The organism is Nostoc sp. CmiVER01, from assembly GCF_034531135.2.
Lineage (GTDB): Bacteria > Cyanobacteriota > Cyanobacteriia > Cyanobacteriales > Nostocaceae > Nostoc.
In genome coordinates, this window is record NZ_JAVRBU020000013.1 from 1 (window position 1) to 57,671 (window position 57,671).

47 protein-coding genes and 4 pseudogenes are annotated in these 57,671 nt (G+C 39.8%); 22 read left to right on the forward strand and 29 right to left on the reverse strand.

Annotated elements, in window-relative coordinates; all coding sequences use genetic code 11:
• From RMZ43_RS22380 to RMZ43_RS22390, 3 genes and pseudogenes are all read left to right on the forward strand, one after another.
• Positions 1 to 450 (forward strand): annotated as a pseudogene (locus tag RMZ43_RS22380) (photosystem II D2 protein (photosystem q(a) protein)); the annotation flags it as partial.
• Positions 451 to 1,154: 704 nt separating this feature from the next.
• A complete protein-coding gene (locus tag RMZ43_RS22385) occupies positions 1,155 to 1,436 on the forward strand; it encodes a 4a-hydroxytetrahydrobiopterin dehydratase (RefSeq protein ID WP_322649297.1) in 282 nt (93 codons plus the stop codon).
• Positions 1,437 to 2,076: 640 nt separating this feature from the next.
• A complete protein-coding gene (locus tag RMZ43_RS22390; RefSeq protein ID WP_322653520.1) occupies positions 2,077 to 3,807 on the forward strand; it encodes an iron uptake porin in 1,731 nt (576 codons plus the stop codon).
• A 191-nt stretch (positions 3,808 to 3,998) separates the two neighbouring features.
• Here RMZ43_RS22390 and RMZ43_RS22395 read toward each other — a convergent pair whose 3' ends face one another.
• A complete protein-coding gene (locus tag RMZ43_RS22395; RefSeq protein WP_322653521.1) occupies positions 3,999 to 4,229 on the reverse strand; it encodes a hypothetical protein in 231 nt (76 codons plus the stop codon).
• A gap of 112 nt (positions 4,230 to 4,341) precedes the next feature.
• Here RMZ43_RS22395 and cysK point away from each other — a divergent pair, with 112 nt between their 5' ends.
• The 3 genes from cysK to RMZ43_RS22410 all read left to right on the forward strand — a co-directional run bounded on the left by cysK (position 4,342) and on the right by RMZ43_RS22410 (position 7,036).
• Positions 4,342 to 5,304 (forward strand): cysteine synthase A, encoded by a 963-nt coding sequence (cysK, locus tag RMZ43_RS22400; RefSeq protein WP_322653522.1) that lies wholly within the window; start codon positions 4,342 to 4,344, stop codon positions 5,302 to 5,304.
• Between the two features lie 15 nt (positions 5,305 to 5,319).
• Positions 5,320 to 6,021 carry a J domain-containing protein gene (locus RMZ43_RS22405; RefSeq protein ID WP_322653523.1) on the forward strand — a complete coding sequence of 234 codons (702 nt, stop codon included), beginning with the start codon at positions 5,320 to 5,322 and terminating at the stop codon, positions 6,019 to 6,021.
• A gap of 142 nt (positions 6,022 to 6,163) precedes the next feature.
• Entirely contained in the window at positions 6,164 to 7,036 is an 873-nt protein-coding gene (locus tag RMZ43_RS22410; RefSeq protein ID WP_322653524.1) for a 6-carboxytetrahydropterin synthase, read from the forward strand.
• Positions 7,037 to 7,147: 111 nt separating this feature from the next.
• Here RMZ43_RS22410 and RMZ43_RS22415 read toward each other — a convergent pair whose 3' ends face one another.
• The 3 genes from RMZ43_RS22415 to RMZ43_RS22425 are packed head-to-tail and all read right to left on the reverse strand — an operon-like array spanning position 7,148 to position 9,643.
• A complete protein-coding gene (locus RMZ43_RS22415) occupies positions 7,148 to 7,705 on the reverse strand; it encodes a Uma2 family endonuclease (protein ID WP_322653525.1) in 558 nt (185 codons plus the stop codon).
• A gap of 32 nt (positions 7,706 to 7,737) precedes the next feature.
• Complete coding sequence (locus RMZ43_RS22420; RefSeq protein ID WP_322653526.1) at positions 7,738 to 8,730, reverse strand: PrsW family intramembrane metalloprotease; 993 nt, start codon at positions 8,728 to 8,730, stop codon at positions 7,738 to 7,740.
• On the reverse strand, positions 8,723 to 9,643 hold the full coding sequence (locus RMZ43_RS22425; RefSeq protein ID WP_322653527.1) for a class I SAM-dependent methyltransferase: 921 nt from the start codon (positions 9,641 to 9,643) through the stop codon (positions 8,723 to 8,725). The genes RMZ43_RS22420 and RMZ43_RS22425 overlap by 8 nt, the downstream gene beginning before the upstream one ends.
• A 324-nt stretch (positions 9,644 to 9,967) precedes the next feature.
• Here RMZ43_RS22425 and mscL point away from each other — a divergent pair, with 324 nt between their 5' ends.
• On the forward strand, positions 9,968 to 10,399 hold the full coding sequence (gene mscL, locus RMZ43_RS22430) for a large conductance mechanosensitive channel protein MscL (RefSeq protein WP_322653528.1): 432 nt from the start codon (positions 9,968 to 9,970) through the stop codon (positions 10,397 to 10,399).
• Between the two features lie 191 nt (positions 10,400 to 10,590).
• On the opposite strand, the gene RMZ43_RS22435 is transcribed toward mscL, so the two are convergent.
• Positions 10,591 to 12,270 carry a DUF3352 domain-containing protein gene (locus RMZ43_RS22435; RefSeq protein WP_322653529.1) on the reverse strand — a complete coding sequence of 560 codons (1,680 nt, stop codon included), beginning with the start codon at positions 12,268 to 12,270 and terminating at the stop codon, positions 10,591 to 10,593.
• Between the two features lie 651 nt (positions 12,271 to 12,921).
• On the opposite strand from RMZ43_RS22435, the gene RMZ43_RS22440 reads away from it, so the two are divergent.
• From RMZ43_RS22440 to RMZ43_RS22455, 4 genes are all read left to right on the forward strand, one after another.
• Positions 12,922 to 15,564: a M1 family metallopeptidase gene (locus tag RMZ43_RS22440; protein WP_322653530.1), complete on the forward strand. Its 2,643-nt coding sequence runs from the start codon at positions 12,922 to 12,924 to the stop codon at positions 15,562 to 15,564.
• 1,003 nt (positions 15,565 to 16,567) lie between these two features.
• On the forward strand, positions 16,568 to 18,292 hold the full coding sequence (locus RMZ43_RS22445; protein WP_322653531.1) for an ABC1 kinase family protein: 1,725 nt from the start codon (positions 16,568 to 16,570) through the stop codon (positions 18,290 to 18,292).
• Positions 18,293 to 18,320: 28 nt separating this feature from the next.
• Positions 18,321 to 18,695: a hypothetical protein gene (locus tag RMZ43_RS22450; protein WP_322649284.1), complete on the forward strand. Its 375-nt coding sequence runs from the start codon at positions 18,321 to 18,323 to the stop codon at positions 18,693 to 18,695.
• Positions 18,696 to 18,976: 281 nt separating this feature from the next.
• Positions 18,977 to 19,858, forward strand: a complete 882-nt coding sequence (locus tag RMZ43_RS22455) for a hypothetical protein (protein WP_322653532.1) — start codon at positions 18,977 to 18,979, stop codon at positions 19,856 to 19,858.
• A 39-nt stretch (positions 19,859 to 19,897) separates the two neighbouring features.
• Here the strand turns inward: RMZ43_RS22455 and RMZ43_RS22460 are convergent, their stop codons facing one another.
• The 9 genes from RMZ43_RS22460 to RMZ43_RS22500 form a co-directional block, all read right to left on the reverse strand.
• On the reverse strand, positions 19,898 to 20,938 hold the full coding sequence (locus tag RMZ43_RS22460; protein WP_322653533.1) for an Npun_R2821/Npun_R2822 family protein: 1,041 nt from the start codon (positions 20,936 to 20,938) through the stop codon (positions 19,898 to 19,900).
• Positions 20,939 to 20,954: 16 nt separating this feature from the next.
• A complete protein-coding gene (locus tag RMZ43_RS22465; protein WP_322653534.1) occupies positions 20,955 to 21,845 on the reverse strand; it encodes an Npun_R2821/Npun_R2822 family protein in 891 nt (296 codons plus the stop codon).
• A 3-nt stretch (positions 21,846 to 21,848) separates the two neighbouring features.
• The gene (locus RMZ43_RS22470) at positions 21,849 to 22,832 is read right to left on the reverse strand and encodes an Npun_R2821/Npun_R2822 family protein (RefSeq protein ID WP_322653535.1); all 984 of its coding nucleotides are present in this window, start codon (positions 22,830 to 22,832) and stop codon (positions 21,849 to 21,851) included.
• A gap of 3 nt (positions 22,833 to 22,835) precedes the next feature.
• Entirely contained in the window at positions 22,836 to 23,795 is a 960-nt protein-coding gene (locus tag RMZ43_RS22475; protein WP_322653536.1) for a glycosyltransferase family 10 domain-containing protein, read from the reverse strand.
• A gap of 35 nt (positions 23,796 to 23,830) precedes the next feature.
• A complete protein-coding gene (locus RMZ43_RS22480) occupies positions 23,831 to 25,066 on the reverse strand; it encodes a glycosyltransferase family 4 protein (protein WP_322653537.1) in 1,236 nt (411 codons plus the stop codon).
• 4 nt (positions 25,067 to 25,070) lie between these two features.
• Positions 25,071 to 27,392, reverse strand: a complete 2,322-nt coding sequence (locus RMZ43_RS22485) for an ATP-binding cassette domain-containing protein (RefSeq protein ID WP_322653538.1) — start codon at positions 27,390 to 27,392, stop codon at positions 25,071 to 25,073.
• 94 nt (positions 27,393 to 27,486) lie between these two features.
• Entirely contained in the window at positions 27,487 to 28,638 is a 1,152-nt protein-coding gene (locus tag RMZ43_RS22490; protein WP_322653539.1) for a glycosyltransferase family 4 protein, read from the reverse strand.
• 104 nt (positions 28,639 to 28,742) lie between these two features.
• Positions 28,743 to 29,585, reverse strand: a complete 843-nt coding sequence (locus tag RMZ43_RS22495) for a hypothetical protein (protein ID WP_322649275.1) — start codon at positions 29,583 to 29,585, stop codon at positions 28,743 to 28,745.
• 48 nt (positions 29,586 to 29,633) lie between these two features.
• Positions 29,634 to 30,557, reverse strand: coding sequence for an alpha-1,2-fucosyltransferase (locus tag RMZ43_RS22500; RefSeq protein WP_322653540.1), 924 nt, complete (start codon positions 30,555 to 30,557; stop codon positions 29,634 to 29,636).
• 539 nt (positions 30,558 to 31,096) lie between these two features.
• Here RMZ43_RS22500 and gloB point away from each other — a divergent pair.
• The 3 genes from gloB to dnaB all read left to right on the forward strand — a co-directional run bounded on the left by gloB (position 31,097) and on the right by dnaB (position 35,365).
• A complete protein-coding gene (gloB, locus tag RMZ43_RS22505) occupies positions 31,097 to 31,870 on the forward strand; it encodes a hydroxyacylglutathione hydrolase (protein ID WP_322653541.1) in 774 nt (257 codons plus the stop codon).
• 303 nt (positions 31,871 to 32,173) lie between these two features.
• The gene (rplI, locus tag RMZ43_RS22510) at positions 32,174 to 32,632 is read left to right on the forward strand and encodes a 50S ribosomal protein L9 (protein ID WP_229488332.1); all 459 of its coding nucleotides are present in this window, start codon (positions 32,174 to 32,176) and stop codon (positions 32,630 to 32,632) included.
• Between the two features lie 135 nt (positions 32,633 to 32,767).
• Positions 32,768 to 35,365: a replicative DNA helicase gene (dnaB, locus tag RMZ43_RS22515; protein WP_322653542.1), complete on the forward strand. Its 2,598-nt coding sequence runs from the start codon at positions 32,768 to 32,770 to the stop codon at positions 35,363 to 35,365.
• Positions 35,366 to 35,489: 124 nt separating this feature from the next.
• Here dnaB and RMZ43_RS22520 read toward each other — a convergent pair whose 3' ends face one another.
• Complete coding sequence (locus tag RMZ43_RS22520) at positions 35,490 to 36,011, reverse strand: FKBP-type peptidyl-prolyl cis-trans isomerase (protein ID WP_322653543.1); 522 nt, start codon at positions 36,009 to 36,011, stop codon at positions 35,490 to 35,492.
• A gap of 78 nt (positions 36,012 to 36,089) precedes the next feature.
• Complete coding sequence (locus RMZ43_RS22525; protein WP_322653544.1) at positions 36,090 to 36,413, reverse strand: phasin family protein; 324 nt, start codon at positions 36,411 to 36,413, stop codon at positions 36,090 to 36,092.
• Between the two features lie 163 nt (positions 36,414 to 36,576).
• Between RMZ43_RS22525 and RMZ43_RS22530 the strand changes: the two are divergent.
• Positions 36,577 to 36,780, forward strand: a pseudogene (locus RMZ43_RS22530) (TIGR03792 family protein); the annotation flags it as partial.
• 446 nt (positions 36,781 to 37,226) lie between these two features.
• Here RMZ43_RS22530 and RMZ43_RS22535 read toward each other — a convergent pair.
• The 4 genes from RMZ43_RS22535 to modA all read right to left on the reverse strand — a co-directional run bounded on the left by RMZ43_RS22535 (position 37,227) and on the right by modA (position 40,457).
• Positions 37,227 to 37,637 (reverse strand): 2TM domain-containing protein, encoded by a 411-nt coding sequence (locus tag RMZ43_RS22535; protein WP_322653545.1) that lies wholly within the window; start codon positions 37,635 to 37,637, stop codon positions 37,227 to 37,229.
• A gap of 267 nt (positions 37,638 to 37,904) precedes the next feature.
• Positions 37,905 to 38,564, reverse strand: coding sequence for a PEP-CTERM sorting domain-containing protein (locus RMZ43_RS22540; protein ID WP_322653546.1), 660 nt, complete (start codon positions 38,562 to 38,564; stop codon positions 37,905 to 37,907).
• 246 nt (positions 38,565 to 38,810) lie between these two features.
• Positions 38,811 to 39,497, reverse strand: a complete 687-nt coding sequence (locus tag RMZ43_RS22545; RefSeq protein WP_322653547.1) for a DUF642 domain-containing protein — start codon at positions 39,495 to 39,497, stop codon at positions 38,811 to 38,813.
• A 132-nt stretch (positions 39,498 to 39,629) separates the two neighbouring features.
• Positions 39,630 to 40,457: a molybdate ABC transporter substrate-binding protein gene (modA, locus tag RMZ43_RS22550; RefSeq protein ID WP_322653548.1), complete on the reverse strand. Its 828-nt coding sequence runs from the start codon at positions 40,455 to 40,457 to the stop codon at positions 39,630 to 39,632.
• A gap of 783 nt (positions 40,458 to 41,240) precedes the next feature.
• On the opposite strand from modA, the gene RMZ43_RS22555 reads away from it, so the two are divergent.
• On the forward strand, positions 41,241 to 41,642 hold the full coding sequence (locus RMZ43_RS22555; protein ID WP_322649264.1) for a fasciclin domain-containing protein: 402 nt from the start codon (positions 41,241 to 41,243) through the stop codon (positions 41,640 to 41,642).
• A 170-nt stretch (positions 41,643 to 41,812) separates the two neighbouring features.
• Here RMZ43_RS22555 and sfsA read toward each other — a convergent pair whose 3' ends face one another.
• The gene (gene sfsA, locus RMZ43_RS22560) at positions 41,813 to 42,538 is read right to left on the reverse strand and encodes a DNA/RNA nuclease SfsA (protein ID WP_322653549.1); all 726 of its coding nucleotides are present in this window, start codon (positions 42,536 to 42,538) and stop codon (positions 41,813 to 41,815) included.
• Positions 42,539 to 42,781: 243 nt separating this feature from the next.
• Between sfsA and RMZ43_RS22565 the strand changes: the two genes are divergently transcribed.
• The gene (locus tag RMZ43_RS22565; RefSeq protein ID WP_322653550.1) at positions 42,782 to 43,450 is read left to right on the forward strand and encodes a 2OG-Fe dioxygenase family protein; all 669 of its coding nucleotides are present in this window, start codon (positions 42,782 to 42,784) and stop codon (positions 43,448 to 43,450) included.
• A gap of 2 nt (positions 43,451 to 43,452) precedes the next feature.
• Here RMZ43_RS22565 and RMZ43_RS22570 read toward each other — a convergent pair.
• Positions 43,453 to 43,737 (reverse strand): annotated as a pseudogene (locus RMZ43_RS22570) (DUF711 family protein); the annotation flags it as partial.
• A gap of 110 nt (positions 43,738 to 43,847) precedes the next feature.
• On the opposite strand from RMZ43_RS22570, the gene RMZ43_RS22575 reads away from it, so the two are divergent.
• Complete coding sequence (locus tag RMZ43_RS22575) at positions 43,848 to 45,116, forward strand: tetratricopeptide repeat protein (protein ID WP_322653551.1); 1,269 nt, start codon at positions 43,848 to 43,850, stop codon at positions 45,114 to 45,116.
• A 374-nt stretch (positions 45,117 to 45,490) separates the two neighbouring features.
• On the opposite strand, the gene RMZ43_RS22580 is transcribed toward RMZ43_RS22575, so the two are convergent.
• From RMZ43_RS22580 to hemE, 3 genes are all read right to left on the reverse strand, one after another.
• The gene (locus RMZ43_RS22580; protein WP_322653060.1) at positions 45,491 to 47,089 is read right to left on the reverse strand and encodes a B12-binding domain-containing radical SAM protein; all 1,599 of its coding nucleotides are present in this window, start codon (positions 47,087 to 47,089) and stop codon (positions 45,491 to 45,493) included.
• Positions 47,090 to 47,324: 235 nt separating this feature from the next.
• The gene (locus RMZ43_RS22585; RefSeq protein WP_322653059.1) at positions 47,325 to 48,281 is read right to left on the reverse strand and encodes an NAD-dependent epimerase/dehydratase family protein; all 957 of its coding nucleotides are present in this window, start codon (positions 48,279 to 48,281) and stop codon (positions 47,325 to 47,327) included.
• A 165-nt stretch (positions 48,282 to 48,446) separates the two neighbouring features.
• Complete coding sequence (gene hemE, locus RMZ43_RS22590; protein ID WP_322653058.1) at positions 48,447 to 49,508, reverse strand: uroporphyrinogen decarboxylase; 1,062 nt, start codon at positions 49,506 to 49,508, stop codon at positions 48,447 to 48,449.
• 249 nt (positions 49,509 to 49,757) lie between these two features.
• Between hemE and RMZ43_RS22595 the strand changes: the two genes are divergently transcribed.
• Positions 49,758 to 50,504, forward strand: coding sequence for a hypothetical protein (locus tag RMZ43_RS22595; RefSeq protein ID WP_322653057.1), 747 nt, complete (start codon positions 49,758 to 49,760; stop codon positions 50,502 to 50,504).
• Positions 50,505 to 50,544: 40 nt separating this feature from the next.
• Here the strand turns inward: RMZ43_RS22595 and RMZ43_RS22600 are convergent, their stop codons facing one another.
• A complete protein-coding gene (locus RMZ43_RS22600; protein ID WP_322653056.1) occupies positions 50,545 to 51,864 on the reverse strand; it encodes an ABC transporter substrate-binding protein in 1,320 nt (439 codons plus the stop codon).
• Between the two features lie 252 nt (positions 51,865 to 52,116).
• Between RMZ43_RS22600 and RMZ43_RS22605 the strand changes: the two genes are divergently transcribed.
• Both RMZ43_RS22605 and RMZ43_RS22610 read left to right on the forward strand, forming a co-directional pair.
• Positions 52,117 to 52,860 (forward strand): class I SAM-dependent methyltransferase, encoded by a 744-nt coding sequence (locus tag RMZ43_RS22605; RefSeq protein WP_322649255.1) that lies wholly within the window; start codon positions 52,117 to 52,119, stop codon positions 52,858 to 52,860.
• 100 nt (positions 52,861 to 52,960) lie between these two features.
• Positions 52,961 to 54,028 (forward strand): glycosyltransferase family 4 protein, encoded by a 1,068-nt coding sequence (locus RMZ43_RS22610; RefSeq protein WP_322649254.1) that lies wholly within the window; start codon positions 52,961 to 52,963, stop codon positions 54,026 to 54,028.
• A 28-nt stretch (positions 54,029 to 54,056) separates the two neighbouring features.
• On the opposite strand, the gene RMZ43_RS22615 is transcribed toward RMZ43_RS22610, so the two are convergent.
• Positions 54,057 to 54,971, reverse strand: a complete 915-nt coding sequence (locus tag RMZ43_RS22615; RefSeq protein ID WP_322653055.1) for a S66 peptidase family protein — start codon at positions 54,969 to 54,971, stop codon at positions 54,057 to 54,059.
• 153 nt (positions 54,972 to 55,124) lie between these two features.
• Positions 55,125 to 55,667, reverse strand: a complete 543-nt coding sequence (gene pgsA, locus RMZ43_RS22620) for a CDP-diacylglycerol--glycerol-3-phosphate 3-phosphatidyltransferase (RefSeq protein ID WP_322653054.1) — start codon at positions 55,665 to 55,667, stop codon at positions 55,125 to 55,127.
• A 144-nt stretch (positions 55,668 to 55,811) separates the two neighbouring features.
• Here pgsA and RMZ43_RS22625 point away from each other — a divergent pair, with 144 nt between their 5' ends.
• A complete protein-coding gene (locus RMZ43_RS22625; protein ID WP_322653053.1) occupies positions 55,812 to 57,248 on the forward strand; it encodes an aspartate ammonia-lyase in 1,437 nt (478 codons plus the stop codon).
• 184 nt (positions 57,249 to 57,432) lie between these two features.
• Here the strand turns inward: RMZ43_RS22625 and RMZ43_RS22630 are convergent.
• Positions 57,433 to 57,569, reverse strand: a pseudogene (locus tag RMZ43_RS22630) (cation transporting ATPase C-terminal domain-containing protein); the annotation flags it as partial.
• Positions 57,570 to 57,671: the final 102 nt, after the last annotated feature.

Consider the following 57,671-nt stretch of genomic DNA (forward strand, 5'->3'; position numbering starts at 1 on the left):
GTATTGGGTGGTGCGCTACTGTGCGCCATTCACGGTGCCACAGTCGAAAACACCTTGTTTGAAGACGGAGATGGTGCTAACACCTTCCGTGCCTTCAATCCAACCCAGTCAGAAGAAACCTACTCAATGGTGACGGCAAACCGTTTCTGGTCACAGATTTTCGGTATTGCCTTCTCAAACAAACGCTGGTTGCACTTCTTCATGTTGTTCGTGCCAGTCACAGGCTTGTGGATGAGCGCCGTCGGCATCGTCGGTTTGGCACTCAACCTGCGGGCTTATGATTTCGTCTCCCAAGAATTACGGGCGGCGGAAGACCCAGAGTTTGAAACCTTCTATACCAAAAACATTTTGCTCAACGAGGGTATCCGCGCTTGGATGGCTCCTCAAGATCAACCCCACGAACAATTTGTATTCCCTGAGGAAGTTCTACCTCGCGGTAACGCTCTCTAATATTGAAAGCTGATCATGACTCAAGTCATGGTTGTGGTTGCCGAAAATTGACACTAACTAGATTAAATAATCTCTTTTGCATAAGCCAATAAAGTGTCAATATTCCCCATTCTCCAGTCATCTCCTGCCTTTTGGTGGGGGATTTTTTTATTTTTTATATATCGTTAATATCTATAAATTTATGTGTTATCTTATATGAAGGTTATAAACCCGGAGCAAATGCTCTGCCCTTTTGAGACTAAGACCGCTTAGGCAACAAGGAGGTGATGCCCATGATAGAAAGTAGTAAATGCATGGGTCATCAGGTTGCAGTTAGCCGGCTGTGTGCCGGGGCTGTTCTCTAAAAGTTAGCCTTAGTTATCTTTGAGATACTAAGTTAGCTCAATTAGCTAGGCAAGCTCGGAGTTCCTTCCGGCAGTCTGGTTGCAACCTGAAGACCCGCTAGACCGCTCTGAGATAGATTATCTGATCTAACTCAGAGCGGATAGTCTTTTGTGGGTAACTTTTTTAACTTTAGATTAAAAATAAAAATATTTTGCATTAAACCTTGGGTTCTAACTAGATGTAAGCAATAGAGTCTATTCATTAAGTCTAATTTAAATATAGATACATGTCTTATGCTCTAGTTGCTCCTCGCATCGTTTTTCTATGGAGAACAAAAGGAATTTTATCTAACGTTAAAGATGTAATGTGGCTTTTTTGATATGGCACAACTACTAACTGAGGCAGAAATTCAAGAAAGTGCAAAGGTTCTGTCCGGTTGGACTGTTAAAGGCTCCAACTTAGAGATTACCCGCACATTCAAGGATTTTATCCAAGCAATTGAGTTTGTTAATAAGCTGGTGGAGCCTGCGGAGTCGGTAGGACATCATCCAGATTTAGAAATTTCCTACAACAAAGTGAAGATTGCACTCACAACACATGATGCAGGTGGGCTGACGCAGGCTGACTTTGATTTAGCACAGGCGATTTCCCAAATTAACTAAGTAATTTATTCTGATTATTCTGACATCTTTAAATACTTAACTGGAAGTCACAGCGACGGCAGACGCAGAATGTAGGAAGCTTTAAGATTAGAAGTACAGGTTTTGGTTTGGAGTGCGCTGGTTTCAAAACTTTTGATTCATAAGCTGCTGGTGTTTGCGATCGCAATAGCAGATAAACTACCTCGCATAAAGACTTTGCCTAAATTTGTATAGCTGAGTCAGTATGTTTTTATTTCTATGCAAATTTCAGTAGGTCTAAGTGCAAGAAGGAATGTTTACTCACAATCTGCTAAGTGTCTAAGCTTTGGCCAATTTAGCCTGCGTAGCCAGTGAATGCCCTAAAGCCTACTCTCTGTTGAGATATTTAGATAATTATATGTGACAGTTCTTAAGGCGATCACTCTAATCTTGTCATCTAGATCCGATGTTTTATAATGTTATGATATAAAGATATGTTTTTGCATAAGTTAATCAGATAAGTTTTTAACCCTAAGTTAATCGTTTATTTAGCTTTGCAAAAACTAAAATTGTAGTAGTGGCAACTATGCCTCATCCACAGGTTTCAATCAGATGTCGCATTTTTGAGAATTAGGTGTAACGAAACCAATTATCTAAACAAGGTGTGAGGAGTTAAGAGAAGATGTCTAGTATATTGTGGAAATCCTTAGTGGTTAGCCCAGCAGTTTTGGGAGCAACATTGTTAGTTTCGGCAACCGCAATGGCGGCTCCAAACAAGACCACTGAAGTATTACCAGCTGCACAACCAGGTGTAACTGAAGTTACCCAACAGCCAGAAACATTGGCTCAAACAACCATTGATGAAGTTAATCGCTACAGCAACGAAGGTAACCAAAATAATTCTCAGTCTCAAGTAACATCGGTTTCTCAATTTTCTGATGTACAACCCACTGACTGGGCATTCCAAGCATTGCAGTCCTTGGTTGAGCGGTATGGTTGTATTGCAGGTTACCCAAATGCTACTTATCGCGGTAATCGTGCTTTGACCCGTTATGAATTTGCCGCAGGTTTGAACGCCTGTTTGGATCGGGTTAACGAATTGATTGCCACAGCAACAGCTGACCTAGTTACTAAACAAGATTTAGCTACTTTACAACGGTTGCAAGAAGAATTTTCGGCAGAATTAGCAACCCTACGTGGTCGTGTAGATTCCTTAGAAGCGCGGACTGCTGAATTGGAAGCTAATCAGTTCTCCACTACCACTAAACTAGTTGGTGAAGCAATTTTTGGCGTTAGTGATGTGTTTGGAGGTAACAGTGGCGACAATAACAACACTGTCTTCCAAGATCGGGTACGTTTAGACTTGCAAACCAGCTTCACTGGTAGAGACATTTTACATACACGTCTGGCAGCAGGTAATGCAACAGCTTTTACACAACTTGATAACGGTGGGAATCAGATCAGGACTGCTGAAGGTACACAAACGTTTCAAGTTGGCAATAACAATGGTAACAACAGTGTCAATATAGATCGTTTGACTTATGAAGTTCCTATAGGTCCAGCCAACGTTTACTTAGCAGCTGCTGGCGGACGACACAGCCATTATGCATCCGTCAATAATCCTTACTTTTTCGATCAAACTGATGGTGGTAACGGCGCTTTATCTACCTTGGCTTCTGAAAGCCCCATCTATCGGATTGGTGGTGGTGCAGGTATAGCGCTGAATCTACCCCTTGGTAAAGGTCAGGGTATTCTAGGAAATAGCTCAATCACTGCGGGTTACTTGGCATCTAATGCTAATAATCCTGGTCTGAGTTCAGGTCTAACCAACGGCGATTACGCAGCTCTTGGACAGTTGAACTTTAGTGTTGGTAATCGCTTGGCTTTAGCGGCTACCTACGTCCACGGATATAATACCGCAGGCAATTTCTTGTTTAACTCCGGTACTTCATCAAACGTAAACAACGCTTTTGGATCTTCTGTTGCAGTAGGTACTAATCAAGCTAACACTCTACAAAACGCAGGTGTGAGCAATTCCTATGGTGTGGAGGCTGCGTTTAGACCTAGTGACAAGCTGTCAGTTAGTGGCTTTGTCTCTTACCACGATGTCACCGGCTTTGGTGCAAATGATGATTATCAAGCTTGGAGCTACGGTTTAGGGGTAGCATTACCTGATTTTGGTAAAAAGGGTAACGTCTTAGGTCTTTTTGCTGGTGCAGAACCTTATTCGTTTAACCGGCCAGGTTTTGGTGGTAACAATGATATACCCTATCACTTTGAAGGCTTTTATAAGTATCGCGTGTCAGATAACGTCTCAATTACTCCTGGTGTAATTTACTTGACTTCTCCTGGTCAAAACAGCGATAACGATGATGCAATTATCGGTACGCTTAGAACAACTTTCACCTTCTAGAGTATTGACAATCTGGCAATAATTTAACTTTATTGTTCCCCGCCATTAGGCGGGGCTTTTTGTTGTTAGTAGTAGCAAGAAACCCCAGTAGTTAACCGGAGTATACTATAAAAGTTAGGAGTGGTGAGTTAAAAGTTCTAAGTTAAGAATTAAAAATTTCTAACTCTGGCAGTTTTAATTTTGGGAAAAGTCTAAGCGTCGCTTTTTAGTGAACAGAACTTTTCAAGAGGAATTTTGAATTTTGGTAAAGCAGCGCGGTCTTCTCTCAAGGGGAGACGCCAAGGGCGATAGCGCAGCGTTAGCAAGTTATCGAGCGTCTGGGGTTTTTCCCTATGAGCGACTGCTGTTAGGGCAACGTAAAGCCAACTCTTAGAGAGGCTTTGCCAACGGCATGGCTTCTCTACGAGAGGTAGGAGCGTCACCCGTTCGCGCAGCGTCTCCCCTTGGAAGAAGGGATTAAATAAAAAATCTGGGAACGAGAAAGCCGAACAGGATTAATAAATGACTTTTGACTAAATAACTAAGGGCTAAATTATGCGAATTGCTTGTAACATTACAGAACTGGTTGGTCGTACACCCCTGGTGCAATTGAACCGCATTCCCCAAACAGAAGGGTGTGTTGCCGAAATTATAGTGAAATTGGAAAGTATGAACCCATCGGCATCAGTCAAAGATCGGATTGGGGTGAGTATGATTAACGCCGCCGAAGAAGAGGGGCTGATTACTTCTGGGAAAACAATATTAGTAGAACCTACTTCTGGAAACACAGGAATTGCCCTAGCAATGGCAGCAGCAGCTAAGGGTTATCGGTTAATTTTGACAATGCCAGAGACAATGAGTGCGGAGCGCCGGGCGATGTTGCGAGCTTATGGAGCAGAACTGGAATTAACGTCAGGGATGGAAGGTATGAGTGGGGCAATTGGGCGGGCGCAACAAATAGTTAATACTATGCCAAATACTTATATGTTGCAGCAATTCCGCAATCCAGCCAATGCAAAAATGCATCGGGAAACTACAGCAGAAGAAATTTGGGAAGATACCGATGGACAAGTAGATATGATCGTAGCAGGGGTGGGCACAGGTGGTACGATCACTGGTGTAGCAGAAGTGATTAAAGCACGCAAGCCTAGTTTTAAGGCGATCGCAGTTGAACCATCCAATAGCCCAGTTTTATCTGGGGGACGACCAGGGCCACATAAAATTCAAGGGATTGGGGCTGGGTTTATTCCCCAAGTTCTTAAGATAAAATTGATTGATGAAGTGATTACTGTCACCGATGAAGAAGCGATCGCTTATAGTCGGCGTTTGGCAAAAGAAGAAGGGCTACTATCTGGTATTTCCAGTGGAGCAGCTTTATGTGCAGCAATTCGCGTCGCCCAACGCCAAGAAAATAAGGGACGTTTAATTGTGATGATTCAGCCTAGTTTTGGTGAGAGGTATTTGAGTACACCGTTGTTCCAAGACCTGGAAACAAGGTTAGCCGCTAGCATCAGCTAACGATAAATTCAATTAATGGTCAATTCTAAGCACGTTTCTAACCATTACGAAACTCTCAAAGTTAGTCCAAGTGCAAGCCTTGCGGAAATTAAGCAAGCCTATCGCCGCTTGGTTAAGTTATTTCATCCTGACAGCAATCAGGAAAGTGCCGACCAAGAGCAGATAATTCGCATCAATGCAGCTTATGAAGTCTTAGGCGACAACCAAAATCGCCGCGATTATGACCAACAACTGCAAGATGACTCTCAAAAATTAAATAGCGATCGCCAACAGCGTACAGCATCAGCGCAAAAGCATTACCAGACAACACGAAAAACTGGACGCGATGTTGACGAGCAAGTTGAGGAATGGCTGCGCCAAGTTTACCAACCAGTAAATCGCTTGCTTTGTACCATTCTTTATTCCTTAGAAGAACAAATGGAGCAATTAGCTGCTGATCCTTTTGATGATGAGTTGTTAGATGAATTTCAGGAATACTTAAAAACCTGTCGAGATGACCTCAAGCAGGCACAAACTACTTTTCGCTCCCTACCGAATCCGCCTAGTTTAGCAAGAACAGCCGCTCACCTTTACTACAGCCTCGATCAAGTAGGAGATGGACTCGATGAATTAGGTTACTTTCCTTTGAACTACGATGAGCGTTATTTACACACAGGTCATGAACTATTCCGTATAGCTTCGAGATTACACTGTGAGGCACAAGCATCTGTTACATAGTCATTGAGAATTGGGCATGGGTAAATTTCGCTGGATGCCAAAGGACTAATGACTAATAACTAATAACACATAACTTAAGAATTAGTTTATGCTGGAAGCAGAGAAAGATTAAGAAATTTTAAATTCTGCTCATAGTGTACTCATGCAATGTATTGTTAACCGCCGCGCCCAGTTTTCGGCAAGCCATCGTTATTGGTTGCCAGAACTGAGTGAAGCTGAGAATATTGAGAAATTTGGTGCTTGCTCTAGATTTCCAGGACACGGGCATAACTATGTCTTATTTATCTCCCTAGCCGGGGAATTGGATGAATATGGCATGGTGCTGAACTTGTCTGATGTGAAACACGTAATTAAACGGGAAGTTACCAGTCAATTGGACTTCTCTTATCTCAACGATGCGTGGGCAGAATTTCAACAAAGTCTGCCTACTACTGAGAATATTGCACGGATTATTTGGCAGCGACTAGCACCACACTTGCCTTTAGTCCGTGTGCAGTTATTTGAACATCCTGAACTTTGGGCAGATTATACGGGAAACGCAATGGAAGCCTACCTCAATATCAGTACTCACTTTAGCGCCGCCCATCGGCTAGCTCATCCTAACCTCAGTAACGAAGAAAACACTGAGATTTATGGTAAGTGCGCTCGTCCCCACGGTCACGGACACAATTATCATTTAGAAGTCACTGTGAAAGGGGAAATTGACCCACGGACAGGGATGATTGTTGACTTAGGTGCTTTGAACCAAGTAATAGAAGATTATGTGGTTGAGCCATTCGATCACACCTTTTTAAACAAAGACATTCCCTACTTTGCTGAAGTTGTTCCCACTGCTGAGAATATCGCTCTTTACATTAGTAATTTACTGCGATCGCCTATTCAAGAATTGGGAGCTAAACTTTACAAAGTGAAACTGATTGAAAGTCCCAATAACTCTTGTGAAATCTACTGTACTGAATCTGAATCAAATTCAGTCAGCGCAACTGCGAATCAGCCAGTATTAGCAAGCATTTAGGTAATTGAAAATTTAGTTAGGCATAGGACATAGGGAACTGATATCATCCCAATGACGCCAGTTGCTTCAAGTCGGCAGAGCCGCCCAACGCACTGGCTCCCCAATGCCCACCTAAAAAAGTTTACTTACTAAACAGTTGAAACCAGGTAGCAAAGAACTTGTTAACTCATCTTGACTAAATAAAGTAGCTGCCAACTTTAATGCAGCCTGTTCACGGCGATAAACCTCAACTTTCTTTTGTATAGAATCGCAAATCCAATATTCTTGAACACCTTGGACTGAATACAGCTTTAGCTTTGTTTCTTTGTCGCGTTTTTGGTTTTTTTCACCGGGGGATAAAACCTCTACAACTAACTCCGGTGCGCCTGTGAGATGTCCAGCTTCATCTAGTAAGTTTTTTAAGCGTTCATGACTTGCCCAGACCACATCAGGGATCACATTGTCAGAATCTGAGAAAATAATTCCAGGTGCGATCGCAGCTTTACCTAAACCAGTTTCATCTGACCAATTGTTAAGAACTGTAACAATATTGCCACAACTTGATTGATGATCCCAACTAGGTGATTTGGTCACAAATAGTTCTCCATCAATAATCTCATAACGATTTTTGCGATCGCCAGCAAATAGTTCTAGATCAGCAGTCGTCCAACGCACTGGAGTTGTTTGCATAGAAACCCCCTAGCATTTTTCTAAATCATATTTTAAAAATACCGACGACGAGCGGAATGTCGCAAATACCGATAAATGCCCCAAGCTAAAACTCCGAAAAAGAGATTTAGTGAAAAGCGACTAATTATAAACCACAAAATATAAACATCAAAAAGCTTTGACGGACTCAAGGGACTAAGAATCCTGACTAAAAGAAACAGCCCAAAAACAGCATTTCCACCCATTATGAGGGCAAACAGCACTAAACTCCTCTGCCAGTAACGGTGTTGGGGTGTATGGCCTGAAATCAGGGTAATGGCGGGTTTGCCTTGCACTTTTCGCAGTAATTGTTCTAGTCGCCAAAACATCCACAAGAGAAATGGGAATAAACCATAACTCAGGAAACCTAAAGGCAGTGAGTAACGCCAAGCACTTGATAAAACATTAACTAGGGCATGACAGATTACAGAATTTAGCCAAGCCCTAAAAATGAACGTTTTGTCTTGATTTAACCGAATGTTCGAGGAAATATAGATTCCTAAAGCATATCCCCAAGGTGCAGAGAACATGGCGTGGACTGGCATACCGATTATACGGTCTAGAATTGAGGCTGTATCGTGGAAAAGGTAAATCCAATTTTCTTCGGCAGTGAATCCAAGGGCAACGGCTATGGTGAAGAGGAAAACGGTAGATGCAAATAATCGATACTTGCGTTGCAAATAGTAGATTGGGACAACAACCGCTACAAACTTGCAACCTTCTTCAATTGGGCCTACTTCCACAAGCTGCCGCAAGGCTATTCCAGGAAGTGTAGCGCAGCGACTTGTCGGCAGACATAGCTTGATCTGATGCCAGTCTACAACCCTGTTGACTACAATTTCAAAAATCCATTCGAGGCTAAGGGCTAAGATACCAGATATTGCGCCGATGATAAAAAACATCAGCAACTTTAACAAAGGTGGGGCAAATGGCACTCTACAGTAGTAGTAGCCTAGCAGCAGCAAAGGTGGTATTGCTGCCCAGAGCAGTAAAGAAAAATCAACCACTCACCTGAGCAAGTACTGTGCGGTGACGGTGGGTATTGTTAATGATAGTGGGAGTTTGGAAATCTGCTTCAACAATAGCTTGCTCAATATCTAAACCGAAATATTCATCTAAATACGGTTCTGTACTTTTGAGCAAAGTCAAAATATAGGCTGGCATTTTTTGGTAAACTTCAGATTTTGGATTCATGTCCATGATTGCCAAGTAGCCACCCGGACGCAGCAAGCGCCGCATTTCAGCTAAAATCTGTCGAGTTGGCGATTGGGGTAATTCGTGGCACATCAGGAAAATGGAAACTAAATCAAAAGAGGCATTAGGTAGCCCGGTAGATTCCGCTTGGGCATGAAGCCAGTTTATTTTAGCTTGACGTTGCCCAGCGCGGTAATTGGCAACGGCTAAGAAGTAGGGAGATAAATCTAAGCCTGTAATTTTGGCATGGGGATAAATTTCTTGCATGGTAAATGTACTTAAACCCACACCACAAGCCACATCGAGGATGTCTTGGGGTTGATTGAGGATTTGCACTTTGAGGATATCGTGGTAACTTTGGCGCAGTTTAGCATCTCCTTCCGCTCCAGCATTTTGCCAAATTCCAGCATGGACAGTACGGGCAGCAACTTCTAGCTCACAAGCGGCTTTCCAACTTAGGTTTCCACCTTCATAGGCATGGAATGACCGCAAATAGTATTCTGGGTAGGAAAGCTGAGGATTTTCTACTTGAGCTAGATCAGCCTTCCAATCACGCGCCTGTAGTGTTTCGACTTCTTGCGTCCAAGGCACGCCAATTCTTTCAGCACGTTTAATCATCATTTGTCTAGCTTGGTGTTTGGCTAGGTTGGCTAAAGGTTTGATTGCCAGTACGCCATTTACCAAACGCGAAGCTAAACCAGGATTAGTGTTTACTGTAGTGGTCATAAATTAATTTGCGTTCAACAGCCTTTTTTACTTATGACATACTTGCTAGACAGCAGTCTAGAAATGAATTGAATTGTATAACGGCAGTCTGTCTCCTTTGACTTGCCCCAAGCAACAAATATTATAGAAAGTTGACATTTGCAGAGCAGCAAACTTCTGAGAAGATTTAAATCATACTGGTTTACATTTTGTATTTATCAGAGAATTTTATTCAAGACTGGTAAAATTTTGATACTTAGCAACATTTCTCTCAACAAGAATGGCAAAAAACTGAGTGTCATTTATAAAGAAAAGTACAGTAAGTTCAGCTGATTGGAGTCAAATATGGGCAGAGCAAGAAGAAGAGCAACTGGCTTTTTAAAAGATTTTCAAGAATTTGCCCTGAAAGGCCATGTAGTTGACTTGGCGATCGCTGTGATCATTGGTGGTGCTTTTGGCAAAATTGTCACTTCCTTTGTTGAAGATGTGATCATGCCATTGATTAATCCCCTGGTTAGTTTTGCTGGCAAAGACTGGAGAACAATCGCCATTGGCCCGGGAATCAAGATTGGTCACTTTCTTGGCGCAATAGTTGACTTTGTAATTATTGCCTTAGTTTTATTTGTGGCAATTCGAGCCTTACAAAAATTCAAGAGACAAGAAGAAGTAGCCGATGAACCATTGCCAGATCCTAACCTTGTAGCCCAAGAAAGATTGACTGGCGCTTTGGATAGACTCAATCAAACCTTGGAAACTCGGAATAATCAAGTTTTGTGAGTAGTAAAGGGATTAGGAGTGGGAGGATGAGGTGGTAGAGGAGCATAATTAATCACCAATCCTCCTCAATAGCGCTGTTAGTGGTAGCCGGACTTTAGCCAGTGCTGAGTTAGGAATCTCACTTATTTACACGGAACTCGAGACAGGCTAAACCCTAGCTATCCGCTAACGTAACTGTTTTGTCCCATGGCCTACTTTGCAGTAGGCTTGAGAGCTAACAACATCTCCAATTCACTGGTAGATTTATCAGGGCTATTAGCGGTAAAACCAAGACCACGAATGGAACTCAGGATTGTGATAGCGTTGGCGTCAGATGAGATTAAACTCTTGATCAAAGGCACAGTTTGAGTTTTGTCCATATCTAGATAGAAATAGCCGCCGTTGGGCTTTTGCAAAGAACCCGTAACGGCTTTGAAGGTATCGCTATTGTCAAGAGATGGATTCTTGCGATCGCCGATTGCTTCAGCAACTGGGCCACCAAGAGCTACAAATACAGTATCTTGATCTAGCCAACCATGTGACAATAAAGCTCCCTGTCTGGGGATTTGCCATTCAGTTACGTCTTTCCCACCAATATTTCTGTTGGCAACGTTGATTTGTTGGGTTTTGGCAAGGGTATCCAATTTCGTGAAGGTGGCTTCGGCAGTTTTGCGATCGCTAGTATCAAATACTAAAGCACCTCCAAAACCAACATTTGCTAACACCCCTTGATTAGATGGAATCGCACCAAAGGCAAATTCCCCATTCATCCAGCCAAAAATATCTTTATCCAGGTCAATATTGACAAATTTCAATTGTCCTCGCACCTGTTCAAGACCTTGTTTCATTTCTGGATAATTTTTTGACTCTTCTACTAGCGTTTCCCAGCCACGGCTGATACCATTTCCACTAATCAGAGCAAAAGTACCAGTGGGAAATTGCCCAACTATATTTCCCGGACTTGATTGATACTGAAATTTATTTAGTTGCGGATCTAAATTAGCGATCGCTTTTACCCGCACTCCCGCATCATCAACACCAACACCCGCCACCACAGATTTTATCTGCCTAAGTTGCGTCAGCGCTTGTGGAGGTAACTGCTTTGCCTGCGGGCTTCCGGCTGCTAATTGCTGTACCATGCCGGCATAATCTGGTACATAAATTTGGGCGAGGCTGTTTTTGACATCCACTCTTTTGTTAAGGATGCTGCTTGCACCTTCTTTACTGGCAAAAGAAGACTCTCCTTTAAAGGTGTCAATTGCTTTTTCTATAGCTTGCTTTTCGGGTGCTAATACTACGTGACTATTATTTAAAACTACGCTATATGTTGGCTTGCTATTTTCTGTAGTTTCTATAATTTTTTGACCTTTATAGTCAGATTCTTGAAATTTAACTCCTTTTTGTGACTTTAATTTGTTAGCAAAATTCAAGGCGCTGAGTTTGTCCTTGATTCCCACTACGATCAAGATATTTGATTCCTGCTGTACATTGATTGGCGCATTAGGTGTTTGAAAAGATGCTTTCAACTGCGCCGATTTAACAGGATTAGGTGGCAATACAGCAATCATGACACCACCAGCCCAAGGCTTTATATCTTTTTCATAAGAAACGTTACTGTCACTGAACACTTGCTGATTGAAATTTTCCAGACCTTTTGCCACTAATTTTTGTGCTTCTGGAGTGCCAAACTGCTGTAACTTTGCCCAAGCTTGAGAGTCAGTAGTAATATAAGTTGCCATCAATGCTGTTGAAGGTACGAGTTTAGCGCTGCCTAGAGCGTCTGAGCTAGCTCCTGATGGGGCTTTAAAATACGTATAAGCTGCTATACCTCCTGCGACAAGTACAGCAGCACCAACAGCAGGAATGAGAAACTTAGATTTACTTTCAGGCATTTTGTTATCCTCTTTTGCTCAGATTGTCACCGAGATTTATACAAGTGTCACTGTAGAGTTTTCGGATTTATTAATAATTTCCGCTCATTGATCGGTATTTACTGATAAAATTAGTAGTCCTGTAAGTTAGCAGTCTAAAATAATTACTCTAAAAAATACTTTCACGAGATGGGGAGCGAATCGGCAAATGATATGCTGTTCATTTCAAACAAAATAGCCTGCTCAACAGTGGCAAGCTATCCTAAGTTATAGGACTCCTGTCTGATTTGTAAGGAAAATTTCAGATAAAACCCTGATAAACGAGCTTTTCAGTCTCAGTATGTTTTCAAAAATCGAATCGGAGTCCTATATAAGAATAATTAGGAGTGTTTGTACTTAATTAAAAGTTATCGAGGTGCAAGAGACTCTTGACTTGATGCCAAAAAAGTGCAAAACATCAGTAGTAAATGCGGGAGGGATATGGAAAAAAGTCCAAGGATCGCCAGCTAATCTTCGGAAATTCCGGTGAGATTAATTTTAATCCCCCCCAAAAGGGAATTCTCACCTCCATAATGCCCTATTAATTTGGGAAATATATTTAGACACCGCTATTTTACTTAACAACATCCAGCCAAGCCAGACTTTTCAGGATTACAAGGTCAGTAAGGATCAATGTCGAAGTTTTATTTTGATACAGATAATAACGTACACAAACCTTTTGAGTTACCGGGAGCAAGACCACACTACAGCCCCGATCGCCCCGGACAGGTAGAGCATATTTTTCTGGATCTCAGCTTGGATATACCCAAGCAAAGCTACCAGGGCAATTGTAGCATTCGCCTCTTACCAATCCGTAATGGCATTGATCGTTTGACTTTGGATGCTGTCAACCTGAATATCGAGTCTGTACAGGTGGACAAAGTGCCACAAAATTTTGACTACGACGGGGAACAGCTTTCTATCCAACTTGCTGAGGCGACTCAAAGTGGTAAACGCTTGCTAATTGCGATCGCCTATTCAGTAACAAAACCGCAACGCGGTCTTTACTTTATTCAACCAGACAAGCACTACCCAAACAAGCCAACTCAAGTTTGGACTCAAGGAGAAGACGAAGACTCTCGCTTTTGGTTCCCCTGCTTTGATTATCCAGGACAACTGTCCACTTCCGAAATTCGCGTTCGTGTCCCCAACCCTCTCGTAGCAATTTCTAACGGCGAATTGATTAACACCACAGAAGATGGTGATTACAAAATCTATCATTGGTCACAGCAACAAGTTCATCCTACCTACTTGATGACTTTAGCAGTAGGTGACTTTGCCGAAATTCAAGATGAGTGGAATGGGAAACCAGTTACCTACTATGTAGAAAAGGGACGGGAGGAAGATGCTAAACGCAGCATGGGCAAAACTCCCCGCATGATCGAATTTCTGAGCCAAAAGTATGGCTATCCTTATGCTTTCCCGAAATACGCCCAGGTTTGCGTCGATGATTTCATCTTTGGCGGGATGGAAAACACCTCCACAACACTATTAACGGATAGATGCTTGCTGGATGAACGCGCCGCTTTAGATAACCGTAATACTGAAAGTTTAGTCGTCCATGAACTCGCGCACCAGTGGTTTGGTGATTTGGTGGTGATTAAGCATTGGTCTCATGCTTGGATTAAGGAAGGGATGGCTTCTTATTCTGAGGTGATGTGGACAGAACAGGAATATAGTTTAGAAGAAGCAGCTTACTATCGTTTATTAGAAGCTCGTCGTTACTTAAGTGAAGATAGCAGTCGCTATCGTCGCCCGATGGTAACACATGTTTACCGGGAAGCTATTGAGCTTTACGATCGCCACATTTACGAAAAAGGGTCTTGTGTTTATCACATGATTCGGGCCCAATTAGGAGATGAGTTGTTTTGGCAAGCTATCCAAACATTTGTTCAAGATAATGCCCACAAAACCGTAGAAACAGTAGACTTACTCAGGTCGATTGAAAAGGCTACCGGACATAATCTTTTATTCCTCTTTGACCAATATGTTTTTCGTGGTGGTCATCCTGATTTTAAAGTAGCTTACTCTTGGGATGGGGATGCTAAATTAGCAAAAATCACGGTAACTCAAACCCAAGCTGCTGAAGGTCAAAATGGTAGTAAGGATTTGTTTGATTTAAAAATACCTATTGGTTTTGGCTATACCCAACAAGGAGAAGTTAGGAGTGAGGAGTTAGGAGTTAAAAATAATTCCAAACTCCTAACTCCTAACTCACAACTAAAAACTTTTGTAGTGCGAGTAAATGAACGTGAACAAAGCTTTTACTTTCCCCTAGAAAATAAGCCCCAATTTATCAGCTTTGATGTTGAGAATAATTATCTGAAAACAGTAGCGTTAGAGTATCCAATATCAGAGTTAAAAGCACAGTTAGAATTTGATCACGACCCCATTTCACGTATTTACGCAGCAGCAGCTTTGGCAAAAAAAGGTGGATTAGAAGCTATTATTGCACTATCTACATCGCTAAAAAATGACCCATTGTGGGGTGTGCGTGTGGAGGTGGCGAAACAACTAGCGCAAATCAATTTAGACCAAGCCTTTAATGGTTTAGTTCTTGGGTTAAAAGATAAAAATGCTTACGTACGACGAGCTGTAGTGGAAGCACTTGCTCAAATCAAAACTGCTGAAAGCTATAAAGCAGTCAGAGGGTTAGTGCAAAAGGGCGATCCTAGCTACTACGTGGAAGCAGCAGCTTCTCGTGTGATCGGGGCGATTGCATCTGCAAACTTGGAAGATAAACCCAAGGAAGACAAGGTATTAAAGCTGCTAAAATCCGTTTTAGAAGAAAAGGTGGGTTGGAATGAAGTGATTCGGAGTGGTGCGGTTGCCGGTTTAGCTGAATTCAAAACCTCGGAAGCAGCTTTAAATTTGCTAATCGAATATACCAAACTCGGTGTACCACAACCGCTACGTTTAGCCACAATTCGCGCTTTAGGAAAGATTTCTGTAGGTCAAAGTCCGGTTAATTTAGAACGGATTTTAGAAAAATTAACAGAACTAGCGAAAGAAACCTTCTTTTTAACGCAAGTTGCGGTAGCAGCAGCATTAGGACAAATGGAAACACCTAAAGCAGTGGGGATTTTGCGATCGCTAGCTGAACAAACAGCCGATGGGCGTGTGCGTCGCTACGCTGAAGAAGAAATTTCCAAGGTGCAAAAGAATATTGGTTCAGAAAAAACCCTGCGTCAATTGCGTGAGGATTTTGACCAACTTAAACAGCAAAATCAGGAATTGAGAAGCCGTTTAGAAAACTTGGAGGCCAAATCTAAATAGCATTGCACGATGGTTAAAAGTAGCTAATTGGTAATTGGTAAGTGTGGCTAAATCACTACCAGTTACCAAATTTATAATACTTATAAATAATAATTCTGTTATAAGTTTGGGGTTGATTCTTCTACCTAAACTATACAATTCTAGGGCTAGTACAGCACGATGTAAATACTATTATCATTATCCATATTCTTATAATAGTTAAAGTGTCGCGCTCATCCGATATCCCGCCCAGAACTTAAGTTCTGCGGTTCATAGCTAAAGTCCACTCAAGTGGACTGAAATTTTCCAAGCTTTTCCTAATTAAATGAGGTACATCAGAGGAAGCCAGGAGCTTGCTCTGGGTTCTATACCTACTTAACTCAGAGCGCTATAAGATAGCCTTCTACATGGCTGAAAATTTTGTATTTAACGAGGTTCAGGGATTTAAGTCTCCTGCTTCTATCAAGCAGCGCGAATTGAACGCCTAAATCTAAATCCCTGTTACAAAACGTAATTGCTCTCTTCGTAGCGGGGCGTTCGCTTTTAGGGTCTCCAAGAGTTGCCTATTGCGAATTGGTTTAATCCTCCTGAGAGGAATGTAAGCTATTAACCTTGGAATTTATTCCGAAGCGAGAATGGTAACAAAGATTAAATCCAAGACAGTAATAGTACTACTACTTCATATAAATGTTAGTAAATAAAGTTACTTACGATCGCAGTTGATTTAAATTTGCATAATCAGACACAGGTAGATATTTATATTTTTATAAATAATGGTTAAGAAAAAATAAAATCATCTAAAAGTGGGATAAGTAGTTGTAGTTTTATAAAGTATAATTAAGAAAAAGATAAACAAATCTTAGGCAGTAACACAAGCTAAAATCACGGCGAACCGTATCCCAAAGGGGTAGAGTTCTAGTTGTTTTAGATAAAAGACTACCGCTATCCTGAACTTGCAAGTAATTTGTGGGTTAGGAGAAAAACAATCATTGTAAATTTTTCAGTTGAAGAGGCAAATAAAGGCGTGGGTCAGTATCAACCTGCTCTGCTAAAACTCTATAATCCAGAGGCGATCGCTCGCTACTATAGTTACCGTCCCTGGTTAGCATGGGGGCGACTCCTGAGAATTATCTTCTCTTTTGCGGGATTTATACTCAGTCTCAAGTGGGACGAATGGCAAGATAAAGTTGAGCAGAACAAGGGTAAACGAGCTATCCAGTTGCGAGAACTGCTCACCCGCCTTGGCCCAACTTTTATCAAAGTTGGTCAAGCCCTCTCTACCCGGCCTGACCTAATCCGTAAGGACTTTTTAGAAGAACTGATCAAGTTACAAGATCAGTTACCACCTTTCGATAATGCGATCGCTTACAAAATTATCGAAACTGAACTAGACCGTCCCATTCACGAAAGCTTTAGCGAACTGTCGCCTAGTCCAGTAGCAGCAGCTAGCTTGGGTCAAGTATACCGTGGTCGTCTAATTAGCGGCGAAGAAGTCGCAGTGAAGGTGCAACGCCCCAACTTACGCCCGACTCTCACCCGCGACCTCTATCTATTACGCTGGGGGGCGAGTTGGGTAGCTCCCTGGTTGCCCCTCAATCTCGGTCACGACCTAACTTTAATCGTGGACGAGTTCGGCACGAAGTTATTTGAAGAAATCGACTATATAAATGAAGGCCGCAACGCCGAAAAATTTGCTAGTAACTTCCGCAACGACCCGCAAGTAAAAGTTCCAGGCATTTACTGGCGTTATACAAATACCCACGTTTTAACCCTGGAATGGATTGACGGCTTTAAGTTGACAGATACTAAACGCATCAAGGAAGCAGGTTTAGATCCAGAAGCGATTATCCAAATTGGCGTTACATCAGGGTTGCAACAGCTTTTAGAACACGGCTTCTTTCACGCTGACCCTCATCCTGGCAATTTGTTTGCTGTGCCCGATGGTCGGATGGCTTATATTGACTTCGGCATGATGGATCAGTTGGAGGAAAGCACCAAAGAAACACTAGTGGATGCGCTAGTACATTTGGTGAATAAAGACTACACCGACTTAGCCGAAGATTTTGTAAAATTAGGATTTTTGACTCCAGACACGAATATTTGCCCGATTGTGCCAGCCTTGGAAGCGGTGCTGGGAAATGCAATTGGTAAAAATGTCAAGGATTTTAACTTCAAAACTATTACCGATGAATTCTCGGAACTGATGTATGAATATCCTTTCCGAGTCCCGGCGAAGTTTGCTTTGATTATTCGTTCTTTGGTGACTCAAGAAGGTATTGCCCTTAGCCTCAACCCGAATTTCAAAATTGTTGAGGTGGGTTATCCTTATATAGCACGGCGCTTGCTGACAGGGGAATCGCCAGAATTACGGCGGCGATTATTGAATGTGTTGTTCAAAGATGGTAAATTTCAGTGGCAGCGATTAGAGAATTTGATTGCGATCGCTCGGACTGATAATAACTTTGATGTGTTACCCACAGCCCAGATGGGGTTCCAATTTTTAATTTCGGAAGAAGGCAAATTTCTGCGGCGGCAGCTGGTGCTTGCTCTTACTGAAGATGACCGCCTCCACACCGAAGATGTCCAACGCCTGTGGAACCTGGTTAAAGATGACATAAAACCAGATCGTTTATTAAATGTAGCGATCGGAATTTTAACAGACTTATCCAGGGAAGGCGCAGCTGCTATCCTACCAAAAGCTACATCCCTTGCGCTTTTTGCTGGGAATCAGTCAACAAATAAAAACTAAAAAATCTTTAATATAATCAGGAGTTTTGATGTACTATTTTCCTCTACAACCACCTTATTTTCTGTTACTTGTTGGCTTTCTAACAGCATTAACATCTGGTTTAGCATTATCTGGCACTTTGAAAGTAATTGTACAAAAATGGCCAAGCGAACGAACAGAAAATACTAAACCGCGTTCCTCACTCAAACAATTATTTGTGCCATTTATCGGTATAACTGGCGGTACTAGTCTATTTCTGTCTTCAGGGTTAGCAATATTTGGCTTTCCTACTTCCTTGGCTTTAGGAGTCGGTTTACCAATTAGTCTGTTTACTTGTTTATTAGTTTGGTTGCAACTGGGAAGTATGATGACCTTTATAGAACGCGAAGGTATGCAATCTTTAGATTTAGATTCTTTTTCTTAGATAGTATAACGCTTCATCAACATCCAAATTACCCTAAATTATCACCGCCAGCAATGATATTTCGCTACAAATGAGATCATTAGCTAGTGGTGAATACCTATTTTGTATTAAAATTTTATAAATCTAAGATTTCATTGCGTTAAGATTACGTACAAATACTGAAATTTGCATCCGCAGTATCTCTGCTAAAAAGATAACAAGTATGACTCAAAGTATACTCGACTTTGTTTAGAATTTTGGCGTTGCAGATTTTTATTTAATTAGAAGGAGCGTAAAAAGCTATGAATCAAGACAAAAAGGCATTTTGTTTTTGTACTTTAGCATGTGGCAAGAACTATCGCAATCTTGCATTGTTATTAGCAAAAGATATCGAAAAATATTCGCCCAACACATCTTTTGTTATTTTAACTGATTTTCCTAGCGACTTTAGCCAACAACCTAACGTTTTGGCATTTAAGCATAGACAACAAAGCGTTAAGTTTTATCATGACAAAAGATTTGCAATAGCCAAGAGTTTATCTCTATTTAATTCATGCATATTCATTGATGCAGATATGCGAATATTAGCGCCAGTTCCACAAAATCTGAAATGCATTTCAATGCCAGGAATAACGGCAAGAGGTTGTGAAAACATGACAAAAAAGTATGCTAGAGTTCTAACTGGCAATCCCGACCCCAGACTTCTGAAAGAGTTTAAAGTGGCTAAAAAGGCCGCTTCAAAGTTAAATCTAGAACTAGAAAATGAAAATATTAACTTTGTTTATGAATATCTATTTACAGTTACAAAAGACTCTGGAAAGGAAATAGAATTTCTTAAACAGTGGGAAATTCTGGCATCTTATTGTGAGTTAAATGGACTGTATGATTGCGAAGGAAATGCAATAGGTTTAGCAGCTGCTAAAGCCGGTTTACCAGTTAGATGGAGTGCAATGGATGGTATCTCTTTCTTTAAGAATAGAATCGAATTTGTCAGAATCAAAAAGGGAGAATCGAAAATGGAGGATATGGCAATATATTTTGAGCAACAAACAAAGTTAGAATACCCCGAACGCTTCATTGGACAGAAAATTATAGTTAAAAGCAATAAAATTATTAAGTATTTATATAATTTACTGCGTTTAAGAATTTTAACTTTGAAAGACTTTGATTTTTATTACCGATAATTAAGCAATAGATAAGCTAAAAACTACACAACCTTTAAGTCAAGTTTGATTAGTAATTCTATCCTTGAAATTACGATAGTTTAGCTTGATATTGTTGATTTTTTGATTGAAAAAACTTGTACTAGTCTTTTGCAAACGTAGTAGTGGACTCTGACGCTTCAAGCTTGTGGGTCTTTGTTCTGGCGACTTTAAATATCTATAATATAAAAATACATCTCGATATGGAATATTAATATCTTCACCAGCGCAAAGTTGAGTAAAGTTTGATGAATTTATACTCATATAGTGCAGATATGTCAGCCGCCGTCCTTGGTCATAAAGAACGTTATCTACTATATCAAATTGAGAACTCCAGTGATTACCTGTTGAGTGTTTGCAGTCATGAAAAGCAAAGTTATAATATGGAATTCCGCTTTTCAATACCATATAGTTAAATAAAGATTGGTCAGGGCCTAAACAACACATGACTTCGGCTTCGCCTGCTATTAATTTGTCGAGAAAGTCGGCTCTTATAGCTGGAGAAAAAATGTTTTTCTTAGTGGCAAACCAACCAGCACAAAATATCTTAGATTGCAAGTTATCTAAATTAAAAACTTGCTGCATTTGCTCTGATAAACCATCAAAAACAAATTTTAAATCAGACTTATATTGAAAATCATTGACTACCCAATCATAGGCATCTAATTTTTCATATACATAATCTACAGGCCCCATTAACAAAGTATCTGCATCAAAATAAATAAATCTATCAAAGGGGCCGTCCACAGCACACAATTTGCGGTGCATTGGTAGCCGATAGAGTTCTGGAAAGCCCCACCCTCGCCAAGTTTTCTGTGCTCTAGGATAATTTTTCCATATCTGAGTAGCAAAGTCATCCCAGTAAGCTATGGAATCATAATCTTCAAATAAGCTGACATTATCTCTAGAGGCAATCTCTGCCTTTACTTTGTCTAACTGCTCATTATATGGAAGTATACAAATAGGAATTTTCCTGCCGGCATTAGCTTCTATACTATTGAGCAATGCAACTAATTGGTCATAGACGACATCATTGGCTAGGATATAAATGCCATCAGTCATTGGGATACTCCTAATATTAAGTACGGGCAGTAACAAAGGGAAATAAACGGCGAGTCAGTTTAGGGATGAAGGCGAATTTACCTTCATGGAGATAGCGATAATGTTCCCACAATTGCCAATAGGGACTACCAACTTTCATCCGTGTACCAGCCCAATGGAGATATTTTAGTCGTTGTCCTCGGTCATAGAGGGCGTAGTCTTGCTGTTGGAAATTTTGCGAACCGGCCCAACTACCAGGCCCGCCTCCTGGAATTTTGACGAGATTACCACGTTTGGCAATTAGTTTAAGAACAAGATAATTTAAAATAGGTTGGTCTGTAACTCCTTCAGAAAAATCGAAATATTCTCGATGTGCAGCACATTCGCGCAAAGCTTCGTCCATTTGTTGTTCGGTAATAGTTCCTTTCCTAGAAGCCCAAAAACCGCTATTGAAAACGTCTTCAAGTTGGGCATCTGAAAAAATTTGCTGCTCTTTCACAAATGGGGAAAATATATTTCGCAGCTTGTCATTAGCATGATGGTAATCGCAACAGAAAAAATCAACTTCTGAAAGTTTGTCTAAATTGTCAACGATTTTTTCAAAAACGACAATATCAGTATCAATATAAATAAACTCATCTAAAGGGCCAAACCACGCCACTAGTTTACGCATCTTGTTGGGTAAAGCCAGGAAATCTCGATCAAAAATTTCTCCGATGCGTTTGGTAAATTTATCAATAAGTTCTAAATCTGGAAAAATTTCCACTTTATGTAAGGTAGTAAGCTGCTCTGCTACCTTATGATAATTTTCATTAAAAGGTATGAGATAAACGGTAACTTCTGGGTCATAGTAACGAATGCTATTAAGTAAAGCGATCGCATTATCAATAACCCGGTCATTGGCAACAATATAAATGCCCCTACTCATAAATTATCCTTGGTTAATCAACCTAAGTTTTCGCAAAGCTCTTGTAAGTAAATTTGGTATTGGAGCGTCATCATAACTTTTAGGAGGATCTGTAAAGACTGGACGCTTTTCTGGCTCGTGTAAATAACGATAATAGAGAAATAAATCTCGATAAGGAAACTCAATATTTTCTCCAGCACATACTGCTTGATTAATATTAGGAGGAACACCAATATAATGAATATAAGTTAGTCGATTGTCTTTGTCATAGAGAATATGTTCTCGTTCTTCAAAGTGCTTAGATGTGGCAGAACATCCAGTTTTTTGATTATCTGGTAATTGTTGAGCAAAGTTATAAAGAGAAAGATTAGACCTCATAACCATGTAGTTGATCAGTGGTTGTTCACCAGCACCTTCATACAAAATTTCCGCTTCACCATTTTTTTGTAGATGGGATATTAAAAAATCTCTTTGCTCTGTATTAAATATGCCCTGTTTTGAACCATAGAAGCCTGAGCAAAATATTTCGGAATCAATGCGTTTTTGCTCGAAAACTTTTAGTAATTTAGGCGAATTAACATTGTATACTTTAGTGACATCTTTAAATTGAAAATCATAGACAACAAAATCATAGCTATCTAATTTTTCAAACACCGCCGCCAGAGAGTTCATTACTAAGGTGTCTGCATCTAAATAGATAAACTTATCAAATGGCCCATCAAAAGCACAAAAACGACGGTGAGCGCCATATAAGCGGAATTTACTACGATTCAATCGTTCTGGCGCTGCTGAAAGCATAAATTCATCCCAGCGATTAATTGATTCTTGATTATCGTAAAGAAATACATTAGGTCGTTTAGCTATTTCATCAGCAATTCGCTGTGTCTGATCATCGAAAGGATAGATACAAACAGGCGTTTCTGGGCCCAATATCGCATCAATACTGTTAAGCAGAGCCACCAATTGATCGAAAACATAATCATTGCCAAGAGTACAAATACCATTCATAATTTATGAGTGTTGATCAACAAAGTTTGACAACCAGTTAAGCAGATTTAATTTGTGTAAAATGATTTGACGTGCTTCTGCGATCGCATCTTTGGCAGCATACCAAGCATCAGGTGTAGCTGTCATTTCTTGGATGTAGGCAATGCCTTTTTCATCTAAACTGGGTAATCGTAAAAAACTACCAGGTGGCAATAATTTATCAGCAGCCGGGCCGCCATAGTAAATTGGTAAACACCAGGCAAGTAAACTATCCCAAAGTTTCTCACTCACATACCAATTATTATCAGCATAATTTTCGATTGCTAGATTGTAATAATATGGTGCCATCCCATACCACTTATTACCCAGTTCCCCTGACTTTTTCGCCCATTGTGGTAAGTTGCGTCCATACAAATCAAATTTAATACCACTAGATTGTAGAGACTGCAAAAAGTCTAAACGCTGGCGATGGTTGACAGTGCGGCTAATTCCTGAAGTAATCCAACTACATAGAGCAACCTTTTCAGGAGGTGGCATTTCATTTAAATCTTGAAATGAATTTGAATGATACCAAATAGCAGGCATGTAGTCAGGAGTGGGGGCAAAATCATCTGGGCCAGAAATGTAACCGCAATACTTTTTGGCTTCTTGGTAATTATGATTAGTGATTTCTACAATTTCATCTAGAGGCGGTTCTCTTAGTAAATAAATAATCCGTTCTTTACTCACATCACGCAGTAGAGAATCAACACTTATTACTGATTTTTGCTGCCGTGTACGAAAACTATCGAACCAAGATGTTTTTGGCGCTGCTTGAGGAAAATCAAATTGATACATCAGCAGATAATCTGGTTTTGCTGCCAATGCTTGCATTTGGATATTGCCCCAAGCTCCAAATTGATTTGGAGTTTGTTGCCACAGCCAATCGGCTCTAGTTTCTAAACCTCGATAACTGCTAATCATGCCTACAGTTTTGATATTCATTTTATTTATGAGTTAGTTATTATTAGTTATTTTCCTTATAAAACAACTTGGGGTAACAGAGACTTATCAACATAACTAAGGATTTTTGCTGCTCTATTTTCCCAAGAGAACTGCTTAACGAAATTGATACTATCTGGATAACCTTCTATTTTTCTGGGATGAGTTTCTAAAACCCGCTTTAGACATTCGGCAAATTTGCTGGGATTATCTGGCTCACACCAAGCAGCGATGGCTTCGCCAACACCTCCGGTGAACGCTTGAGTATTTTGAAATTCAACTAATGATGGAATTTTTGTTGCTACAATGGGAGTTCCAGAGGCGAAGTAGTCAAAGAGCTTTAATGGAGATGTGAAAGTTGCCGCTTTTCCCGAACAATGAGGGTGAGCTAAAACATCGGCTGCTTGTAGCAAAGATGCTAAATCATTATGTAATATATAGCCCAAAAATTTAATATTATGAACTTGTTTTTCTTTTACCAATTGCTGATAATATTCGATATCTTTTGGCTTACCACCAGCACAAGCAAATTCCACATTAGGCATTTCTTGAGCTACATCAATTAATACATCGATACCCTTGAATTGCTGTAAAGCTCCCGCATAAACTACCAATTTTTGACTTTCATCTTGCAATAGTTTTTGACGCCATTCGGTTGCTTTTTCTGGTTGTCTCTCCATAAATAAGCGATTAAAACCATTGTGCATTGTAATCACTTTTTCTGGTGGCATACCATTTTTAATCATGCTTTCGCGGATGGTGTCTATAACGGTAACAGCAATTTGCAATAGCGGATTTTTAACAATTTCTGGCTCAAATGGTTTGTCTTCGTGGTGGTGGTGTTCATAAATTGCCGGAACGCCATTTTTGATGGCAGCTTTGACAAAATTCCAGTTACGACTGTGGACAAGTTTAGTAGTTGGAAGTATGTGAAATGGTAAATAATACTTGCTGGCAATGGTGTTAGAGTCAGTAAATTTGCTCCGAAAATGGTCAATTGGCCAAGGCATAGGTAAAGGAGCAACTTTTAACTTGTCATGGAGGTTGTAATATTTAATCAGTTCTGTTGGTGTTTCTCTGGGTTGAAAAGGACGAGCTAAATTAGCTGGATTAATAGCTTTTGCTCCTTTTTCAAGATATACCAAAACTGTTGAGTATCCCAAGTTAGCAGCGCCGTTAGCTGCATTTGTAGACTGCACTAGGTGAGCCTCTGGCTGCGGTAACTCTTCACCAATGAAAAAAATATAGTGTTTTTGTAAAGCAGAATTTTTCATAAATTTAGATATTAATACTATTTTCAAATTTTTCTAAATTGTCGAGCAAAGATATAGCAGATTCATAATTTTCAGTAATTAATCCCTTTTGTTCTTCTGGGGTATATATCAAATTATCAGTTAGAGAACGGAGAGAGCCAAGTATAAGATTGAGAGAAGTCCGAAACTCACTGGAGAGATAATTAAATGTCTGACAATAGGTGCGTATAATATCTTGATTTTCTTCAGAAATTGAGATAAATTCTCCCTTTGTTTGCAAGTTAATAACATCTTCAAAAACATCTATGGTGTTGATAATTCTCCAAGCTGATTTGTAAGAATCTTCAATTAATTGCTGCTGTTCTTGAGAATTGTCTACTAGCTCGTCAAGTAATAAGTGCAGAAACCCAATCATTGAGTTCAACTGTGTCCGAATTTCGTGAGAGATGCGGAGCAAGCTTTGTTTATATTTAATAGCGGCTTCAGGATGTTCAACAAATTTCTTTGAGTTTAGGCGCATTGCCTTAAAAATTTTTGTCTGAATTAAGTCTTTCTTAGGCTGCTCGCTAAATTGCATTGAGTACAAACGTGAGTAGTAACCACCTTTTGGTAACAGTTCATCATGGGTTCCTACTTCTACCACCTTTCCTTGATCTAATACGGCAATTTGATCGGCTTTTTGGACTGTGGAAAGGCGGTGAGCAATTACAAGGGTTGTGCGATCGCGACTCAATTCATCTAGTGCAGATTGTACTAAACGCTCGGAAACGGTATCTAAAGCACTGGTGGCTTCATCTAAAATCAGAATTTCTGGATTTTGGAGCAAGGCGCGGGCGATTGCTAATCTTTGCCTTTGTCCACCAGATAACATTACGCCGCGATCGCCAATTAAGGTGTCAAATCCTTGAGGCAATTTGCTAATAAACTCATAAGCATTTGCTCGCTTGGCTGCTGTCAGAATTTCATCATCTGTAGCCTCTTCTCGCCCATAAGCAATATTGTTTCGCACCGAGTCATTAAAAAGAAAAGTATCTTGACTAACAATCCCCATTCGCTTTCGCAGGGATACAACATCGAACTCCCGCAAATCAGTACCGTCAATGGTAATACTGCCAGCTATTGGGTCATAGAATCTAGGTAAAAGGTCTGCTAAAGTGGATTTACCAGCACCAGAACTGCCTACTAATGCTAAGGTCGTGCCATGTGGTAAAAATAAACTTACATCTTTGAGTACCATTTTTTCATGACCAGGATAGGCAAAGCGAAGAGAATTAAAAGATATGCCCTTTTCTAATTTTGTATAGGGAAGCTTACCCTTATCCATGAACGGCTTATCATGAAGGCTTAAAAATTCATTTGCCACATCTACACTGGCGGCGGTACTGGCAAAGTTACTGCGAATAGTATTTAACTGAGAAATTAATGGCAGCACTCGCAGCAGCACTAATAGATATGTTAAAAGTACGGTGGAAAGAGAGGAAACCTGACCAGCAAAGAAGGTTTTGCTCAAAAGTACAATTAGCAGTAAAGCTGTAATACCCATCACCTCACTCAAAGGTGTAATCGCTTCCGAATTAACCTGAGATTGGAAATCTGCTAACTCGCGATCGCGAATTAATTTTTGAATCCGTTGATATTCTTTTTCTTCATTTCCCGTTGCTTTTACCAGTCGGATTCCGTTTAAAGTCTCCAGCACAGAGATTGAATATGCTCTAGACATTTCACTCAACTGCTTACCAAAAGTTCTCGACTGAGAGATGGCATACTGATTTATTAACGTCACCAATAACAGCAAAAGCGTAGAAGCAATTGTCAACTGCCAAGATATTGACAGTAATAAACCGACAAAAACTAAAATTGTTATTCCCAGGATAACTATCTTGACTGTACTACCTATCGCACTTGCAGCCCGACCAATTTCTCCACCCAGACGGTTGATTAAATCACCAACCTTTGTTTTTGCATAATAATCTATATCAACTTCTAATAATAGCTTTAACCCAGTTTCGCGCATATCTGATGTTAGCTTTCGAGTTAAAGAACTCGATGCTAATGAGCTGGCATAAGTAGCTAAGTTTTTTAAAAAAATTGTCAAGAGAATCGTTCCGGCCATTATTACTATCCGGTAAGATTCTGGAGTATTATCAAAGGGAGATATCAACCTTTTAAGGATGGGAGGAGCAGAACTTAAATCTACTTCTTGTCCGACAATTTTTAAAATTACTGGCACAATTAAAGCTGTGCTAATTCCATTAAATAAGGCTCCAGAAAATCCTAACAATATTGTCAGCAGAATCAAACCTGGATAGGGTTTAGCAAATCTTAGTAGTAGTTTTCTGGTAGACATTGGCTATTTTTATGCAACTTTAATTTATTAATATTATTCACACTATACTTGCCAAATTTACTAATCATCAAATAAATTAAACCTCCATCAAGATTTACAATCGAGAAATTACCGACTTGAGCACAGAAGCCATAGTCTCTATGCTATAGAGTTCCACACATCTTTCTCTTGCCTTGATACCTTTCTGCTCTGCTGACTCGAAATCCTGAAAAATCAATTGTATTTGTTTCGCAAGCTGTTCGGGACAAGCAGGCTCGACTAAATAACCAGTATTACCTAAAATTTTGGGAATATCTCCAACGCGTGTAGATAATACAGGTTTAGCCATTGCCATTCCATCTGTCAACTTTAGGGGAAACTGAGCGCGAGCAGTCAAAGTATCTCGCTGGGGAACAACTACAATGTGGGCGGATGCTACAATTTTAGGCATTAATTCTACGGAGCACCTGGGTAATTTAATAATCCAACGTCCCCACTTTTGAATCAATTTATCGTCATAATCATCGTAAGGGCTACCACCCACAATCACTAATCTCAAATCTGGCTCATCTAGCAAATCGAGTGCCATTAGAATGTCTTCAACCCCCTTGTGAGGTCGTGGTGCCCCAGGAAACATGAGAATTCGATACTCAGAAAGACCGTAATCCGTTCTGCTAGTCTCAGAATCATACTTCTGGGGGTCAAACATTGCGGTATCTTTACCATTAGGTACGTAAACACCACCAAAGCGTTTTTGCAGAAAGTCAGTATCTATCGTTACTGCATCTGCCTTTGCTACTAAGTTTTCCATCCACTTGAGATACAGTGGATGATCTGGAAATTTTAATGCGCCATTTTTCTTGAAAATGTCACGATAGAATTGCTTAAGACTAGGACGATATTTCCACTCATCACCTCCGTGCCAACTGAGTTCCCAGTCATCCATATCTAAAATTAAAGGACGACGACCAATAAATTTTTTTAGTAGTGATAAGCCAAAACTTGTAAACTTAGGTTTTACAGCATAAATAATATCTCCATCTATTTTTTGCAATAGTTGACGAGCAGATATCAGAAATTCTGGATAATTTGTACCTGGGAGAGAAACAACTGAAATGCCAGATGGGGGAATAGCATACAGTTCTTTACCATAAATAAAACCAACAATCTCTACTTGATAATTGAGGCTTTGCAGGACTTGAGCTAGTAAAAAGGCTCGAATACTACCGCCTCCAGATAAATCACCAACAATTAATGAAACTTTCAATTTTGATGTTTCCTCCTGGAAATTCGCAATTTAAATATTGATAAATATTTAGAATTATTCTTTAATACAGGAAAAAGGCTTGTGCATATATTCATAAAAAGATGTCACTTCTTGCGCCAGGGATTTGTAACTTGATTAGGTAAAAATACTTTAGCAAATCTGTCAAATACCCTTGTGTACAAAGAACGGGTAATGTTTTTAGCGTATTGAGGTCGATAAGGATAGGTACAGTGAAGAACTTTAATACTATCCTGAATATTATAAGCCTCCTCCCATTTACTGAGATAATTATAGGTAGGTGGTAGTATTTTCATGTTAGGGCTTACAGATGCGATCGCAGAAGCAAAAGCCCCTTGGTCTTTTAAAAGTAATTTATCTTGATTATTTTTGACAATTTCAAAATAACTTTGAAATTTATCAAAAAATACCTTGTTGACTTCTGTTTTCCTAAAAGCTATCAAACCACTATTATATTGCACACTATCTGCTTGCAAAGGTAATCCGGTAGATTGCAGAATTTGCAAAACATTCGGCAAAATGTCTTCTTGCTTGCCCCGGAGCAAATTTGTAGCTTTAATAATAGAAGGTTGAACATCTTCAGTTAATAGCAAATCATATTCATCCAAATACTCAAATACATCGTTGAGATCGGAAAGTAAGCAAATATCAGAATCTAAGTAAATAGTTTTATCAAATTCAGAAGCTGCATATAGAGCCAGTTTTGCTTGCCGTGATGCTAAAACAGTATTTTCATTTGCAGGCGCAGGCTTTAAAATTACATTTTTGAAAGCCTTTAAAAAAGGATAGAGAATTTTCGGAACTTGATCAATTAAAATGATTATTGGTTCTTGATGAAACTTTCTAACTGCTGCTAAAAAGTGAATGCAATCTTGAAAAGGGTAAAGTCCAGTTAAAATTGTAATAAATCCTCTAGTTTCTTGTTTCATAACTCAGTTAAATAATTATTATTTTTCATCCTCATTTGTCAATTTAATTTAATGTGTCCATTCCCAAAAATTTTTACTCCAGTCTTCGTTATAATAAAAAACTCCTTGCCATTGGTAGAAGTGAACAAAATCTTCAATTTTTAATGTTTTATTTACATCCCTAATCATGTAGAGAGGTCGCTCACCGTAAAATGATGCCCACATAGTATAACTACTAGGAGGGCCAATAATATAATCACATTTAGCTAAAGAATACATGTCTTCAATTATATGATTATTGCCATAGGCATAAGATAAATGTTGAAAATATTTGTCATTTTGCTTTTGATTTGAGCAAATCAAAAATGTTACTTTTTTATTAGGAAATAGCATTTGTGCTGATTCCATAACTTTTAAATAATCTTCAACTAAATAAAAATATCTGCCATTTTGATGTTGTTGATAATCTCCATGACGGATATGGACTCCAATGAGTACATCAGTCTGGCTACGAATATTGGATATGAGTTTTGCTACATTTAACTGATAATTCTTTAAAGGTTGAAAGTAAGCACGAATTTTTTGACCATGTTTTTGTAAATTTGAGATATCATTTATAAACCATCCATCACGAAATATCCATCCTTGAAAAAAGTTTATACTCTCTGCTTTTAACTCTTTTGTAATGTTTGAATTACTCCAGTTAAAGGGCTGATTACGCTTAATATCAATTGTGTTAAAAAGCCCACTTTCAGCTAAATAACGATTTATTTTATAGTAATATTTGCGTAGCAGTTTATTTCCTGAAATTGAAAATTGGTTAGAAGGATAGCTGCATAAAAAATCTTGAGATGTTGACTCAAAAAAATCAGCGTACTCTTCAAATGCTGGGTTTAAAACTGTAAAATTCTTTTCACTTGCAAATGCCATAAAATGAGCAGATAATAATAATCTGTTACCTAGTTGTCCAGATTTTGCAGAGATTACTAACATGTATAAAAACTTTAAAGGCCAATATTCCTAATATTTGCTTAAGCTTTAAAATACCAATGTATATACATATTAGAATTTCAATTTATTAAACCCGATAATTAAAAGGAAATATCCACTACGATTGAATGGATTTTTGGTATCCTTAAAACAGGAAATAATTAAATAAATCTAACTTTGTATTTGCAGGTATTTCCAGAGAAAATTCACTGATAAATCCAGATGAATTTTGCTTTTTTGTGGTATGTTGACGGTATAACTACGGTTGTATATTATCATAACTGTTAATAACGTATTACATTTGTGTTAACTTGCGTATAAATGCTTGAAACAATTTATGCAATTAGCTTAGTTACTTGCTTAGACTTAGGATTGCTAGGCTAATAATCACTTAATTTGCTTGTTGAGACTGCAAGGGGGCAGAGGAGTAGAGGAGCAGGGGAGAGGGTTTGAAGTTTTTCACCAAAAATTTAATTGTGCCACTTGTAAGCACAAAAGCTTACTCAATACCAAACATCTATGTTGTAAGGGAGGCAAAGGTAATGCACGTAATCCGTTTGGAAGCACTCTCAGACAACTACATATTCTTGCTACACGACCATAAACAAAATATTGCCGCCGTTGTTGACCCGGCGGAGTCTCTACCAGTATTAGAGAAACTGGCAGAATTAAAAGCTGAATTAGTAGCAATTTTTAACACGCACCACCATAACGATCATGTGGGTGGTAATAAGCAACTAATAGAACAATTCCCGCAACTTATAGTTTATGGAGGAGCGGAGGATCGTGGTAGAATTCCCGGACAGCAGGTGTTTTTGCAAGAAGGCGATCGCGTCAAGTTTGCAGACCGCATAGCTGAAGTTATCTTTGTTCCCGGACATACTCGCGCTCACATCGTTTACTACTTTCCCCCAGAAAAAGCTGGTGAGACAGGCGACTTATTTTGCGGCGATACCTTATTTTCTGGCGGTTGTGGTCGCTTGTTTGAAGGCACACCGAGCCAAATGGTGGACTCTTTAAGTAAACTGCGCTCTCTGCCCGATGATACACGCATCTGGTGTGCCCACGAATACACTTTAAAAAATCTGCAATTTGCCCTAACTGTGGATGGCGGCAATGGCGACTTACAAAGACGCTTCAATGAAGTAAAAGCTTACCGTAATCGAGGAGAAGCCACCATCCCCTCGCTGCTGGGAGTGGAGAAGCGCACCAATCCCTTTTTACGTTGGGATCAGCAATCATTACAATCAACTGTTAAGAGTAGCGATGCAGTGCAAACCTTTGCGCGGATACGGGAAATGAGAAATAATTTTTAGGGCATGGGGAAGAGGACTTGGGGACAAAGAGAATTGGGGACAAGGGGAAAGACTTGTTGGAAGTTCTAAACTTTTGTCCCCTTGTCCCCTCTGCTCCCCTGCTCCCCCTGCCTCCTCTGCTCCTTTATCTCCCCACTCCCCAATTCATTCAATTTTCTCTAATAGTTGCGATCGCACCCTTCCTTTCGCTAGGATCTGTAAGCTTTAGGGTATAGGCACACAAGCTTGGAATACAACACTGACATTGTGAGCTATGCAGCCCAAACCCAAATTAATCAGATTTTACAGGAAAAACGAAAAACGATGGCGAAGCGCGTGCAGTTAGTTTTAAATCAAGATATCAGTAAGCTGGGAAAATCTGGCGATTTAGTGGAAGTAGCTCCTGGCTACGCTCGTAATTATCTGATTCCCCAAAAATTGGCAACCAACGCCACTCCTGGTATTCTCAAGCAAGTAGAACGCCGTCGTGAGCAAGAGCGTCAACGGCAATTAGAACTCAGACAACAAGCTCTTGAGCAAAAAGAATCTTTAGAAAAAGTTGGCAGCTTGACAATTGCTAAACAAGTTGGTGAAAACGAAGCAATTTTCGGTACTATCACCACTCAAGATGTTGCAGATGCAATTAAGGCAGCCACCGGTCAAGAAATCGATCGGCGTGGAATTACCATTCCCGATATTAACCACCTTGGTACTTATCAAGCTGAAATCAAGTTGTATTCTGAAGTAGCGGCACAAGTCGATATTCAAGTAGTCGCTAGCTAAGTTACGCGGGAGGAGAGGAAGGGGATAAGGAAGATAAGAGCAAGGGAAGTAAGGCTGACTGATAACTCCTAACCCCCACTCACCCTCCCTACTCCCTACTCTCAAATAGCTTTCATCTCAAAACTAAAATCGTTTATGGCTGAAGCACTTAGTTTTCAAGGCGATGGTAGCGATCGCCTCCCACCACAAAACATTGAGGCGGAAGAAGCGATTTTGGGGGGTATTTTACTAGATCCAGAAGCGATTAGTCGAGTTAGCGATCGCCTCCTCAGTGAAGCTTTTTACATTAGCGCTCACAAAGATATTTATCAAGCAGCTGTGAGGCTCCATACTCAAGGTAAACCCACAGACTTACTTTCAGTCACAAGTTGGCTGACTGACCATGAAATGCTTACTCGCATTGGTGGTAGAAATAAATTAGCAACTCTGGTAGACCGCACAGTGTCAGCCGTCAACATCGATGCCCTAGCAGGGTTGGTGATGGACAAATACCTGCGGCGACAGTTAATTAAAGCTGGCAATGAAATTGTACATCTTGGTTACGAAACAGAAACCGAGTTACCACAGGTTTTAGATCAAGCAGAACAGAAAGTTTTTAGCGTTACTCAAGAACGTCCCCAATCAGGTTTAATTCACATTTCTGATACTTTAATTAATAATTTCCAGGATATTGAAGATCGAAATCAAGGCATCGCCTTACCTGGTATTCCCTGCGGATTTTACGATTTAGATGCGATGACTAGCGGCTTTCAACGTTCTGATTTGATTATTGTCGCGGGCCGCCCATCAATGGGGAAATGTTTGCATGAAAATGTGGAAATACTTTTGAGTGACGGGAGTATCTCAACTATTAAAGAAATATACCATCGTCGGCAAGCTGAGTTAATAACTTTAGGAAATGATTGGAAGTTTCATTTAACTCAAGCTTCAGCCTTTGTTAATGACGGTATTAAACCAGTTTTTAGTGTTACTACTCGCTTAGGACGATATATTGAAAGTACTATCACCCATCCTTATTTAACCATCAATGGATGGCGACAACTTTCAGAATTAAGAGTAGGGGATAAAATTGCTGTAGCTCGTAAACTTAATGTATTTGGTACAGAAACTATCCGCGAGTGTGAAGTTAAATTATTGGCATATTTTATAGGTGATGGTTGCTTAACAGATTCAACACCAGAATTTACTAATGTTAACTCTCGCATCCAAAATGATTTCACATACGCTGTTACCAGCTTTTCACCCAAGTTGAAAGTTAGGATAGAAATTAGGAGTGAACGCACCCCAATACTCTATGCAGCTATGTCTCAAGGGCAAAAGAATCCTTTAATAACATGGTTGGAAAACATAGGATTATGGGGCAAAAAAGCTGATGCCAAAATCATTCCGCAAGCTATTTTTAAATTGGAGCGATCGCAAGTTTCCTTATTCCTCAATCGTTTATTTGCAACCGATGGATGGGCTACAGTACTTACAAGCGGTCAATCGCAGTTAGGCTACTGTACTGTCAGCGAAAAATTAGCTAGACAAATACAACATTTGTTATTGCGATTTGGAATTATTGCCAGTCTGAAAAAACGCTCTATGAAATATAAAGACACTCGTAGACAAGCTTGGCAATTAGATATTACTGATGCTCAGAGCATCAAAAATTTTATCTCAGAAATTGGTATTTTTGGCAAAGAAGAGGCATTAACTAAGGTCGCAGATGCAATAGCTAAAAAGAGATATCAAACAAATCGTGACCTCATTCCAATAGAAATTTGGGAACAGATAACAACAGCTAAAGGTAATGAACCTTGGACTCTTTTAGCTCAACGTGCCGGAATTCAAGGGTATTCAAATATCCATGTTGGGAAACGTGCTTTAACACGAGAAAGGCTTTGGATATTAGCAAGTACTTTAGAAAATTCGCCACTTCAACAGTTAGCAGCGAGTGATGTGTACTGGGATGAAATAGTTTCGATTGAATCGATGGGATGCAAACAAGTTTATGACTTAACAATCCCAGAAACACACAATTTTGTCGCCAATGATATCTGTGTTCACAATACCGCGTTCTGTCTGAATCTAGCTCATAATATCGCCGCTTCTTATAAATTGCCAGTTGCTTTCTTCAGCTTGGAAATGTCAAAAGAGCAATTGACGCAACGTTTATTAGCTAGTGAAGCGCAAATTGAAAGTAGTTATTTGCGAACTGGTCGCCTAAGCCAAACACAGTGGGAACCTTTAAGCCGTGCTATTGGTATTCTTTCTGAAATGCCAATTTATATTGATGACACGCCAAATATCACAGTTACACAAATGCGTAGTCAGTCAAGAAGACTGCAAGCTGAAGTTGGAACTGAATTAGGATTAATTGTAATAGATTACTTGCAATTGATGGAAGGAACCGGCGATAATCGCGTACAAGAATTATCAAAAATTACACGTCAACTCAAAGGTTTAGCGCGGGAATTATCTGTACCAGTTATTGCTTTATCTCAGTTGAGTCGAGGGGTGGAAGCACGCACTAACAAACGCCCGATGTTATCTGATTTGAGAGAAAGTGGAAGTATTGAACAAGACGCGGATTTAGTAATAATGTTGTACCGCGATGAATATTACTCTCCCGATACTCCCGATCGCGGCATTGCAGAAGTAATTATAGCTAAACATCGCAACGGCCCTACTGGTACTGCAAAACTTTTGTTCAATCCACAGTTTACAAAGTTTCAAAATTTAAAAATTTAGCTATTGAATTGGGGAGTGGGGAGATAAAGGAGCAGGGGAGAAGAATTTTCCCCTCAGCAAGAGCAGCACCCTGTCCCTCTGCCTCTTTCCCATGCCCAATGCCCAATTCCCAATGCCCTAGTTTCTACTTAACTCCGAGCAATTCTACTTCAAAAACGAGAGTGGCGTTGGGTGGAATCACACCACCAGCACCACGAGCGCCATAACCTAATTCAGATGGGATGATTAACTTACGCTTACCGCCTACCTTCATAGTGCTAAGTCCTTCATCCCAACCTTTGATTACCTGTCCAGCACCGATTTTAAAGCTGAAGGGTTGGCCGCGATCGCGTGAACTATCAAACTTAGTACCATCTTCTAAAGTGCCGACATAGTGAACTTCAACCGTTTGTCCAGATTTAGGAGTCGCCCCAGTCCCCTCTTTTAACTCGACATACTTTAATCCAGAGGGGGTGGTTACGGTATTAGCATCAGACATAGTATTGCTCGCAATTAGAGTATTATTTTCAGTTACAGTTGGTGGCGCTGGCGGCGTTTGGGTTAACTCGGCAGCAATGGCAGTATTCTGTTTACTGCCTACTTGCCCTACAGTCAAAAGTACAACACACACCAGCATGAACGCCACGCTGAGGAAAATTGGTTTCAAAATCAGTTCTCCTTACTTAGGTATCCTGGCAAAAACATTACCAACAGGACACAATTAGTTTAAATCAGAAAGGACATCCTAACGCCAAAGCTTATTTTCTAAATCGCGCAATTGACGCTCTAAACGGTCAATTCTACCGCGCAGTTCGTCTACTTCCGACTGGCGAGCTACCCCCAAATCTTGCATCATATTTCGCATTTGCCGTTGCATTTGAACATCTAAGTTTCCCTGCTCCGACTTTAACTGCTGGGCAATATCATCTATAACTGCTTTGGCTTGCTCTGGATTGAGCTTACCGTCTTTAACTAAATCATCACTGACTTGGCGCAGTTTTTCTGCTACTAAAGATGTTGTGCCAAGACCCACCATCATAAGCTGTTGCAACCAGTTGTTGTTGTCCATACTCCCTTCCTCTTAAATTATTTCAAACCAGCCGATCATTGCTCCTGAGTGTAAGCAATCAAGCTATGCTAAAAGCGTGGTTATTCTAGCCTACATCTCTATTTTGGCAAATTAGCAAACACAGAGATCACAGAATGTGCTTAGAGAATGACTCAAGTTTAAGGTTGCCCCAAATTTAAGGGAAAATTTTATTCAGAAAGATGTACAAATTTGGACAATAGGGCTGGCTGAATATCTTAGATTTCTCGCTAAAGAGGTTTGGATGAGCCTGAATAACCACACAGCAGTTATCCCGATCATTTGTTTGGTAACGCTGGAGCAGTGGAAAGCTATACCCCAAGCAGATTTGCAGACTATTAAGGATTAATTCATCTAATCACTCAGAGAATCTTATCCAATAGCGAAATCAGCAAAGTATCAAGTACGGAAATTTCCCCATTTCTAGGTGAAAGATTACTCTTAACTTATAGAGAAGAGGCTTAAAAAGAAGCAAACTTCCACCATCATGATTAGTGAAGCGATCGCCTCAAAAGATTATAGGAATCCAATTTCGTCATTAGTCATTATGGCTAATAAATAAATCGGCGGTAATTCCCCTTCTTGAAGGTATGAAATTCCTACCGATTATATTTGAGTTTTGCGAAATATACTCAGAAACAAAACTTAATTTGACAAGCTTTCAGTCAGCTTGGCTTTTCAGAAATTAAATCGAATTCTAGTATCATAAAATAAGTTAGAGTTTAGATAAACTCAATTGCTTTTAAGACTTAAAGCATCTTCTTGAAATCTCCATTTTTCAAAGTAGGGAGAAGCTTAGATTTTTGTACGCCAACTCTGAAAGGCTATCTCGTAGTCTTCTGATTTACTCTGATAAACACCCCACCAATGAAAAAATAGTCCTAACCCCCATCCTAATACTGGGAAGATAGCCCAAAAGTAACTAGGGCTAGTTATTAAATTCAAAATAATAAGGAATAAATTCACCACTATGAAGCTAACCAAATGTGCCCTAAAGGCTCTGCGTCGGAAAGTATTAAATGTGCGTTGCAAACGTTCCTCTTCTTCTTGAACTAACCACTTGTTTTCAGTTACTTTCAAAATATCAGAAGAAATACCTAAGTCAGATGCCATTTCTATAAGCTGTTCTCTTGAAAATCCACCTTCCTGTCTACGAGCTAGTGCTATTTGAAGGATTTTTTGGACATCTTCTGAATCGTAAGTCATTTTAATTACCTTATAAATTGGTGTGTAAATGCACCTTTGATTTCACTAATTTTTCGATAGTTTCGTTCAATTAAGTTAGTGAATTCCTCCACATTTTGCACCCAATACTTAGTTAAATTTACACAATTATTATTTTCTCATAGTTGATTTAGAGCTACTGTATTTGTCAATACCTCTATATTGCTTTATAAAGATGCCGTAACAGCGATCACTATTACGGCATTAAACCAAAAATTATGTGAAAGTTGAATTCTAGTTCATCTATTTCTAGCTAATTGCCTTCTTTTTTTTCAGCCATATTCCCACTAACCCAGCAATTGCTATTCCTCCAATACTTGATGGCTCAGGCACAGGTGTTACACTCACAGCATCTAAGTATAAAAAACCATAGCGAGCTTTACCACCCAACTTTAACTCTGTAGATGATTTTGTGGCGACAAAATTAAAGTCATACTGTGTGAAGGGAACTCCAGCAGTATTGATAGTATTTATTTTCTCGAAAACTTTATTTCCATCGACAAATGTATGAAATATGTTATTAACGTCACTGCCACCTTCGTCTGTTCCTAAAAAGAAACTGAGATTATAGGTACTACCGATAGTTGTAGCCAAATTCTGGGATATGTAAGCAGGATTTATAAATGAACCTATCGATAAACCTTGATTACCATTATCATGCTGAGGAAAATTGTCAATTCTAATCCCTGATGTATCCATCGGATCACCAGATTTAATCCAGTCTGTAATATTAGGATTTCGAGTGTTGGGATTATTAGGATCTACGAGGGGGTCAAGTTCAAAGCTTCCGTTTTTAACAAGTTCTGCCGCTTGTGCTGCTGCATTATAAGTATTGGTAATTACAGCAGTGCTAATTAAAGTAGTGGTAACACTAAAAACAATAATTGAGAGTTTTTTAGTTAACTTCATGAAACTTGACTCCAAATAATTCCAAATTCTGACTATTAAAACAAGTTGATAGTTACATCCATGCTGGCTCTAAGTACTTGTCAATAGAACTTACTGAGACAGACATTGTTTGGGTTTTTACTACTTTGTCCAGCTAGTTTGGAGAGTTTGTAGTAAGCACTAAAGTGCTTATCAAACAAGAATTTTAGTTCTTACTACGAACTTGCTTAACTATCAATTTAAACTTGACAGACTACTACCCGTGATTTATTCATCACCATCATCTAAGAACTTCTGAATAAAAAAACATCCCAAACTTTCTTGTGGGATGAGTGTCCCTACATGTCCCAGATTGAGGGCGGACAAGATGCCCACCCCACAAGATGGATAATTTATTTTTTGGGAATCCTTTACCCCTGAATCTCCATAATTTTCTCCTTGATTTTTAGGTATAGCTCTCACACTCACATCATCCAAATATAAAAACGCATACTTGGCTTTGGAACCAAACTTTATCTCTGTGGATCTTCCTTTTGCTTTAAAACCTAACGTGTATTTTGTGTAGGGCTGAAAAAAAGTATTAGTTTTAACATCAACATTCTTTCCACCTATAAAAACCTTAAATTTATTCTTCAGGTCAGGTGCTTCCTCTGTTGATGCTAAATAGTAAGTAAGTTGGTAGTGTTTTCCAGGAACTGTATGGATAGTCTGTGATATGTAGCTAATCTTTGAAAATGCACCAAGTGATAAACCTTGATTACCAGTATTAGGAAAATTACTAATTCTAATACCTGATGTATCGAGCGGTTCACCAGATTTAATCCATCCAATAATATTAGGATTTGGAGTGTTGGGATCATTGGGATCTACGAGAGAATCGTTTTCAAATCCCCCGTTGATAATTAGCTCTTGTCCTTGGGCTTGTGCTGCCGATTTATAAGTATTGGTAATCACAGCAGTCTGAAGGAAGGCGGTGGTCAAACTACAAACAATAATTGAGAGTTTTTTAGTGAACTTCACGAAACATTACTCCAAATAGTTCAAAATTCACGACAACGAGTACTGAATTGATTTACTTTGTGGTGATTAAGGCAGGGCAAAGCCATAATTATTTTTGAAGATAGCCTGGGCTGTAGTACCACTTAAGTAGCTAGAAAAACTCTGTGCCGCCGAGAGAACTGTAGTTCTGGTGAGGATAGCTAGTGGGTAGACAATCGGATTGCTCTCTGATGGTAAAGCGGTTTCTACGATTTTTACCTTGTTAGAAATCAGAGCATCAGTTTTATAAACAAAACCTGCATCAATAGTTTTATTTACACCGTTGACTTGAAGAGTTTTATTTTCAACAGCAGTTAAGACGGTACGCACATTGCTACCACGGTATAATTTGGGACTTGTAGCAGTGAAAATACCTCGCGTAGTGAGAACTTGTTTGGCATAATTACCTGCTGGCACAACTGGAGGAGTACCTGTGTAGTCACCTATAGCAATGCCAGTAATGTTTGCGTTGGTCAAACCATTGATACTAGTGAGACCAGCACTACCAGCACTAACAGGAGATGTCGTAGGTTTAATTAAAACTAAACTGTTTTTAACAACGTTTTTACGGCTACCTGCTACCAATCTACTTGGGCTTGAATTCTGCAAGACATTTATTTGGTCGGTAGCAGCAGAAATAAAAATATCTGCTGGTGCTCCTGCTTGTATTTGGCTTAACAAGGTACCAGAAGCACCAAACGTATAAACAATATTGACGCTTGGGTTAGCATTTTGGTACTGAGTCTTAATAGCATTTAGCGCGTTTGTTAAGCTGACAGCCGCATACACATTAAGTGTGGTTACAGATTGTGCTGGTGAGAAATTGACAAACTGCCAGCCTATTACTAGCATCATGCTGGTAACTGCTGTAGCCATCCAAGCAATAAGTCTTCTTCTGTTAATGAAAGTCATAGTTTGGGGAAATTATTACCTAAAAGTCTCATTGTTGACATACCTGGCTTACGCACAGGCAACCAAAAAACCAACTACCTACATAGATGCAGAGGTAGAGGATATGGATAAATGGGAGTTAGAGAAGGTTTATACGTAAGTCCTACGCATAATAAATTCTGCAAATAAACAGCCAATCACAATTACTACAAGGATTAGTGTGATAGACCGTTTATTATTTCCAACTAGAGTTAATACAAACAGCAAGTGAAATGTATTTAGTGATGAAATAATATCAGTTAAATCTGTACAATACCAACATTTTTGGTTAATAAATCATGACAAATAGCTATGGCAGGCGCATCAAAGTTATTAAAAAGCTCGAGATTACATATACAGTAAAGGTTTTACTAGAAAATCTCATATAGCTCTTAGAATAGCTAAAACCCTATTTATACCAACTAAATACTTTTAAGTATCTATTTAACTAACTTTTTTGGTAAAGCAAGTGCTGTGTTGATACTAGTAAACAGCGATCGCTCCTGCCTCTGTAAAAAAAAGGAGCTATGCCTACGGTGGTAAACTACGCATCCTAGAAGTGCTAGTAACTCATCCGCCCAGACAATGTATATGTCTATTTATAAAAATATAGACAATTATTTATGATATCGATAAAAATTTTTATTCGGCATACCTCTAACGATAGATAGATTTTATTAAATAAATAGTTTAGATTTGTAACAAGTTACACAGAACTAGGTAAAGCACATGGCCAATATAGTTGACACCGCCGCTAATAATGGTTCTTTCAACACACTAGTTGCAGCAATCCAAGCAGCTGGTTTAGTAGATACACTGAAAGGCCCTGGCCCATTTACCGTCTTCGCACCTACTGATGAAGCGTTTAATAAACTTCCAGCAGGTACAGTAGACGCATTACTTCAAGATATTCCTAAGCTCACCAAAATCTTGACCTATCATGTAGTCTCAGGCAAGGTACTAGCTGCTGATGTAGTTAAGCTAAAGACAGCTACAACAGTTGAAGGTTCAGATGTAAAAATTGACGCTTCTAATGGCGTTAAAATCAATGATGCAACTGTTGCAGCAGCAGATGTTGATGCTGATAACGGTGTCATCCACGTAATTGACACAGTTTTGATTCCTGCATAAGCAAACGTCACAATAGCTAATGCTATTTCTAGGGCGACGGCTACCTGTAGTCATTTCTCTATGACAGTCTGGTTGAATGTTTTTTAGTAAACACCAACTACCAATAAATCCATCTAGACAGTATCTAGATGGATTTGTTGTTTCATGCGTTTAAATTTAATTAGGTGTAATCAAATTTTTAGTTTTGCCAAACCCAAATAACGGATACCTTCGGGGGAAATATCAAAACGGCAAGGTAAGACTTCTAAACCGAGAGCGATCGCATCGCGTAATAATTTACCATATATAGGATCTGTGCGATCGCCAGGCGAAAACTCAGTACAATCACCGCGATTGATAAAGTAAAGTATCACTGCACGAGTTAGAGGTAGTAGAGCCATTAGTTCTCGCAAATGCTTTTGTCCTCTTGTAGTTTCCGTGTCAGGAAATAAAGCTAGTCTCCCCTCAGACAAAGTTGTATTTTTCACTTCTAAATAAATCGGGCGTTCCTCATCACTCCCCGTTAAGAAAAAATCCACTCGACTTTTTTTATCAAGCCCATAAACCACCTCACCCTTGATTTGGCTATAGTCGCCCAATTCTGGGAAAAGATATTTCGCCAAAGCTAGCTTTACCACCCGATTGGGCAAAAAAGTATTTATGCCTACCCAAGTCGGCTCGTTGTCATGTACCTGAATTAGTTCTAAAGTGTAAGCCAATTTGCGGTTCAGATTATCACTTTTGGAAAGCTGTACCGCACTGTGGGGAGTTGATACTCCAGTCATTGGCCCTGTATTGGGACAATGTGCTGTCACTATTTCGCCAGAAGTAAGTTGAACGTCAGCAAAAAACCGCTTGTAACGCTTAAGTAAAATACCGGGATATAAAGGTGGGTAACGGTAAAGCCAATCTATCATTATAAAACCTTGTTGCTGCTAGTAAATATACGTCGATTCCTTACCCACCTACCTGTCAACAGTAAATTTTTTCAGCAGCTACTTTGCTTTATAACAGAAATTGAGTAACTGTATATATCATAAAATGTCAATTTTTGTAGTCAAATTAACAACATGTTAATATAAAGTAGCATATACTAGGTGTTATAAGCCTCCCATAAAGAAAAATCCGGGAAAATTACAACGTGCAAGGAGGTAAATCCTATGCAAGAAGTGCAAGTATCAAGGGAATTAGAATATGCTTTTCTCTTTACTCTAAGAAAAATAAATTCGATAAATCCAGAAGGTTTCAAGCCATTTTTTAGTAATATGCCTCTTGACCCTTATATAAAAGGCAACTATCGTTCAAGGAGATTATCTCGGTTCACAGTTTCGGGAAATGAGTTAACCAAATTACCTCATGGCTACCTCTTCCAAAGTAAAAATTACAATCCATTAGTAGGTGACATAAAAAGAGAGTTTGCAGAATTAGATGATGCACTCATAAAACTTGATATTTTTAGAAATCTTGTCTTAGCATTTAGTGATTCTTGTAAACTTCATCCTGAGGCTGAAATCGGAGTTCATCAAATTAGGACTATTTGCTCACCAGATAATTTGGGTAATCCAGCGCCTGAAGGTATCCATCAAGATGGTAGTGATTTTATTGGCATATTCTCAGTTGATAGAGAGAATATTCAAGGAGGAGAAACACATTTGTATAGTGCAAAAAAAGAAAAGCCTGTATTTAGCAAAGTTCTAAATCCAGGAGAACTTTTATTAGTAAATGATCATGATTTTTTCCACTTTACCACTCCTATAAAACCACAGATTGATGCTCAGGGAAGTAGAGATGTTTTTGTGCTGAGTTCTCCTAGCTTACTTTCAGAATAATTCTAGTTAACTGTAAATATTTTATAATCTACGAGATATGGGGAATTGAATGTAGTCATTTCCCCAGTTTTTTTATTTATAATTAGAAATAATTGTAAATAATTGCAATTTTTTCTATATTTATATCGTTTGTAATCGGTACTGTATCCAGTTCACATCTACAAAATACTGAATATAATAATGAATTTGTAATATTATGTTTGCCTGTTAGCTAATCCAACATCTTTACAAACTGGAAGCATAAATCCAGAGTAACCATAGATTCTTATTGATACATTTTTTAATACACAATAATAAAGACACGCTGAATACTTAAAATATTAAAGGTGAGTGTATAGGTGAGGCTACAAAACAAGCGTGCTGGAATTCAACTAACTGAATCAACCAAATAAATGCCATGAATGACGAATTCTACAATAGAGGATTGGAAAAGGCTAGGCGAAAAGACTACGCTGGAGCAATTGAGGAATTTAATCATGCTTTACAACTGACTCCTTACTTTGCCGAAGCTTACTTGCAACGGGGTTTGGCATATTATGACTCAGGAGCAATCCTTAAGGCTGTTTCAGATTATACCGAAGCCCTAAAGTTGAATCCTGAGAGTGTAGAGGCATATTATTGTCGTGGATTGGCTAGGGTGGCGCTGAAAAATTTACCGGGGGCGCTAGACGATGTTGAACGCGCTATCCGTCTCAATTTCAATTATGCTTCTGCTTATAATCTACGGGGGATAGTGCGGCGCAAACAGGGTAATATTCAAGATGCGATCGCTAGCTTTAAAAAAGCTGCACAATTATATCTAGAACAACAGGATAAAGACAATTGTCGTCTGTGTCTGGAACAAATTAAACAGCTACAACCCCAAGAATTACCTGTTGTACAACAATCACGTTCTCAAAATGCGCCCATTTTATCCACAAATGAATATTTCAGGCAATTATTAGAAAAGGCTGAAAAGGGAGACACCCAAGAGGCACTCGCCGATTTAAACTGGGTATTAAAAGCTGATCCCCAAGATGCCCAAGCTTACTGCTGTCGTGGGGTTGTGCGTTGCAAAATGGAGAATTATCGAGAAGCGATCGCAGATTTTAATCAAGCATTGCGATTAGATTTTCAAGATGCCATTGTCTATCGCAACCGAGGTAAAGTGCGTTCTATATTGGGCGATCATCAAGGTGCGATCGCGGATCTGAATCAAGCACTCCAGATGCAACCCGAAGATCCTTTAGTCTATATTGCCAGAGCCAATGCTTATCGAGCAATGGGTAATTATCTTGGTGCAATTCAAGATTACAGCTATGCACTAAAAATAAATCCTAATGATGCTCAAGCTTACTATAATCGCGGCATTGCCTATACTTGCACAGAAGAAATGCAAAATGCCCTGGAAGATTATCAACGGGCGGCGAGTATTTTTTGTGAACAAGAAGACTGGGTAAATTATCAACAAGTCTTAAGTAGCTTAGAAAAAATTCAAAAATTTAGTCCAGAGTCAAAAAAGCAAAAATATAACCTACTACGTCAGCGACTTTTGCGAATGGTTGGCGGATATTGGGAAATTGCCGAAAGATTAATTCAGCAGAAGCAATATTATCATCCTGGGATGTCAGACGACTGGTATTTGCAAAAAGTAATTGATGACTTAGAACGCGATCGCGGTAGATAATATCATGTCCGCCAAATTATCCATAATAAAAGAACCCCATCCCCAAACCCCTCCCCGCAAGCGACTATCCATTACCCGGATCTTTCTCAACAATTGCGAGAGTATTCACTCACGTTTCTTACAACCCTGATACGTCTGTCGTTAATTCTCAATAAAAACCTAATTTTAGCGAGAATATTAAGAGCCAATTTGTCAAGTATGCCTCACACCTCAGTGTTTAAGATGCCTACAAAACAAGCGTTTCAAGATTGTAAAGAAAGATGTGGGTAATGCATAGCCGCAAGCGAGGAGGGGAGTATGATGTATCTCATTTGATTAGGAAAAGCTAAAAGTAATCAAGCGGATATGATATCACTTGTTATTTTCCAATGAAACTAACTGACTACTGCTTTAGCTTTTTCCTCCGCTTTTTCCTTCACTAGCACATAAGGCGTTTCTGCACCTTGTGCGAGATATTCAGCTAGCTGACTTTCAATTTGATCGCGCACAATTTGGCGATACTCTAGAAAATGCTCGTTGTGGGCGCAAGCGGCGATGTAATGCTCAATAACTCCAGGGTTACGCTTGAGAATACTGAACAAATGATGCCAGAACTTCCAACGAGTTTCTCGTTTGATTCCTTGCCGCCAAATTACAATTAGTAGCGCTTTAATAACTACCCACTCTGGCATTTTCCCTGGCGCTTTCCAACTTGGCAAACCCATCATCAAGAAACAGCGATAGGTACGATCCAAATACTTTACTGGGTCATATAAAGTACAGAACGCTTCAATATATTCTCTTGCCAGTTCTTCTAGGGGGCGGGTGGGCAGGAAGTTCATCAATGTTGTTTGGTTGATGTTGCCATCTTGATTTTCCCGGAGTCGTCCTTCTTTTTTCAGGCGATGCCAAAGCGCGGTGTTAGGTAACGCTTGTAACATAGCAAAGGTAGTAGAGGGAATCGCTGCTTGTTCTGCAAAGCGGACAATGCGATCGCCTGCGCCTGGTTTTTCGCCATCAAACCCGATAATAAACCCAGCCATTGGGCGCAATCCGGCTTTGATAATAGTTTCTACTGCCTCAGTTAGAGAACTGCGAGTATTTTGAAACTTCTTGGTCATTTGCAAACTATCTTCATCCGGCGTTTCGATTCCCAAAAACACCGCCGAGAAACCGCACTCAACCATTAACTCCAACATTTCTGCATCTTGTGCCAAGTCAATTGAAGCTTCAGTGTCAAATCGGAAGGGATACTTGTGTTCTGCCATCCAGACTTTTAACTCTTTGAGCAACAATTTCACATTTCGTTTGTTGCCAATAAAGTTGTCATCTACCATGAACACACCCCGCCGCCAACCCAACTCGTAGAGGTAATCTAACTCTGCTAAAAGTTGGGCTGGGGTTTTGGTACGCGGTTTGCGTCCGTAGAGAACAATAATGTCGCAAAATTCGCATTGGAAAGGACATCCACGCGAAAACTGCACGGACATCATGTCATAAGCATCCAATTCTAATAAATCAAAGCGGGGTATTGGTGTGCTTGTCACATCTGGCTTCTCGGTGGCGCGGAAAGTGCCAGATGTGTCTCCCCGTTTGACTGCCTCAATAAACATGGGCAACGTGATTTCGCCTTCATCCAGAATCAGAAAATCTGCACCAACATTTTCAACTTCGTGAGGTACAGAGGTGGGGTAGGGGCCGCCAACTGCGACTAGCTTGCCACGTTTTTTTGCTTCCTGGATTTGGTCAAGTAAATCTTGTTTCTGGACAATCATCGCAGAGAAAATTACTAAATCTGCCCATGCCCATTCTGCTTCTGTTGCTGCACGGATGTTGCGATCGACTAGCTTGAATTCCCATTCTTGGGGTAGAATCGCCGCTACTGTCACTAAACCCAGAGGTGGTAATAAAACCTTGCGATCGACTAACTCCAAGATTTTTTCATAAGACCAAAAAGTTTTGGGAAATATTGGATACACTAACAAGATTCGCATGTAGTATCAATCCTCACACTTTGATTGTTATCCCACTCTAACGAAAATAAAGACCTATTGACTTTTTATTAAAGTTGTTCTATCTTAACATTCTGGTTAATTTATACATGCTCATAGAAATATTGCCTGATTTTTTCTACTGAAAGGCTATAGTTACGCAAGATTTTGCTAATTTCTTAAATATTATTGATTTGGTATGAGATGTTTTTAACTCAATGTTAAGAGTGTCAAATACCTACTTAACACCTTTAACGCCACTAATTTTTAAAACATCACTCATGGTTGCACAATAATTTGACAAGCCTAAACTATCAGGATTGATGAATTTTTCATAAGTAAAATGTCGATAGTTCATGCAAAACCGATCCCAAGCAGCCATCCGAATGCGGAACAGAATAATAATCAAATTCGCCAATGCTATGGATATGGGAATGCGAAAGTAAATCTTTTTGCCCAAATAAGCACAAACTTGTTTCACTGCTTGATTAGCAGTTAAAGGTGCTTGACCTAAAACCAGCCGACGTGGTTGATCGTTTTCGACAGGATGATCGATTAAATATAGCACCACAGTGGCAATATCTTGTGCGTGGATAAAGTGAAAACTGCCATCTGCTTCCAAAAAACGAATCACATTAATATATTTCGTCACTTCTGTAATACCAGATGTGACAGCAGAATAAGGTTTATTCGCATCACCGCCCAATACTACAGTCGGAAATACTGTGGTAATTTTGGGTGCGATCGCTAATTTTTCTTTTTTCTGTAAGCAGTCATATTTGGAACGGATGTAATCTGTACCAATTTCCCCGGCTTCTTTTAATGGTTGATTGTGCCGATCTAAAACGCTAGCTGTCGAAAAATAAATTACTTGCTGGCAACGTTCTGGATCTAGCAGTTCCAGCAACTCTATAGTCTTAACGACGTTAATATCAAATGTCGCATCACCACCCCAAGCTGTGGCTGTGAGTACCGCCGTATCAATTGTGGATAGCAAATCGGCAAATTGGCGAATATTTTGCATATCACCTTGCAAAACGTTGATACCCGAACGTGCCTTAATATCAAGTTGCAGTTTGCTTGGGTTCCTGACTAGCAGATACAGTTCGTGATCTGTTTCCTTAATTAATGCTTCTGTTAAATAATGACCTACACAACCACTTGCACCAGTCACTAAAATCCGTTTCTGGCTCATAGAAAATTTATCAAAATTTAGGAGTTAAAACTAAAGAGTTAAGAACAAAGTTAAAAGTTCCGAATCCCAACTGATAACTCTGGAAATTTTAGATTTTGAATTTTGGATTTTGGATTAAAAGAAAAATCTAAAATCTAAAATCTAAAATCTAAAATTAAATGGCTCTTAACCCTTAACTCCTGCAAGATTAAGTTCCTTTGCTGTTTCAAAGAAGAAAGCAACATTTTCTTCGGGAGTTTCTGGTAAGACACCATGACCGAGATTGAGAATGTGACCCCAATTACCAGCTTTGCGAACGGTATCAAAAATGCGATCGCGGATAAATTCTTTAGAGCCGAATAACACGCCTGGGTCAAGATTTCCTTGAACTTTGACATGCTTACCCAATCTGGCTCGTGCGTCTGCCATATCTACTGCCCAATCTACAGTGACAATATCAGCGCCAGATTGTCCCATTCTTTCCAACACACCTGCACTACCGCTAACTAGTAAAATCAAAGGTGTATCGGGGTGGGTTTGCTTGACTTGCTGGAAAACTCGCTTCTGATAGGGGAGAGCAAAAGTGTCATAATCTTGAGGACTCAATTGACCCGCCCAAGAATCGAACATTTGTACAACTTGAGCGCCAGAGTCAATTTGGTAGCGGGCATAAATGGCGATCGCATCTGCTAATTTAGCTAACAGTTGATGCAATATCGTTGGATCTGAAAATGCCATGTTTTTGATGATGGAATAGGTTTTAGAACCTTTTCCTTCAACTGCATAAGCTGCTAATGTCCACGGCGCACCCACAAAGCCCAACACCGTTGATTTATCGCCTACTTCCGAACGCAAAGCCTGCAAAATTGTTTTGATAAATGGTAGAGCTGCTTCTGGTTCTAAAGGATGCAGAGCATCGATTTGTTCTTGAGTGCGGAGGGGCGAGTGAATGATTGGCCCTTTACCTTCGGCAATATCCATGTCAATACCCAAAGCAGGTAATGGGGTGACAATATCAGAAAATAAAATTACTCCGTCTGGTTGGAAAGCTCTCCAGGGTTGCAAGGAAACTTCAATTGCTACTTCTGGAATTTCGGAGCGATCGCGAAACGAAGGATACTTCTCTCTTAGGTCTCGATATGCTTTCATATATCGTCCCGCTTGTCGCATCATCCATACAGGGGGACGATCTACTACTTCACCACGAGCAGCCCGTAAGAGATGAGGAGTCGTTGAATAAACACCCATTTATCACTTCATCCTAAGTCACAAATTTTATGCCACTGTTTAGCTTATCATTCAGGGATTACGCTTTTTCAGCAGGTTTGGAGTAAAAGGGGAATGGGGAGTGGGGACTAAGGAGTGAGAAATAGGATAAAACAAGAATCAATATTGAACTGAGGATTGGGAATTGAACATGGGGCATTGGTTAATAATCAATAGTTCTTCCTCTACTCCCTCATCCCCACTCGCCACTCCCCACTCCCCTAACTCCCTATGCAAACTGACTCTAACAGTTCCGATGATGTTGCATCTGCTAATAATGAGCCTAACCCAGGAAAGTTTTTGATTCCGCGATCGCAGCGACAGAGGTTCTTTATTCAGTTTACCTTAATGACCCTGATTGGATGGGTTGTGGGTGGCGTTGCCAGTATCGCCTTAGAGAAAATTATTCTCCAAACCTCACCTAGCACTGCAATCCAACCACAAATATGGGGCATTTTGGTCAGAAGTCTCAGCAATGTTATATTTGCTGTGATTTTTGCTGCCGATCAGAGCCTTGTTCTTTACCGATATTTATCAGGTTGGCAGTGGCTATTTGCTACTAGTGTAGGTTGGTTGATTGCTAACGGCGTTTCTACAGCCTGGATTAACTATCTTTCAAGTATTGCCATATCGTTAAATGAAATATCTCCTGAGCAGACTTTTATTTTTGGATTTCTGTCTGCGATCGCATATATTATTTCTGGTGTTTGGCTAGGGCTTTGTCAGTGGCTGGTATTGAGGCGATACACAACAGGAATTTGGTGGTGGAACTTTTTACCCTCAATCTCTTTCTTCTTGATCACTATTTTGATTTGGTTGATTTTTGTTGTACAAAATTTGATTCCAGAAGCCAACCGTAATTTTATACTGTATTGGAGTGGACAAGGATTTACAGCACTAATTTTGGGAATTGTACCAGCAATTGGCTTATGTACCTTGAAAAGAAATTCACATCGCCGGAATGGAATTTCTGGTTAATTAAAATTAAGCTATTTATGGATTTTAGATTCCATCTAAATTATAGGGAATCCCAAATTGAATCGAGGTTTACTTGAGCTTGTTTGAGTGCTGTTTCTGGAGATGCCCCTAACATGGTGGCTTCAATGGCTCGACCTAAACTGTCAGACAAACGACTATAGCCAGGAATGATTGGTCGAGAACCTGACACAGGCATTTGGTCAATAAAAACTTTCAAAACAGGTTTTTGCTGGAGAAATTTTTGATAAGCCTGACTTTGGGCAGATTTAATGTTAACTGGTAAAAAACCCGTTCCTATACTCCATTCTGTTTGAAATTCTTCGCTTAAAACATACTCTAAAAATTTGAGTGCTGCTTGCTCTCTTTCTGGTGTAGTCTTCATTAAATACATATTTCCAGTGGCTGTCACTGTAGCAGGTTTCACATTTGCAGGTATGGGAAATACTTTAAAGTCAACATTAGACTTCATGATATAACTCCAAGGCCCTGTGATCTGCATTGCAACGCGACCCGCCATAAAAGCATCTTCTTCATAACCTCGTTCTGGCGAAGAAAGGATTGCTGAACCATCTTTTAATAGGTCTTGCCAAAATTGTAACGCTGCGATCGCACCTGGATTAGTCAAATTTGGATGGTTATTTGTTACAATTTCTCCGCCAGCGCTCAATAAAAAGGGAAACCAACTAAAAACAGTCCATTCTCCCTTTCCTAAAGGCAATAGCATTCCGTATTGTTCAGGTCGATGATCACCATTCTTATCTATGGTCAATTTTTTGGCAACTTCCCTCAACTCTTCCCAAGTCTTAGGAATTTGCGTAATTCCCGCAATTTGGAAAAGTTTAGGTCGGTAAAAAATACCTACATTGCTTGTAGAAAGTGGGATTGACCAAAGATGACCATCTAATTTTAATTCCTCCCATAAGTTGGGGCTAATTTCCGACTTCAATGGAAATTTGTCTAGCCAGTTATCTAAAGGACGAATTGCCCCTAGTTCCATAAACTGACCGGTCAATTGAGGATCGAATGACAGAATATCTGGAGACGCATTGCCCACAACTGCTGTTAATATTTTTGGCAATTGTGGTTCACCTATAAAGATAGATTTCACCTTCACATCAGTATGAGTCTGATTAAATTTATCTACTAGTTTATTAAACACATCCCGATTAACAGGGGGATTAATTGATTGCCATAGACTCAGATGAATCACTCCGTCATTCTTCTGCACTGTCCCTTGACAACCATATAAGAATATGAAAAATATACTCAGAATAATTCCCATCAGCGAAAGCCGCCAAGCAGAATTGGTAAACTTGGGGGAAATTTTTTGAATTTGGTATCGCAAAAGGATAACTTTCATATTAATTTTTAGATTTTTTGGGTATCTATCATTTCACCCTTCTTAAACCCCACCGCCGTGTAGTCATTTTTTTGAAGATTAAGTTGCTCTATTCTCAAACGTTCAAAAATCTCTTTTATCTCTATTTTAGAAAAGCTTTGATATAAAATACTACATTTTATCTCAATCTTCACGAATGCTAATTAAGTTAAATAAAATTTTAAATATCTATTGTAGACTATAATACGTCTATTCTACGGCAGCACAAATTTTATGGTAAGCTCTACTACGCCTTATTTTTTAAGTAGCTTTTTAGAAAATTCATTCAACTTCAAAGATCATCTACAAGATTTTTTAAATTTAGATTCAGAAACCGTAAAAACAAAGTTAGCAGCAGAAAAAGAAGAAATAAAAAACTTAGGGCATAAAGATTTTAATTGGCAAGAAGCAAGTGCTTTCTATCGTGACAAAGTAGGAGAACTTTACTTATTTGAATTGGGGGCTTGGCATCTGTCAAGTCATGAGTATATTGGAGATATGTTGCGGTTGATTGCAGATTCTGCCCAAGGTCGAGTCTTAGATTTTGGTGGTGGAATAGGAACTCATGCTCTTGGTGCTGCTCTTTGTCCACAAGTTGAGCAAGTAATTTATTATGATATTAATCCGATAAATCGTGATTTTGTTAAGTATCGATGTGAGAAAATGGGACTGGGCAAAAAAATAGTTTTTGCTCTTGAAATGCCTGAAAAAGAGAAATTTGATACGATTTTATGCTTTGATGTTTTAGAGCATTTGTTAGATCCTAGCCAGCAGTTATTGCAATTTTATCAAGCTTTGAACTCTGATGGTAAAATGATAGTAAATTGGTATTTCTTTAAAGGTTTTAATCAAGAATACCCTTTTCATTTAGATGATCCTAAAGTAGTAGAAGCATTTTTCCATACACTCCAGAGTCACTTTTTAGAGGTTTTTCACCCTTACCTGATTACAACCCGTTGCTATCAGAAGCAGAGTTGAATTCGACTTAATGCTTTTTGGGTGGAGCCATTGCGAAATCCAATAAGTACGTTATTTAAGTGAAAAAATTATGTTTATAAAAATATATTAACGATTGCAAATGTACCATAAATTATTATTTATGTCTACCCCAATGGGTGCTATAGGTTCAGGATTGGGAGGTGGAGTAGAGTTAACCCTATCTAATATTGCTACAGAGATGCTCCGGCGAGGACATAAATTAGAAATTGTTGCACCCCTTGGCTCTATCAGCAATTCCTTACCTATTAAAGAAATTCCTGGAGAACTAATACAGATACCCGCGCAAAATCAGAGTCGTAGTGATCCGATTTTGCTCCATACAAATTCAGTTCTGGCGAATATGTGGGATTATGCTCGTCAAGTGCAAGCAGATTATGATTTAATTGTGAATTTTGCTTATGATTGGCTGCCACTGTATTTAACACCATTTTTTAACCGTCCGATCGCACATCTGATCAGCATGGGTTCTTTAACAGATGTTATGGATCAAATTATTGAACAAGTAGCAATTAATTTTCCGAATACTATCGGTGTTCACAGTCAAACACAAGCGGCTACTTTCACATTTCCAGAACGATGTATTTGTCTGTTAAACGGGTTGGATTTATCTATTTATCAATTTTGCCCAAAACCAACTCAGAGCTTGGCGTGGGTAGGTAGAATAGCACCTGAGAAAGGGCTAGAAGATGCAGTAGCAGCAGCAGAAATTACTGGTATTACGCTAAAAATATTTGGGTTTAAACAGGACATATCTTACTGGGAAAAAGTTTGCCAAGAATACCCTAATGCTCCCATAGAATATGTAGGGTTTTTACCAACAGTTGAGCTACAAAAAGAGTTAGGTAAATGTCGATCTCTTTTAGTAACTCCTCGTTGGATAGAAGCATTTGGAAATGTAGCAATAGAGGCACTTGCTTGTGGAGTACCTTTAATTGCTTATCGTCGGGGTGGTTTAACAGAAATTGTCCAAGAAGGCAAAACTGGCTTTTTGGTGGAACCTGATAGTGTTCAAGGTTTAGTAGAAGCGATTAAGCATTTGGATGAAATTGACCGCCAAGCTTGTCGCCAGCAAGCAGAGACTTTATACTCTTTAGAAGCTATGGGCGATCGCACCGAAGAGTGGTTTCAAAAAATTCTGAGAAACTGATATAGTACTAATCAACATTTGCGCCCAACTATGGCGCGTAGCTTGCCGCCGTAGGCATTGTTAATATTCCCGCATCCCCATCTAAAATTACCTCTACACCCACTGGTAATGCTGCATTGGGGCTATCATGACCAAAAGGTAAATCAGAAACAATCGGAATCCCCAAATCACCCAAGCGATCGCGCAATACTTCTTCTACCCTAAAGCTAGATATAGTTGGCGGCGCTTCACAGCGAGTAAAACCTCCCAAAGCAATACCGCAAACTTGAGACAAAGCACCACTCAAACGCCACTGCGTCAGCATCCTATCAATGCGATAAGGTGCTTCCGTAACATCCTCCAACGCTAGAATTACACCATTCAGATGTGGCAAGATTGGTGTACCCAAAATATGAGTAGCTACCGTGAGATTACCAGGTAGTAAAGTGCCAGTAACCACACCATGACCCCAGCCGCAACCTTTAAGAGGGGCGAGAGGACGACCTTCTACCGAATCAAATAATCTCTCAATTGACCAATCTGGCTCATCTACCAAAGTCGTCATCACAGGGCCGTGAACGCCGGAAATTCCTGCTGTATAAAGGCTCCATAATAAAGCTGTGACATCAGAAAAGCCAATCAACCACTTGGGAACCGCTAAGTTTGGCCAATTCCAATCTTCTAAGATACGGGTGCTGCCAAAACCGCCTCTGGCGCAAAGGATACCACGACAATCAGGATCTTGCCATGCTGCTGCTAATTGGTGACGGCGGGTTTCGTCTGTGCCTGCAAGATAACCCCATTTGTCATCTATCTGAGGGCTGATTTCTACTCGATAACCACGCGATCGCCAAATTTCTACACTTCGTTCTAATGCCTCAAATTCTCGCAAAGCACCACTAGGGGTAATTACTCGTAGTAAGTCTCCAGGTTTTAGGGGCGGTGGTAAGATTTTGGATGGCATGAAAAAAGTTAGGGGTGAGGGGAGACGCGATGAATCGCAAGAGACGCGATGAATCGCGTCTGTACAAGGGGTTAAGAATAAAGACTATACCTTAGAACTTCGATCAAATTTTATTGAATTATTTTTGAAAGTGATCGCCACAGTGGTTTTATTTTAGGTTCGCTTTGTATCTAACCGTGGATTTTCCTGAGCTGGATTTTGCGGTACAAGATAAATACCTCCAGAGATTAAAGTTAGGGCGACAGAAACCCAAAAGGCTATCAGAGAGGGAGTCTGCCACACTTTACCTAGAGGCGCAATCAAAAGTGCGATCGCAACTATTTGACTAACAGTTTTGAGTTTACCCCAAATATTCGCCCCCGTAATCGTCGTTTGATTCACCCGCCAACCAGCGATCGCTAATTCTCGCGCTAAAATCAAAAACACTCCCCAAGCTGGCACTTTTGCTAATTCAATAAAAACCAGCAACGGCGCAAGTACCAGAAGTTTATCCACTAAAGGATCAAGAAACTTACCCAACTCACTAATTTGGTTGAGTTTTCGCGCCAAATAGCCGTCTAGCCAATCAGTCAATGCAGCAATAAGAAAAATCGCCAAACATATCCACTGAGCTTGAGGTGTGGGATTATATAAACCGTAAAGCAGAAATGGTATCCCTAATAGACGAGAGAAGGTAATCCAGTTGGGTATGGTCATAGGGAATTTAAAAATCAAACTTCAAAATTAACAATTGTAAAGCAACAAGCAGCCAAGCAAATATGCAAAATCTATGCAGATTAGTGTATCTGGGTGTAGCTGCGTGGGAAAATCTGTTTTCTGTAGCTCTTTTAAAACAATACTATGACTGAACACACAGACTCTCAATTCCGCATCGAACGCGATTCGATGGGCGATCGCCAAATTTCTAGTAGCCTTTATTACGGCATTCAAACACTGCGAGCTATCGAGAACTTTCCTATTAGCGGCATAAAGCCTTTACCTACTTACATAGATGCTGGATTAATTATTAAAAAAGCTACAGCAATTGTGAATGGAGAACTAAATTGCATTCCCCAAGATATTAGTCAGGCAATTATCCAAGCAACTGATGAAATCCTGGCTGGGAAATTCCGGGATCAATTTGTCGTGGATGTTTATCAGGCGGGTGCTGGAACATCCCACCACATGAATGTCAACGAAGTTTTAGCAAATCGCGCCTTAGAAATTCTGGGTGAAGAGAAGGGTAATTATAAACGTGTTAGTCCCAATGATCACGTTAATTATGGGCAGTCTACCAATGATGTGATTCCTACCGCAATTCGCATTGGTGGATTATTGGCATTATCCAAGACATTACACCCAGCAATAGATGGTGCGATCGCTGCCTTAGAAAACAAAGCTGTAGAATTTCAAGATATCGTCAAATCTGGCAGAACCCACTTACAAGACGCAGTACCCGTGCGTTTGGGCGAAAATTTTCGGGCTTGGGCGCAAATTCTTACAGAACATCAAAACCGGATTTACACCGCCTCTGGTGATTTGATGGTGCTGGGTTTGGGAGGTAGTGCAGCCGGAACAGGGTTAAATACTCATCCTTTGTATCGCGCCCGTGTGGTAGAAGTTCTTTCAGAATTGATTGATACTCCTTTAGAACCTGCGCCCCATCTTATGGCAGCCATGCAAAGTATGGCCCCATTTGTAAATGTTTCCGGTGCTTTACGCAACTTAGCACAGGATTTAGTCAAAATATCTCATGATTTGCGACTGATGGATTCGGGGCCAAAAACTGGTTTGAAAGAAATTCAACTCCCCCCAGTGCAACCCGGTTCCTCAATTATGCCAGGGAAATATAACCCAGTCATGGCAGAGATGACATCAATGGTGTGCTTTCAGGTGATGGGTTACGATAGTGCGATCGCATTAGCCGCACAAGCCGGACAATTAGAATTGAATGTGATGATGCCGTTGATTGCTTATAACTTGATTCACAGCATCGAAATTCTGGGTAATACCATCGCTGCACTCACTGAACGCTGTATTGAGGGAATCACAGCAAACCAAGAACGTTGTTTAGCTTATGCCGAAGGTAGTTTAGCCTTAGTAACCGCACTAAATATCCACATCGGTTATTTAAACGCCGCAGCTGTCGCCAAAGAATCTTTAGAAACTGGTAAATCTTTACGGCAGATTGTCTTAGAACGCGGATTGATGAATGAGGCAGAATTAGCCACAGTGCTAAATCTAGAACAGATGAGTGCTATCTTACCTCTGAGTCGAGAATCAAAGCAAATCGATTAGTGTCGATTCTTTTAACGTAGACGCATTAGCGAAGCGGTAGCGACGTTCGCGTAGCGTCTCGCAGAGAAGGAGCGTCAATGGCTTGCCGCAGGCTACCACAGAGGCGCAGAGTACACAGAGAGAAAAAACTGAGCAAAAAGCCTTTCATGACTCTGCGTTCTCTGCGGTTCATTTTTGGCTGGATTTAATTTGGCGGATCAAAACGATTTACTACTGTAGCCCACAAAATCATTGGTGAACCAACTGCTAAACAAAATAACCACTGTTGCAAGTTAATGGTGCTGTTTCAAAAACTTCATTAATTAATGGCACATGAGCAAAACCAAGGCTTTTCAACCTGCGGAGGCAGGTTTTGTCTGTGTAGCCGCGACTTCTAGTGGCCTGGTGCAAGATATAAAATGCTGTACTAGTACGCGAGATTTT

What these genes read in the sequence shown, in the direction of transcription:
- RMZ43_RS22385 (WP_322649297.1), top strand. Translation starts at nt 1,155, where the DNA reads ATGGCACAACTACTAACTGAGGCAGAAATTCAAGAAAGTGCAAAGGTT.
- RMZ43_RS22390 (WP_322653520.1), top strand. Translation starts at nt 2,077, where the DNA reads ATGTCTAGTATATTGTGGAAATCCTTAGTGGTTAGCCCAGCAGTTTTG.
- cysK (WP_322653522.1), top strand. Translation starts at nt 4,342, where the DNA reads ATGCGAATTGCTTGTAACATTACAGAACTGGTTGGTCGTACACCCCTG.
- RMZ43_RS22405 (WP_322653523.1), top strand. Translation starts at nt 5,320, where the DNA reads ATGGTCAATTCTAAGCACGTTTCTAACCATTACGAAACTCTCAAAGTT.
- RMZ43_RS22410 (WP_322653524.1), top strand. Translation starts at nt 6,164, where the DNA reads ATGCAATGTATTGTTAACCGCCGCGCCCAGTTTTCGGCAAGCCATCGT.
- RMZ43_RS22415 (WP_322653525.1), bottom strand. Translation starts at nt 7,705, where the DNA reads ATGCAAACAACTCCAGTGCGTTGGACGACTGCTGATCTAGAACTATTT.
- RMZ43_RS22425 (WP_322653527.1), bottom strand. Translation starts at nt 9,643, where the DNA reads ATGACCACTACAGTAAACACTAATCCTGGTTTAGCTTCGCGTTTGGTA.
- mscL (WP_322653528.1), top strand. Translation starts at nt 9,968, where the DNA reads ATGGGCAGAGCAAGAAGAAGAGCAACTGGCTTTTTAAAAGATTTTCAA.
- RMZ43_RS22435 (WP_322653529.1), bottom strand. Translation starts at nt 12,270, where the DNA reads ATGCCTGAAAGTAAATCTAAGTTTCTCATTCCTGCTGTTGGTGCTGCT.
- RMZ43_RS22440 (WP_322653530.1), top strand. Translation starts at nt 12,922, where the DNA reads ATGTCGAAGTTTTATTTTGATACAGATAATAACGTACACAAACCTTTT.
- RMZ43_RS22450 (WP_322649284.1), top strand. Translation starts at nt 18,321, where the DNA reads ATGTACTATTTTCCTCTACAACCACCTTATTTTCTGTTACTTGTTGGC.
- RMZ43_RS22455 (WP_322653532.1), top strand. Translation starts at nt 18,977, where the DNA reads ATGAATCAAGACAAAAAGGCATTTTGTTTTTGTACTTTAGCATGTGGC.
- RMZ43_RS22460 (WP_322653533.1), bottom strand. Translation starts at nt 20,938, where the DNA reads ATGACTGATGGCATTTATATCCTAGCCAATGATGTCGTCTATGACCAA.
- RMZ43_RS22465 (WP_322653534.1), bottom strand. Translation starts at nt 21,845, where the DNA reads ATGAGTAGGGGCATTTATATTGTTGCCAATGACCGGGTTATTGATAAT.
- RMZ43_RS22470 (WP_322653535.1), bottom strand. Translation starts at nt 22,832, where the DNA reads ATGAATGGTATTTGTACTCTTGGCAATGATTATGTTTTCGATCAATTG.
- RMZ43_RS22475 (WP_322653536.1), bottom strand. Translation starts at nt 23,795, where the DNA reads ATGAATATCAAAACTGTAGGCATGATTAGCAGTTATCGAGGTTTAGAA.
- RMZ43_RS22480 (WP_322653537.1), bottom strand. Translation starts at nt 25,066, where the DNA reads ATGAAAAATTCTGCTTTACAAAAACACTATATTTTTTTCATTGGTGAA.
- RMZ43_RS22485 (WP_322653538.1), bottom strand. Translation starts at nt 27,392, where the DNA reads ATGTCTACCAGAAAACTACTACTAAGATTTGCTAAACCCTATCCAGGT.
- RMZ43_RS22495 (WP_322649275.1), bottom strand. Translation starts at nt 29,585, where the DNA reads ATGAAACAAGAAACTAGAGGATTTATTACAATTTTAACTGGACTTTAC.
- RMZ43_RS22500 (WP_322653540.1), bottom strand. Translation starts at nt 30,557, where the DNA reads ATGTTAGTAATCTCTGCAAAATCTGGACAACTAGGTAACAGATTATTA.
- gloB (WP_322653541.1), top strand. Translation starts at nt 31,097, where the DNA reads ATGCACGTAATCCGTTTGGAAGCACTCTCAGACAACTACATATTCTTG.
- rplI (WP_229488332.1), top strand. Translation starts at nt 32,174, where the DNA reads ATGGCGAAGCGCGTGCAGTTAGTTTTAAATCAAGATATCAGTAAGCTG.
- dnaB (WP_322653542.1), top strand. Translation starts at nt 32,768, where the DNA reads ATGGCTGAAGCACTTAGTTTTCAAGGCGATGGTAGCGATCGCCTCCCA.
- RMZ43_RS22525 (WP_322653544.1), bottom strand. Translation starts at nt 36,413, where the DNA reads ATGGACAACAACAACTGGTTGCAACAGCTTATGATGGTGGGTCTTGGC.
- RMZ43_RS22535 (WP_322653545.1), bottom strand. Translation starts at nt 37,637, where the DNA reads ATGACTTACGATTCAGAAGATGTCCAAAAAATCCTTCAAATAGCACTA.
- RMZ43_RS22540 (WP_322653546.1), bottom strand. Translation starts at nt 38,564, where the DNA reads ATGAAGTTAACTAAAAAACTCTCAATTATTGTTTTTAGTGTTACCACT.
- modA (WP_322653548.1), bottom strand. Translation starts at nt 40,457, where the DNA reads ATGGCTACAGCAGTTACCAGCATGATGCTAGTAATAGGCTGGCAGTTT.
- RMZ43_RS22555 (WP_322649264.1), top strand. Translation starts at nt 41,241, where the DNA reads ATGGCCAATATAGTTGACACCGCCGCTAATAATGGTTCTTTCAACACA.
- sfsA (WP_322653549.1), bottom strand. Translation starts at nt 42,538, where the DNA reads ATGATAGATTGGCTTTACCGTTACCCACCTTTATATCCCGGTATTTTA.
- RMZ43_RS22565 (WP_322653550.1), top strand. Translation starts at nt 42,782, where the DNA reads ATGCAAGAAGTGCAAGTATCAAGGGAATTAGAATATGCTTTTCTCTTT.
- RMZ43_RS22575 (WP_322653551.1), top strand. Translation starts at nt 43,848, where the DNA reads ATGAATGACGAATTCTACAATAGAGGATTGGAAAAGGCTAGGCGAAAA.
- RMZ43_RS22580 (WP_322653060.1), bottom strand. Translation starts at nt 47,089, where the DNA reads ATGCGAATCTTGTTAGTGTATCCAATATTTCCCAAAACTTTTTGGTCT.
- RMZ43_RS22585 (WP_322653059.1), bottom strand. Translation starts at nt 48,281, where the DNA reads ATGAGCCAGAAACGGATTTTAGTGACTGGTGCAAGTGGTTGTGTAGGT.
- hemE (WP_322653058.1), bottom strand. Translation starts at nt 49,508, where the DNA reads ATGGGTGTTTATTCAACGACTCCTCATCTCTTACGGGCTGCTCGTGGT.
- RMZ43_RS22595 (WP_322653057.1), top strand. Translation starts at nt 49,758, where the DNA reads ATGCAAACTGACTCTAACAGTTCCGATGATGTTGCATCTGCTAATAAT.
- RMZ43_RS22600 (WP_322653056.1), bottom strand. Translation starts at nt 51,864, where the DNA reads ATGAAAGTTATCCTTTTGCGATACCAAATTCAAAAAATTTCCCCCAAG.
- RMZ43_RS22605 (WP_322649255.1), top strand. Translation starts at nt 52,117, where the DNA reads ATGGTAAGCTCTACTACGCCTTATTTTTTAAGTAGCTTTTTAGAAAAT.
- RMZ43_RS22610 (WP_322649254.1), top strand. Translation starts at nt 52,961, where the DNA reads ATGTACCATAAATTATTATTTATGTCTACCCCAATGGGTGCTATAGGT.
- RMZ43_RS22615 (WP_322653055.1), bottom strand. Translation starts at nt 54,971, where the DNA reads ATGCCATCCAAAATCTTACCACCGCCCCTAAAACCTGGAGACTTACTA.
- pgsA (WP_322653054.1), bottom strand. Translation starts at nt 55,667, where the DNA reads ATGACCATACCCAACTGGATTACCTTCTCTCGTCTATTAGGGATACCA.
- RMZ43_RS22625 (WP_322653053.1), top strand. Translation starts at nt 55,812, where the DNA reads ATGACTGAACACACAGACTCTCAATTCCGCATCGAACGCGATTCGATG.